This is a genomic window from Xanthomonas sp. F4 (genome assembly GCF_011761895.1).
In genome coordinates, this window is record NZ_JAASQX010000004.1 from 281,334 (window position 1) to 337,144 (window position 55,811).

The 55,811-nt window shown below is 70.0% G+C and carries 49 protein-coding genes, 1 tRNA gene and 1 pseudogene (2 of these 51 cut by a window edge); 29 read left to right on the plus strand and 22 right to left on the minus strand.

Annotated features, from left to right (window positions below; genetic code table 11):
* The 5 genes from FHR66_RS15525 to FHR66_RS15545 form a co-directional block, all read left to right on the plus strand.
* Positions 1-890, plus strand: the 3' portion of a protein-coding gene (locus FHR66_RS15525; RefSeq protein WP_202394869.1) for an efflux RND transporter periplasmic adaptor subunit. Its footprint begins 301 nt before the window's first position; only the last 890 of its 1,191 coding nucleotides appear in the window; the start codon falls outside the window, past its left edge; the stop codon is at positions 888-890.
* A 10-nt stretch (positions 891-900) separates the two neighbouring features.
* A complete protein-coding gene (locus tag FHR66_RS15530) occupies positions 901-4,029 on the plus strand; it encodes an efflux RND transporter permease subunit (protein WP_160968710.1) in 3,129 nt (1,042 codons plus the stop codon).
* Positions 4,026-5,459: an efflux transporter outer membrane subunit gene (locus tag FHR66_RS15535; protein WP_160968708.1), complete on the plus strand. Its 1,434-nt coding sequence runs from the start codon at positions 4,026-4,028 to the stop codon at positions 5,457-5,459. The genes FHR66_RS15530 and FHR66_RS15535 overlap by 4 nt, the downstream gene beginning before the upstream one ends.
* A 431-nt stretch (positions 5,460-5,890) precedes the next feature.
* Complete coding sequence (locus tag FHR66_RS15540) at positions 5,891-6,748, plus strand: PA4780 family RIO1-like protein kinase (RefSeq protein WP_160968706.1); 858 nt, start codon at positions 5,891-5,893, stop codon at positions 6,746-6,748.
* A gap of 612 nt (positions 6,749-7,360) precedes the next feature.
* A complete protein-coding gene (locus tag FHR66_RS15545; protein ID WP_160968704.1) occupies positions 7,361-8,320 on the plus strand; it encodes an alpha/beta hydrolase in 960 nt (319 codons plus the stop codon).
* A gap of 398 nt (positions 8,321-8,718) precedes the next feature.
* Here FHR66_RS15545 and mnmG read toward each other — a convergent pair whose 3' ends face one another.
* Together mnmG and FHR66_RS15555 are read right to left on the minus strand one after the other, a co-directional pair.
* Positions 8,719-10,608, minus strand: coding sequence for a tRNA uridine-5-carboxymethylaminomethyl(34) synthesis enzyme MnmG (mnmG, locus tag FHR66_RS15550; RefSeq protein ID WP_160968702.1), 1,890 nt, complete (start codon positions 10,606-10,608; stop codon positions 8,719-8,721).
* 508 nt (positions 10,609-11,116) lie between these two features.
* Positions 11,117-11,638, minus strand: a complete 522-nt coding sequence (locus FHR66_RS15555; protein ID WP_160968700.1) for a hypothetical protein — start codon at positions 11,636-11,638, stop codon at positions 11,117-11,119.
* A gap of 164 nt (positions 11,639-11,802) precedes the next feature.
* On the opposite strand from FHR66_RS15555, the gene FHR66_RS15560 reads away from it, so the two are divergent.
* The 4 genes from FHR66_RS15560 to FHR66_RS15575 all read left to right on the plus strand — a co-directional run bounded on the left by FHR66_RS15560 (position 11,803) and on the right by FHR66_RS15575 (position 15,474).
* Positions 11,803-12,762, plus strand: a complete 960-nt coding sequence (locus FHR66_RS15560) for a pyridoxal-phosphate dependent enzyme (RefSeq protein WP_160968698.1) — start codon at positions 11,803-11,805, stop codon at positions 12,760-12,762.
* A complete protein-coding gene (locus tag FHR66_RS15565) occupies positions 12,747-13,361 on the plus strand; it encodes a YdcF family protein (RefSeq protein ID WP_160968696.1) in 615 nt (204 codons plus the stop codon). Before FHR66_RS15560 ends, FHR66_RS15565 begins: the two co-directional genes overlap by 16 nt.
* Positions 13,362-13,414: 53 nt before the next feature.
* The gene (locus FHR66_RS15570) at positions 13,415-13,843 is read left to right on the plus strand and encodes a ketosteroid isomerase-related protein (protein WP_160968694.1); all 429 of its coding nucleotides are present in this window, start codon (positions 13,415-13,417) and stop codon (positions 13,841-13,843) included.
* A 116-nt stretch (positions 13,844-13,959) separates the two neighbouring features.
* Positions 13,960-15,474 (plus strand): ArnT family glycosyltransferase, encoded by a 1,515-nt coding sequence (locus FHR66_RS15575; protein WP_160968692.1) that lies wholly within the window; start codon positions 13,960-13,962, stop codon positions 15,472-15,474.
* On the opposite strand, the gene bioC is transcribed toward FHR66_RS15575, so the two are convergent.
* From bioC to bioB, 6 genes are all read right to left on the minus strand, one after another.
* Positions 15,442-16,332 carry a malonyl-ACP O-methyltransferase BioC gene (gene bioC / locus FHR66_RS15580; protein WP_160968690.1) on the minus strand — a complete coding sequence of 297 codons (891 nt, stop codon included), beginning with the start codon at positions 16,330-16,332 and terminating at the stop codon, positions 15,442-15,444. The two genes, FHR66_RS15575 and bioC, sit on opposite strands and share 33 nt — an antisense overlap.
* 124 nt (positions 16,333-16,456) lie before the next feature.
* Complete coding sequence (locus FHR66_RS15585; protein WP_160968688.1) at positions 16,457-17,239, minus strand: SDR family oxidoreductase; 783 nt, start codon at positions 17,237-17,239, stop codon at positions 16,457-16,459.
* 732 nt (positions 17,240-17,971) lie between these two features.
* Positions 17,972-18,733 carry a pimeloyl-ACP methyl ester esterase BioH gene (gene bioH, locus FHR66_RS15590; protein WP_160968686.1) on the minus strand — a complete coding sequence of 254 codons (762 nt, stop codon included), beginning with the start codon at positions 18,731-18,733 and terminating at the stop codon, positions 17,972-17,974.
* Positions 18,734-18,782: 49 nt separating this feature from the next.
* Positions 18,783-19,130 (minus strand): DUF7079 family protein, encoded by a 348-nt coding sequence (locus FHR66_RS15595; RefSeq protein ID WP_160968684.1) that lies wholly within the window; start codon positions 19,128-19,130, stop codon positions 18,783-18,785.
* Positions 19,127-20,332, minus strand: a complete 1,206-nt coding sequence (bioF, locus tag FHR66_RS15600) for an 8-amino-7-oxononanoate synthase (protein ID WP_160968682.1) — start codon at positions 20,330-20,332, stop codon at positions 19,127-19,129. Before bioF ends, FHR66_RS15595 begins: the two co-directional genes overlap by 4 nt.
* Before the next feature lie 105 nt (positions 20,333-20,437).
* Positions 20,438-21,481 carry a biotin synthase BioB gene (bioB, locus tag FHR66_RS15605; protein WP_160968680.1) on the minus strand — a complete coding sequence of 348 codons (1,044 nt, stop codon included), beginning with the start codon at positions 21,479-21,481 and terminating at the stop codon, positions 20,438-20,440.
* Positions 21,482-21,530: 49 nt separating this feature from the next.
* Here bioB and FHR66_RS15610 point away from each other — a divergent pair, with 49 nt between their 5' ends.
* Positions 21,531-22,268: a ComF family protein gene (locus tag FHR66_RS15610; protein ID WP_456361769.1), complete on the plus strand. Its 738-nt coding sequence runs from the start codon at positions 21,531-21,533 to the stop codon at positions 22,266-22,268.
* A gap of 229 nt (positions 22,269-22,497) precedes the next feature.
* Positions 22,498-23,004: a SecDF P1 head subdomain-containing protein gene (locus tag FHR66_RS15615; RefSeq protein WP_160968676.1), complete on the plus strand. Its 507-nt coding sequence runs from the start codon at positions 22,498-22,500 to the stop codon at positions 23,002-23,004.
* A 254-nt stretch (positions 23,005-23,258) separates the two neighbouring features.
* Here the strand turns inward: FHR66_RS15615 and ubiA are convergent, their stop codons facing one another.
* Positions 23,259-24,161: a 4-hydroxybenzoate octaprenyltransferase gene (gene ubiA, locus FHR66_RS15620; protein ID WP_160968674.1), complete on the minus strand. Its 903-nt coding sequence runs from the start codon at positions 24,159-24,161 to the stop codon at positions 23,259-23,261.
* A gap of 311 nt (positions 24,162-24,472) precedes the next feature.
* On the opposite strand from ubiA, the gene FHR66_RS15625 reads away from it, so the two are divergent.
* From FHR66_RS15625 to FHR66_RS15645, 5 genes are all read left to right on the plus strand, one after another.
* Positions 24,473-24,549: transfer RNA gene (locus FHR66_RS15625), tRNA-Arg, on the plus strand.
* Positions 24,550-24,927: 378 nt separating this feature from the next.
* On the plus strand, positions 24,928-25,761 hold the full coding sequence (locus FHR66_RS15630) for an alpha/beta fold hydrolase (protein ID WP_160968672.1): 834 nt from the start codon (positions 24,928-24,930) through the stop codon (positions 25,759-25,761).
* A gap of 24 nt (positions 25,762-25,785) precedes the next feature.
* Complete coding sequence (locus FHR66_RS15635) at positions 25,786-25,989, plus strand: hypothetical protein (RefSeq protein ID WP_160968670.1); 204 nt, start codon at positions 25,786-25,788, stop codon at positions 25,987-25,989.
* A gap of 60 nt (positions 25,990-26,049) precedes the next feature.
* Positions 26,050-27,249 carry a lipocalin family protein gene (locus FHR66_RS15640; RefSeq protein ID WP_456361770.1) on the plus strand — a complete coding sequence of 400 codons (1,200 nt, stop codon included), beginning with the start codon at positions 26,050-26,052 and terminating at the stop codon, positions 27,247-27,249.
* Between the two features lie 58 nt (positions 27,250-27,307).
* Positions 27,308-28,405 carry a lipocalin-like domain-containing protein gene (locus FHR66_RS15645; protein ID WP_237475385.1) on the plus strand — a complete coding sequence of 366 codons (1,098 nt, stop codon included), beginning with the start codon at positions 27,308-27,310 and terminating at the stop codon, positions 28,403-28,405.
* Positions 28,406-28,733: 328 nt separating this feature from the next.
* Here FHR66_RS15645 and FHR66_RS15650 read toward each other — a convergent pair whose 3' ends face one another.
* Together FHR66_RS15650 and ubiK are read right to left on the minus strand one after the other, a co-directional pair.
* Complete coding sequence (locus FHR66_RS15650; protein ID WP_160968668.1) at positions 28,734-30,263, minus strand: YifB family Mg chelatase-like AAA ATPase; 1,530 nt, start codon at positions 30,261-30,263, stop codon at positions 28,734-28,736.
* A 13-nt stretch (positions 30,264-30,276) separates the two neighbouring features.
* On the minus strand, positions 30,277-30,546 hold the full coding sequence (gene ubiK / locus FHR66_RS15655; RefSeq protein ID WP_160968666.1) for a ubiquinone biosynthesis accessory factor UbiK: 270 nt from the start codon (positions 30,544-30,546) through the stop codon (positions 30,277-30,279).
* A gap of 176 nt (positions 30,547-30,722) precedes the next feature.
* Between ubiK and FHR66_RS15660 the strand changes: the two genes are divergently transcribed.
* Positions 30,723-31,061, plus strand: a complete 339-nt coding sequence (locus tag FHR66_RS15660; RefSeq protein WP_010341856.1) for a P-II family nitrogen regulator — start codon at positions 30,723-30,725, stop codon at positions 31,059-31,061.
* Between the two features lie 499 nt (positions 31,062-31,560).
* Here FHR66_RS15660 and speE read toward each other — a convergent pair whose 3' ends face one another.
* The gene (gene speE, locus FHR66_RS15665; RefSeq protein ID WP_160968664.1) at positions 31,561-32,412 is read right to left on the minus strand and encodes a polyamine aminopropyltransferase; all 852 of its coding nucleotides are present in this window, start codon (positions 32,410-32,412) and stop codon (positions 31,561-31,563) included.
* Between the two features lie 353 nt (positions 32,413-32,765).
* On the opposite strand from speE, the gene speA reads away from it, so the two are divergent.
* The 3 genes and pseudogenes from speA (at position 32,766) to FHR66_RS15680 (ending at position 36,721) form a co-directional block, all read left to right on the plus strand.
* Positions 32,766-34,655, plus strand: a complete 1,890-nt coding sequence (gene speA / locus FHR66_RS15670) for an arginine decarboxylase (RefSeq protein WP_160968662.1) — start codon at positions 32,766-32,768, stop codon at positions 34,653-34,655.
* Positions 34,656-34,862: 207 nt separating this feature from the next.
* Positions 34,863-35,978: pseudogene (locus FHR66_RS15675) on the plus strand (acyltransferase family protein).
* 92 nt (positions 35,979-36,070) lie between these two features.
* The gene (locus FHR66_RS15680; RefSeq protein ID WP_160968660.1) at positions 36,071-36,721 is read left to right on the plus strand and encodes a carboxypeptidase-like regulatory domain-containing protein; all 651 of its coding nucleotides are present in this window, start codon (positions 36,071-36,073) and stop codon (positions 36,719-36,721) included.
* A 78-nt stretch (positions 36,722-36,799) separates the two neighbouring features.
* Here the strand turns inward: FHR66_RS15680 and FHR66_RS15685 are convergent, their stop codons facing one another.
* A complete protein-coding gene (locus FHR66_RS15685) occupies positions 36,800-37,726 on the minus strand; it encodes a LysR substrate-binding domain-containing protein (protein WP_160968658.1) in 927 nt (308 codons plus the stop codon).
* A gap of 100 nt (positions 37,727-37,826) precedes the next feature.
* Between FHR66_RS15685 and FHR66_RS15690 the strand changes: the two genes are divergently transcribed.
* The 3 genes from FHR66_RS15690 to FHR66_RS15700 are packed head-to-tail and all read left to right on the plus strand — an operon-like array spanning position 37,827 to position 39,126.
* Entirely contained in the window at positions 37,827-38,177 is a 351-nt protein-coding gene (locus tag FHR66_RS15690) for a carboxymuconolactone decarboxylase family protein (RefSeq protein WP_160968656.1), read from the plus strand.
* Entirely contained in the window at positions 38,177-38,575 is a 399-nt protein-coding gene (locus FHR66_RS15695) for a tautomerase family protein (protein ID WP_167087927.1), read from the plus strand. The genes FHR66_RS15690 and FHR66_RS15695 overlap by 1 nt, the downstream gene beginning before the upstream one ends.
* Positions 38,572-39,126, plus strand: coding sequence for a DUF4865 family protein (locus tag FHR66_RS15700; RefSeq protein WP_160968652.1), 555 nt, complete (start codon positions 38,572-38,574; stop codon positions 39,124-39,126). Before FHR66_RS15695 ends, FHR66_RS15700 begins: the two co-directional genes overlap by 4 nt.
* An 18-nt stretch (positions 39,127-39,144) precedes the next feature.
* Here FHR66_RS15700 and FHR66_RS15705 read toward each other — a convergent pair whose 3' ends face one another.
* The 6 genes from FHR66_RS15705 to radC form a co-directional block, all read right to left on the minus strand.
* Entirely contained in the window at positions 39,145-40,152 is a 1,008-nt protein-coding gene (locus FHR66_RS15705; RefSeq protein WP_160968650.1) for a pyridoxamine 5'-phosphate oxidase family protein, read from the minus strand.
* A gap of 179 nt (positions 40,153-40,331) precedes the next feature.
* Positions 40,332-42,392, minus strand: coding sequence for a TonB-dependent receptor (locus FHR66_RS15710; RefSeq protein ID WP_160968648.1), 2,061 nt, complete (start codon positions 42,390-42,392; stop codon positions 40,332-40,334).
* Between the two features lie 254 nt (positions 42,393-42,646).
* Positions 42,647-43,402, minus strand: a complete 756-nt coding sequence (locus tag FHR66_RS15715; RefSeq protein WP_160968646.1) for an SDR family NAD(P)-dependent oxidoreductase — start codon at positions 43,400-43,402, stop codon at positions 42,647-42,649.
* 530 nt (positions 43,403-43,932) lie between these two features.
* Positions 43,933-44,775 carry an SPOR domain-containing protein gene (locus tag FHR66_RS15720; protein ID WP_160968644.1) on the minus strand — a complete coding sequence of 281 codons (843 nt, stop codon included), beginning with the start codon at positions 44,773-44,775 and terminating at the stop codon, positions 43,933-43,935.
* 15 nt (positions 44,776-44,790) lie between these two features.
* Positions 44,791-46,479, minus strand: coding sequence for an arginine--tRNA ligase (gene argS, locus FHR66_RS15725; protein ID WP_160968642.1), 1,689 nt, complete (start codon positions 46,477-46,479; stop codon positions 44,791-44,793).
* A 202-nt stretch (positions 46,480-46,681) separates the two neighbouring features.
* Positions 46,682-47,356 carry a RadC family protein gene (gene radC, locus FHR66_RS15730; protein ID WP_160968640.1) on the minus strand — a complete coding sequence of 225 codons (675 nt, stop codon included), beginning with the start codon at positions 47,354-47,356 and terminating at the stop codon, positions 46,682-46,684.
* Between the two features lie 96 nt (positions 47,357-47,452).
* On the opposite strand from radC, the gene coaBC reads away from it, so the two are divergent.
* The 3 genes from coaBC to FHR66_RS15745 are packed head-to-tail and all read left to right on the plus strand — an operon-like array spanning position 47,453 to position 51,546.
* Positions 47,453-48,730: a bifunctional phosphopantothenoylcysteine decarboxylase/phosphopantothenate--cysteine ligase CoaBC gene (gene coaBC, locus FHR66_RS15735; RefSeq protein WP_343160680.1), complete on the plus strand. Its 1,278-nt coding sequence runs from the start codon at positions 47,453-47,455 to the stop codon at positions 48,728-48,730.
* A complete protein-coding gene (dut, locus tag FHR66_RS15740; protein WP_017907877.1) occupies positions 48,727-49,197 on the plus strand; it encodes a dUTP diphosphatase in 471 nt (156 codons plus the stop codon). Before coaBC ends, dut begins: the two co-directional genes overlap by 4 nt.
* A 15-nt stretch (positions 49,198-49,212) precedes the next feature.
* Positions 49,213-51,546: a phosphomannomutase/phosphoglucomutase gene (locus FHR66_RS15745; RefSeq protein WP_160968636.1), complete on the plus strand. Its 2,334-nt coding sequence runs from the start codon at positions 49,213-49,215 to the stop codon at positions 51,544-51,546.
* 45 nt (positions 51,547-51,591) lie between these two features.
* Here FHR66_RS15745 and FHR66_RS15750 read toward each other — a convergent pair whose 3' ends face one another.
* Together FHR66_RS15750 and pyrE are read right to left on the minus strand one after the other, a co-directional pair.
* The gene (locus tag FHR66_RS15750) at positions 51,592-52,263 is read right to left on the minus strand and encodes a hypothetical protein (RefSeq protein ID WP_167087929.1); all 672 of its coding nucleotides are present in this window, start codon (positions 52,261-52,263) and stop codon (positions 51,592-51,594) included.
* 18 nt (positions 52,264-52,281) lie between these two features.
* Positions 52,282-52,941, minus strand: a complete 660-nt coding sequence (pyrE, locus tag FHR66_RS15755; protein ID WP_160968634.1) for an orotate phosphoribosyltransferase — start codon at positions 52,939-52,941, stop codon at positions 52,282-52,284.
* Positions 52,942-53,070: 129 nt separating this feature from the next.
* Between pyrE and FHR66_RS15760 the strand changes: the two genes are divergently transcribed.
* The 3 genes from FHR66_RS15760 to FHR66_RS15770 all read left to right on the plus strand — a co-directional run bounded on the left by FHR66_RS15760 (position 53,071) and on the right by FHR66_RS15770 (position 55,480).
* Positions 53,071-53,871: an exodeoxyribonuclease III gene (locus FHR66_RS15760; protein WP_160968632.1), complete on the plus strand. Its 801-nt coding sequence runs from the start codon at positions 53,071-53,073 to the stop codon at positions 53,869-53,871.
* Positions 53,868-55,187 (plus strand): AmpG family muropeptide MFS transporter, encoded by a 1,320-nt coding sequence (locus tag FHR66_RS15765; RefSeq protein WP_160968630.1) that lies wholly within the window; start codon positions 53,868-53,870, stop codon positions 55,185-55,187. Before FHR66_RS15760 ends, FHR66_RS15765 begins: the two co-directional genes overlap by 4 nt.
* 65 nt (positions 55,188-55,252) lie before the next feature.
* A complete protein-coding gene (locus FHR66_RS15770) occupies positions 55,253-55,480 on the plus strand; it encodes a hypothetical protein (RefSeq protein WP_160968628.1) in 228 nt (75 codons plus the stop codon).
* Positions 55,481-55,495: 15 nt separating this feature from the next.
* Here FHR66_RS15770 and FHR66_RS15775 read toward each other — a convergent pair whose 3' ends face one another.
* Positions 55,496-55,811, minus strand: the 3' portion of a protein-coding gene (locus tag FHR66_RS15775) for an anhydro-N-acetylmuramic acid kinase (protein WP_160968626.1). The gene runs 815 nt beyond the window's last position; 316 of the gene's 1,131 nt are visible here — the last part of the coding sequence; its start codon lies beyond the right edge, outside the window; its stop codon occupies positions 55,496-55,498.

The window sequence follows — 55,811 nt, forward strand, 5'->3', positions numbered from 1 at the left end:
AGGCCGCCTACGACATCGCGCGCGGCAACCTGGTGCAGGCCGAGGCGGCGCTGGCCAGCGCGCGACCCAAGGCCGAGCGCACCCGCAGCCTTACCGACATGGACGCGGCCAGCAAGCAGGACGCCGACGACGCGGTGTCCGCGCTGCGCCAGGACGAGGCGGCCGTGGTCGCCGCCAAGGCGTCGTTGCAGGCGGCGCGGATCAACCTCGACTACACCCGCATCACCGCGCCGATCTCCGGCACCATCGGCACCTCCGCCTACACCGTCGGCGCGCTGCTCACCGCCGCGCAGGACGCGGCGCTGACCACCATCCAGCGGCTGGACCCGATCTACCTGGACGTCACCCAGTCCAGCACGCAGATGCTGGCGCTGCGTCGCCAGCTCGATGCCGGGCAGATCCACGCCATCGACGGCAAGGCGCAGGTGCAGGTGCGGCTGGAGGACGGCAGTACCTACCCGCATGCCGGCACCCTCGAATTCGTCGGCACCCAGGTCAACGCCGGCACCGGCAACGTCACCCTGCGCGCGGTGGTGCCCAACCCCGAGCACCTGCTGCTGCCGGGCATGTACCTGCGCGCGGTGCTGCCGATGGCCACCGACCAGGGCGCGGTGCTGGTGCCGCAGCAGGCGGTGACCCGCGACAGCAAGGGCGAGCCGGTCGTGAAGCTGCTCGACGCGCAGAACAAGGTGGTGGAGCGCCACATCCGCACCGGCGAGGCGGTCGGTCACGACTGGGTGGTGGAGTCCGGGCTCAAGCCGGGCGAGCGCCTGATCGTGGTCAACGGCAGCCGCGCCGAACTCGGCAAGCCGGCGCAGCCGTATCCGGTCACCGCCGCCCAGCTCGATGCCGCGCCGGCGCTGCCGGGCGACGACGCCCAGGCCGACTGAGGACTCCCGCATGTCGCGCTTCTTCGTCAACCACCCGGTGGTGGCCTGGGTCATGGCCATCGTCATCGTCCTGATCGGCATGCTGGCCATCCATGGGCTGCCGGTCGAACGCTATCCGCACATGGCGCCGCCCACCATCACCGTGCGCGCCACCTACACCGGCGCCTCGGCGCAGACGGTGGAGAACACCGTCACCCAGCTGATCGAGCAGTCGCAGCAGAGCCTGGACCACCTGCTGTACATGACCTCCACCAGCGCCTCGGACGGCAGCGCGCAGGTCAACCTGGTGTTCGAGACCGGCACCAATGCCGATACCGCGCAGGTGCAGGTGCAGAACCAGTTGCAGTCGGTGATGTCGGTGTTGCCGCAGGCGGTGCAGCAGAACGGCCTGGTCATCACCAAGTCCAGCGGCTCGCTGTTCGAGGTGGTGGCGTTCACCTCCGACGACGGCAGCATGGACAACTTCGATGTCGCCAACTACATGGAATCGAACATCGACGACCAGATCAGCCGCGTCAGCGGCGTCGGCAACATCCAGCCGATGGGCTCGGAATACGCCATGCGCATCTGGCTGGACCCGGAGAAGCTGCGCAAGTACGCGCTGATGCCCTCGGACGTGGAGAACGCGCTGCAGTCGCAGAACACCGACGTGTCGGCCGGCGAGATCGGCGGCCAGCCGGCGCTGCGCGGGCAGCGCCTGGACGCCACCGTGACCACCCGCAGCCGCCTGCAGACCCCCGCGCAGTTCGGTGCGATCGTGCTCAAGAGCGACGCCGGCGGCGCCGCCGTGCACCTGTCGGACGTGGCCAAGATCGGCCTGGGCCCGGAGACCTACGACAGCATCACCCGCTTCAACGGCAAGCCCTCGGCCTCGCTGGGCATCGAGCTCAACTCCGACGCCAACGCGGTGGAAACCTCCAAGGCCATCGACCAGCGCCTGCAGGAACTCAAGCAGTACTGGCCGCACGGCTTCAACTACCACATCGCCTTCAGCACCACGCCGTTCGTCACCACCTCGATCAAGGAGGTGGTCATCACCCTGATCGAGGCGGTGTTGCTGGTGGTCGCGGTGATGTACCTGTTCCTGCAGAACTGGCGCGCCACGCTGATCCCGACCATCGCCGTGCCGGTGGTGCTGATGGGCACCTTCGGCGTGCTCGCCGCCTTCGGTTACTCCATCAATACCCTGACCATGTTCGCGATGGTGCTGGCGATCGGCCTGCTGGTCGACGACGCCATCGTGGTGGTGGAGAACGTGGAGCGGGTCATGGGCCAGGAAGGCCTGCCGCCGAAGGAGGCGACGCTGCGCTCGATGCAGCAGATCGGCGGCGCCCTGGTCGGCATCGTGCTGGTGCTGACCGCGGTGTTCGTGCCGATGGCGTTCTTCAACGGCGTCACTGGCGTGATCTACCGGCAGTTCTCCATCACCATCGCCGCTTCGATGATCCTGTCGGTGCTGGTGGCGATGACCCTGACCCCGGCGCTGTGCGTGACCATCCTCAAGCCGCTGCACCAGGGCGAGGCGCCGATCGGGTCGCACGGCCGCCTGGGCTGGTTCTTCGTCTGGTTCAACACCCGCTTCCGGCACCTGTCCGAGCGCTACCGCACGCTGGTCGAGCGGGTGCTGGGCAAGCGCGCGCTGGGCCTGGTCGCCTATGCGCTGCTGATCGCGGTCACCGGCCTGCTGCTGTGGCGCCTGCCCGGCGCGTTCCTGCCCGACGAGGACGAGGGCATGCTCAACGTGCTGGTCAAGCTGCCCGCCGGCTCCACCCTGGAGCAGACCCTGGCGGTGACCGACCGGCTGACCAAGGCCGCGCTGAAGGACCCCGGCGTGCGTTCGGTGCTGTCCTCGGCCGGCTTCAGCGTCACCGGCGCCGGCCAGAACGTCGGCATGGCGTTCGTGCGCCTGAAGGACTGGGACGACCGCGACGACGATGCGGCAACCATCGCCGACCATCTGAACAAGGCGCTGGCCGACGTGCCCGACGCGGAGCTGTTCGTGACCTCGCCGCCGGCGATCACCGGCCTCGGCGACGCCTCCGGTTTCACCTTCGAACTGATGGACTACGAAGGTGCCGGTCACGCCGCGCTGGTCGCTGCGCGCGACAAGCTGCTGCGGCTGGCCCAGCACGATCCCAAGCTGATGAACGTGCGCTACGCCAGCCTGGAAGACGCGCCGGTGTACGCGGTCAAGATCGACGACGCCAAGGCGCAGGCGCTGGGCGTGGACCCGGGCGACATCAACGCCACGCTCAACAGCGCGCTCGGCGGCGACTTCGTCAACAACTTCATCTACAAGGGCCGCATCAAGAAGGTCTACGTGCAGGGCGATGCCGACGCACGCATGGCGCCGCAGGATCTGGACCGCTGGACGGTGCGCAACGGCGGCGGCGACATGGTGCCGATGTCGGCGTTCACCCGCTCGCACTGGACCAGCGCGCCGGCGGCGCTGGAGCGCTACAACGGCGTGTCGGCGATGGAGCTGACCGGCCAGGCGGTGCCCGGGGTCAGCTCCGGCGCGGCGATGGACGCGATGGCCGAACTGAGCAAGCAACTGCCGCACGGCTTCGGCTACGCGTGGTCGGACATGGCCTATCAGGAAAAGCTGTCGGCCAACCAGGCGCCGGCGCTGTACGGGATCTCGCTGCTGTTCGTGTTCCTGTGCCTGGTGGCGTTGTACGAGAGCTGGTCGATCCCGTTCGCGGTGATGCTGGCGGTGCCGGTGGGCGTGTTCGGCGCGGTGTTGCTGATGACCTTGCGCGGCCTGGAGAACGACGTCTACTTCCAGGTAGGCCTGCTGACCACGGTGGGCCTGGCGGCGAAGAACGGCATCCTCATCGTCGAGTTTGCGCGCGACCTCGAGCACCGCGGCGAAAGCCTGCTCGCCGCCACCCTGCACGCGGTGCAGATGCGTCTGCGGCCGATCCTGATGACCTCGCTGGCGTTCCTGCTCGGCGTGCTGCCGCTGGTGTTCAGCAAGGGCGCCGGCTCGGCCGCGCGCCACTCGCTGGGCACTGGCGTCACCGGCGGCACCCTGGCCTCGATCACCCTGGGCCTGTTCTTCGTGCCGCTGTTCTACGTGATCGTGCGGCGGATGTTCCCCGGGCCGTCGGTCGCCCACTCGGAGACGCAGGCATGAGCGCCGCATCGCGCATGAGCGTGGCGGTGGCCACGCTGCTGGCCCTCTCCGGCTGCACCCTGGCGCCGACCTACGTGCGCCCGGCGGCGCCGGTGCCGGCCGATCTGGCGGCGGTCGACGCGGCGCCCGTCGCGGGCACCGCCACCGATACCCTGGCGATGCCGGACTGGCAGCAGGTGTTCCTGGATCCGCGGCTGCGCCAGACCATCGCGCTGGCCTTGCAGAACAACCGCGACCTGCGCGTGGCGATGCTGTCCATCGACAAGGCGCGCGCGCAGTACCGCCTCCAGCGCGCCGCGCAGTTGCCGTCGTTCGATGCCAACGCCAGCGTGAACCGCAGTCGCACCAGCGCCGCCAGCAACGACGACGGCGTTCCCGAGGTCAGCACCAGCGACACGCTGCAGGTCGGGCTCAGCAGCTGGCAGTTGGATCTGTTCGGACAACTGCGCAGCCTCAAGCAGGAGGCCCTGCAGAACTGGCTGTCCAGCGCCGAGAACCAGCGCAACGTGCGCCTGACCCTGGTCGCCCAGGTCGCCGCGGCATGGCTGACCGTGGGCGCGGACCAGGAACAACTGGACCTGGCGCAGCAGACCCTGGACAGCCAGACCCAGACCCTGCAACTGACCGAGCGTCGGCACGACATCGGCAGCGCGTCCGGGCTGGACCTGGCGCAGCAGCAGACCAGCGTGGAGTCGGCACGTGTCGCCGTCGCCAGCGCCGCCACCCAGCTGGCGCAGGCGCGCGATGCGTTGCAGCTGCTGGTGGGCGCACCGGTCGATGCGGCGCTGCTGCCGACCGCGCAGGCCATGCAGGGCAGCGTCGCACTGGCGGGGCTGCCGGCGCACCTGTCCTCGACGGTGTTGCTGCAGCGCCCGGACGTGCTCGCCGCCGAGCACACCTTGCAGGCGGCCAATGCCGACATCGGCGCCGCGCGCGCGGCGTTCTTCCCGTCGCTGAGCCTGACCGCGTCCACCGGGCGCAGCAGCGATGCGCTGTCCACGCTGTTCTCCGCCGGCAGCCGCACCTGGTCGTTCGTGCCCAGCATCACCGCGCCGATCTTCCACGCCGGTGCGCTGAAGGCCTCGCTGGACGCCTCCAAGCTCGGCAAGGACATCGCCGTGGCGCAGTACGAGAAGGCGATCCAGTCGGCCTTCGCCGAAGTGGCCGACGCCCTGGCCACGCGCGATCACCTGCAGTCGCAGCTGACCGCGCAGCAGGCCCTGGTCGACGCCAGCCAGCGCAGCTACACCCTGGCCGACGCGCGCTACCGCGCCGGCCTGGACGGCCACCTGCCGGTGCTGGATGCGCAGCGTTCGCTGTTTGCCGCGCAGCAGGCGCTGATCGCGCTGCGCCTGCAGGACGCCAGCAACCGCGTCACCCTGTACCAGGTGCTCGGCGGCGGCGCCGACGCCCAGGCCGCCGCGCCCTGAGCACGGCGGCAAGCAGCAACGCGGACGCAGCGCTGCATGGCCAAGCTGCCCACGCCGCGGGGCGGCGTGGTCCCTCCGCGGACGGCATGGACGCTTCCGTCCATCGGCGCCGTCCGCGCTGTGTCCGACCCCGTCCGCAGCGTTGCGGCGGGGCCGGATCCACTCAGCCCTTCTTCTTTTCCTGCTTGGCCGCGCGCTTTTCCTTCAGCGTCTTGGTCGGCTGCTTCTTCTCGCTCTTCTTCTGATCCATGCCCTTGCTCATGACACCCTCGTGACGTTCATGCTGTGGAAACCCGGACTCTGCCGCACTGGCGGCGACCGTGGCCGTCACTCTACTCCGCCGGCGCACGCCGGCGCTGCGATTGTTTGTCGACGGGCGCGGCGCGGGGGTGGGCCATAATCCCGGCTCCACCCCAAGGTGCCCGTAGCTGATGAAGATCCCCCCGAGCCTGCAGCCGCTGATCGACGATGGCGTCATCGACGGCGTGCTGCGCCCGCTCAAGAGCGGCAAGGAGGCCGCGGTCTACGTGGTCAAGGCCGGTGACGACGTGCTCTGCGCCAAGGTCTACAAGGACATGGCGCAGCGCAGCTTCCAGGCCCGCGTGCAGTACCAGGAAGGGCGCAAGGTGCGCGGCAGCCGCCAGGCGCGGGCGATCGGCAAGGCCAGCAAGTTCGGCCGCCGCGAGCAGGAAGCCGCGTGGAAGGACACCGAGGCCAACGCCCTGTACCAGCTGGTCGATGCCGGTGTGCACGTGCCGCAGCCGCGCGGCTACTTCCATGGCGTGCTGCTGATGGACCTGGTCACCGATGCCGACGGCCAGAGCGCGCCGCGGCTGGGCGAAGTCGAGCTGGAACCGGCGCAGGCGGAGGCCTTCCACACGCAGTTGGTCGGCGACGTGGTGAAGATGCTGTGCCTGGGCCTGGTCCATGGCGATCTGTCCGAATACAACGTGCTGGTCGGCGCCGATGGCCCGGTGGTGATCGATTTCCCGCAGGTGGTGAGCGCCGCCGGCAACAACGCCGCCCGCACCATGCTGCTGCGCGACGTGCACAACCTGCGCGACTGCCTGGGCCGCTTCGCGCCCGAGCTCAACGCCACCCATTACGGCGAGGAGATGTGGGCGCTGTACGAGAAGGGCACGCTGCGCCCGGACAGCGTGCTCACCGGCCGCTTCACCTTCGATACCCGCCGTGCCGACGTACGCGCGGTGCGCGCCTCGATCGAGGACGCGCGGCAGGAAGCCATCATCCGCCAGCAGGGCCGCGAGGCCGCCGAGCAGGACGACTAGGGCTGTCATTCCTCCCGCGAGCATGCCGTGCCGTAAACGAGCACGTGGCCCAGTCTCTCTGCCTGGGCGACCGCATGCAGCAGCCCCACGGCCGCCTGCAAGGCGCCCATGGCCTCGGCGAGACTGAACGTATCGGCTGATCTGCTCAATCGGGGCCTGTGCGATTGCACCGAATCCAATATCGCCACGTGACCACAGGCGCGCGACCGTGCCCTTCGGTTGGGGCTGATCAACGCGCCGCCGACACAGCGCGGCGTGACCGGACGCCAAGCGGGCGCTGCGACCCACAACGCCAGCGGACGCTCGCCAACCTCGACGCGGCGCACCTGGGAATAGGTGGCACGCCGTGGCGCGAGCCCCATTCGCGCACGCCCATGCTGCGCTGCAATGCGGCGGCGGTGCAGGTGCGATACCGGCCAGTGTGCGCCGCAAGCCGCGCGAAGCCTTGCCACGCCTGCATTGCGCACACCTCTTCGCCACCGCGACCGGCCACCTGCCGCTGACCCGCCAAGCGCCGTGATGGTCGTTCCATTTCGCTTATTTGCGAAAATGGTTATCGGCAATAACAATTTGGCCGACGCCGCTTGTGCAGCCGCCCTGGGAGGGCCACCCATGTATTTCGATCCAGACGTCGTCCGTTTCTTCGCCCTGGCGCAGCAGTCCGGGCAGCCACCGATGGAGGAACTGCCCTTGCCCGAGGCGCGGGCGATGATGCGTGGCGTCGCTGCGCAGTTCGGTTTCGCGCGTGTGGAAATGGCAGAGGTCCGCGACCTGCAGGCGCCGGGTCCGGCCGCGCCGATTCCGCTGCGCCTGTACCGTCCGCACGGCCTCGACGCAGGCCCGGCGCCGACCTGCCTCTACGCGCATGGCGGCGGCGGCGTGGTCGGCGACCTCGACTCGCACGACGACGTGTGCCGACAACTGGCAGCGCGTGCCGGCTGCCAGGTGCTGGCGGTGGACTACCGGCTAGCGCCCGAGCATCCGGCGCCGGCCGGCATCGAGGACGTGATCGCCGTGTTGCACTGGTTGGCCGCGCACCCGGGCGAGGTCGGCGCCGATGCGCAGCGCCTGGCCGTCGCCGGCGACAGCATGGGCGGCGCCCTGGCGGCGAGCGCCGCGCTGGCCGCGCGCGATGCCGGCATCGCCCTGCGCTGCCAGATCCTGATCTATCCGCTCACTGACGTGCGCCCGGACAATCCCTTCCCCTCGCGCGTACACAACGCCGGCATCCCGCCGCTGACCGAAGCGGCGATGCGCTTCTTCGACAATCAGTATCTGCCCGACCCGTCGCTGGCATCGGACTGGCGCATCTCGCCGGTGGTCGCGCCGGACGTGGCCGGCGTCGCCCCGGCGCTGGTGGTGCTGGCCGACCGCGACGCGCTGCACGACGAAGGCCTGCACTATGCGCAGCGCCTGCGCGAGGCCGGCGTGGAAACCCTGGTGCGTGTCCACCCCGGCATGATCCACGGCTTCATCAACATGGGCGGCGTGATGCGCGTGGCCGGCGAAACCCTGGACCTGGCCGCGCTGCTGCTGCGTCAGCGCCTGCTGCCGGTGGTCGTCCGGGACTGAATGCCGCACGGCGCGATCGCAATGCATCGCGCCGTGTACCGCCCGCATGCTGTAGTAGCGGCTTCAGCCGCGACAGGCGTTAAGGGAACCTGTCGCGGCTGAAGACAGGGGACTCCTAACGATGCACGGTCGGTTGCCGGCACGGACCTGTCGAACTGCTTGTTCCGGCAGGGACTTCGGTCCCGGCCGCTCCGAGGCCCGATCGCCGGCCCACTCCGCTCGTCGCGGCTGAAGCCGCTCCCGCAGGTGCGGCACTCGCCTTGTCGGAGGACTGCACTGTGGGAGGGACTTCAGTCCCGACGACGGAGGGTGTCAGTCGGCTTTCGGCTTCGCTTGTCGCGGCTGCATGACAGTGGACGCCTACGCGAATGCCGCGGGCGATGCGCGTCCGGGCCAGATCACGCCACCCGGCTACGCCGCGCCCGTTCCAAGTGCACCAGCAGCAGCGAGATCGCGGCCGGGGTCATGCCGGGGATGCGCTGCGCCTGGCCTACGGTCTGCGGACGCACGCGCTCGAGCTTCTGCTGCACTTCGGCCGACAGCCCGCGCACCTGCGCGTAGTCGAACGTGGCCGGGATCGGGGTGTCTTCGTGGCGCTGCTGGCGCGCGATCTCTTCGCGCTGCCGGTCCAGGTAGCCGGCGTACTTGATGCCGATCTCCACCTGCTCGGCCACCTGCGTATCGGCCACGCCCGGGCCCAGCGACGGCACCCGCATCAGCGCGGCGTAGTCCAGCTCCGGGCGCTTGATCAGGTCCAGCACATTGGTTTCGCGGCTCACCGCCACGCCCAGCGTGGCCGCGACCTCGCGGCCCAGCGCGTTGCCCGGCGTGGCCCACAGCGCGCGCAGGCGCTCGTTCTCGCGTGCCACCGCCTCCTGCTTGGCCTGGAAGCGCGCCCAGCGCGTTGCATCGACGATGCCCAGGTCGTGGCCGATCCCGGTCAGGCGCGCGTCGGCGTTGTCCTCGCGCAACTGCAGCCGGTACTCGGCGCGGCTGGTGAACATGCGGTACGGCTCGCTGGTGCCGTGGGTGATCAGGTCGTCGATCAGCACACCGATGTAGGCCTGGTCGCGGCGCGGCGACCACGGCTCCAGCCCGCGCACCTGGCGCGCGGCGTTGAGGCCGGCGATCAGGCCCTGCGCGGCGGCTTCCTCGTAGCCGGTGGTGCCGTTGATCTGCCCGGCGAAGAACAGCCCGGGCATGGCCTTGGTCTCCAGCGAGGCCTTGAGCCCGCGCGGGTCGAAGAAGTCGTATTCGATGGCGTAGCCGGGGCGGGTGATGTGGGCGCGCTCGAAGCCGCGGATCGAGCGCACCAGCTCCAGCTGCACGTCGAACGGCAGCGAGGTGGAGATGCCGTTGGGGTAGATCTCGACCACGTCCAGGCCTTCCGGCTCGACGAAGATCTGGTGGCTGGCCTTTTCGGCGAAGCGCACCACCTTGTCCTCGATCGAGGGGCAGTAGCGCGGGCCGATGCCCTCGATCTGCCCGGTGTACAGCGGCGAGCGGTCCAGCGCGCCGCGGATGATGGCGTGGGTGCGCTCGGTGGTGTGGGTGATCCAGCACGAGACCTGGCGCGGATGCTGGGCGACCTCGCCCAGGAAGGACATCACCGGCAGCGGATCGTCGCCGGGCTGTTCCTCCATCGCCGTGTAGTCCAGGCTGCGCCCGTCGATGCGCGGCGGGGTGCCGGTCTTGAGCCGGTCCACGCCGAAGCGACCGTCGCGCAGTGCCTGCGCCAGCGCGGTGGCCGGCGGATCGCCGGCGCGGCCGCCGGCGTACTGGGTCTGGCCGATGTGGATCTTGCCGGCCAGGAAGGTGCCGGCGGTCAGCACGACCGCCGCGGCCTCGAAGCGCAGCCCGGTCTGGGTCAGCACGCCGCGCACGCGCTCGCCGTCCATCACCAGGTCGTCCACCGCGGCCTGGAACAGGGTCAGGTTCGGCTGCGCCTCGACCAGGCGCCGGATCGCGCTGCGGTACAGGTTGCGGTCGGCCTGGCAGCGGGTCGCGCGCACCGCCGGGCCCTTGGAGGCGTTGAGGGTGCGCCACTGGATGCCGGCCAGGTCCGCGGCCTGGGCCATCGCCCCGCCCAGCGCGTCGATCTCCTTGACCAGGTGGCCCTTGCCGATGCCGCCGATGGCCGGGTTGCAGCTCATCGCTCCCACCGTCTCCAAGTTGTGGGTCAGCAGCAGGGTGCGCGCGCCGGCACGCGCGGACGCCAGCGCCGCCTCGGTGCCGGCATGGCCGCCGCCGATCACGATCACGTCATAGCGGTAGAAGGAGTCGCTCATCGGGGTCTCGTCGGCCGGCGCGGGACCGGCAGCAGGGGCCGCAGGCGGGATCGCCAAGGGCGGAAACAGGAATTTTAGCGGTTGCATCACAAATTGCAGATCCGGGCCTCAAGTTGGCACGCAATCTGCAGATATTCCCACTGCACCCAACGTGGCAATGCGTCAGGGGCGTATGACTGGAATTGGAACAGGGGCCAGTCACGCGCACGTTGGGGGAGCTGGGGGCCGGTAGTCGGGGGACTACCGGCCCTTTTTTATGCCCGTCTTTCGCGCATCGCCGGCGCCGCGCCAGCAACGGCAAGGCCCCAACGCGAAAAGCCCCGGCGAACCGGGGCTTTTCGTTGTGAGGCGCCGACGCCCGACAGGGCCGGAACAGGGGGGATCCAGATTTCCCTGTCGGACATCGACATAGACAGTGGGGTCGACCCCTTCGGGTCATAAAGCGACGCAGACGGTCACCCCGTACGACGTAGAGTGCGTGCTGGGACAGGCGAACGCAAGCCCTTTCTCAGGGTTCGAGTGTGCGACGTGTCCCATTGCTGCGACCCATATTGCCGGGGCGCGGCGCCGGCGGACGCTGCATGCCTTCCGGACGCTGCATCGCTGGCCGCGCCGGCTGCATGGACTGCGGCCGCGGCGCCGAATTCAGCGCGTCCGGACGGCGCAGGCGATCCATGTCGCGCCAGGGCGAGGGCACCCGACCGCCCACGCTGGGCGGCGGCGGAGGCGGGCGCGAACCACCGTCGTCCGGCCGCGGCCGCGGCGGCGGGCGGTGACGCGGGCCGTCGTAGCCACGGTAGTAGTAATACGGCACGCCATACCCGTAGTAGCCGTAGTACGCCGGGCCGTAGCCGTAGTAGGGCACCGCCCCGTAGGGCGAGTAGTACTCGGAGTAACCGGCCGGATAGCGGTATTCGACCGAGGGGGCGCCACGGTAGTAGCCACCGTCGCCGCCTCCGGCGTAATCGTAGGTGGCGCAGCCGCCCAGTGCGGCCAGCAGTCCAGCGGCGCAGATCAGGCGCAGTTTCATGGCGTTTGCCCTCCAGCAGGCTGGCTGACAGGTTCGGTCCGTGGCATTGAATCCCCCCTTAACTTCATCGGCTGCACTTGAACGCTTAAGTTGCGCGCAACGGCGGCGAACCGGCACGGTTGGCGGACGCTGCACGTTGGCGACGATACGCTACCCTTTCGCGCATGGTCTCACGTTTTCTGCCCGAGTTCGGCGACGTCCTGGCGGCCGCCGCACGCATTGCCGCGCACGCGCGGCCGACCCCGGTGCTGCGCTCGCGGGCGCTGGATGCCGCCACCGGCGCGCAGCTGTACTTCAAGGCCGAACACCTGCAGCGCGGCGGCGCGTTCAAGTTCCGCGGTGCCTGCAACGCGGTGTGGGCACTTGACCCGGCGCAGGCGAAGCGCGGTGTGGTCACCCACTCTTCCGGCAACCACGGCGCGGCCCTGGCCCTGGCCGCGCGCACCCGTGGCATCGGCTGCCATGTGGTGGTGCCGGAGGGGGCGGTCGCCGCCAAGCTCGCCAACATCGCCCGCCACGGCGCCACGCTGTGGCGCTGCGCGCCGAACATCGCCGCGCGCGAGGCGCTGTGCGCCCAGGTGCAGCGCGACACCGGCGCGACCCTGGTGCATCCCTATGCCGATCCTGCGGTGATCGCCGGGCAGGGCACCGCCGCGCTGGAACTGCTGGACGCCAGCGGCGGGCTGGATTTGCTGGTGGTGCCGGTCGGCGGCGGCGGCCTGGCCGCGGGCAGCCGCCTGACCCTGTCGGCGCGGGCGCCGCAGGCGCAGCTGCTGCTGGCCGAGCCGGCCGGCGCCGCCGACACCGCGCGCTCGCTGGCTGCCGGCGAGCGCCGTGTGGACATGCAACCGGACACCGTCTGCGACGGCCTGCGCGGCAGCCTCGGCGAACCCAACTTCGCCCTGCTGCACGGCCATGCCGAGGTGCTGGTGGTCGAGGACGCGGCGACCGTGGCGGCGATGCGGCTGCTGTGGCAGGTGCTCAAGCAGGTGGTGGAGCCGTCCTCGGCGATCGCCCTGGCGGCGGTACTGGCGCAGCCGGCGCGCTTCGCCGGGCGCCGGGTGGGGGTGATCCTGTCCGGCGGCAACGTCGACCTGGACGCCTTGCCGTGGGGCGCGGCATGAGAGCGCGGGGTGGCTTCCGCTGGCTGCGCTGGCTGCTGCGCCTGGCGGCGTTGCTGGGGCTGTGGCTGCTGGGCGTGGCGATCTACATCGTCTGGGTCGGCGACCGCGACCAGGCGGCGCCGGCCGACGCGATCATCGTGCTCGGCGCGGCGGCCTACGACGCCAAGCCCTCGCCGGTATTCGAGGAGCGCATCCGCCACGGCCTGGACCTGTACCAGCGCGGCTACGCGCCGACCCTGATCTTCACCGGCGGCTTCGGCAACGGCGCGCGCTTCGCCGAGTCGCAGGTGGCCCGGCGCTACGCGCTGCGCCACGACGTGCCGGCCGACGCGATCCTGATCGAGACGGTGTCGCGCACCACCCGGCAGAACCTGATCGAGGCGCGCCGGCTGATGCGCGAGCACGGCCTGCACCGGGTGATCGTGGTCAGCGATCCGCTGCACATGGCGCGGGCGCTGCGGCTGTGCGAGGAACTGCAGATCGACGCGCTGGCCTCGTCGACGCCGAGCAGCCGCTTCCGCAGCTTCCAGACCCGCTGGCGCTTCCTGCTGCAGGAGCTGTACTTCTTCCATCGCGACCTGCTGGAGCAGGCCGCCTGAGGGCGGTGGCGAGACCGTATGATGGGCCTTTCCACGGCCCGAGGGCGGCAGCCATGAGCAACCACGGAGTTCCTGTGCAGGATCAGGCCATCGCCCTGGTCCAGGCCTATTACGCCGCGTTCAACCGCGGCGACTGGGACGGCATGCTGGGTATGCTCAGCGACGACGTCGCCCACGATCTCAACCAGGGCGCGCGCGAGACGGGCAAAGAGGCGTTCGCCGCCTTCCTGCAGCGCATGAATGCCAGCTACCGCGAGCAGTTGCAGGACATCGTGGTGCTGGCCGCGCAGGACGGTCGCCGCGCCGCGGCCGAGTACGTGGTGCACGGCGAATACCATCACACCGACACCGGCCTGCCGGAGGCGCGCGGCCAGCGCTACGTGCTGCCGGGCGGGGCGTTCTTCGACATCCGCGACGGCAAGATCGCCCGGGTCAGCAACTACTACAACCTGGAAGACTGGATCGCGCAGGTCTCCGCGTGAGTCGCGCGCCGGCCTGAAGCCGGCGCGTTCGCGCTGTCGCAGAACTGTCCGCTGGCCGTCATCTGCGGCCGCAGGTGCCGCGGCTATGGTCGCCGCGCCGACCGAGAGGACTGCCGATGCGCGCGCTGCTTCGTTCCCCGGCCGTCGCGGTGGCGCTGCTCGCCTGCACGCTCGCCCTGGCCCTGCTGGGCATGCGCGGGATCTGGGACGCCGACGAAGGCCGTTACTCCAACGTCGCGCTGAACATGCTGCACAGCGGCGACTGGCTCACGCCCCGGCGCAGCGAGGACGTGGCGCACTGGACCAAGCCGCCGCTGACCTACTGGGCGATCGCCGCCAGTGTTGCCGTCTTCGGGCCGTCGCCGTGGGTGGCGCGGCTGCCCTCGGCGTTGGCGTACCTGCTGTGCGTGCTGCTGGTCTGGCGCCTGGCCGCGCGGCTGTTTCCCGAACGGCCCGAACTGCCGGCGCAGGCGGCCCTGCTCTACGCGACCATGCTGGCGCCGTTCGGCGCGTCGCAATGGATTTCCACCGACTTCCTGCTCGCCGCCTGCGAGACCCTGGCGGTGTGGGCCTTCGTCGAAGCGCGGGCGCATCCGCCCGGCCAGGGCAAGCGCTGGATCGCGGCAATGTGGGCCGGCTTCGCCCTGGCGTTCATGACCAAGGGCCCACCCGGCCTGCTGCCGCTGCCGGCACTGTTGCTGTTCAACGCGGTGACGCCGGGGCCGCCGCGCCGCGCGCTGCAGATCTCCGGCATCGTCCTGTTCGCGGTGCTGGCGCTGCCCTGGTATCTGGCGGTGATCCACGGCCATCCGGGGTTGCTGCAGTACTTCGTCGGCGACGAGGTGGTCAAGCGCGTGGCCAGCGATGCGTTCGGGCGCAACGCGCAGTGGTACGGCTGGGCGGTGGCGTATGCGCCGATCCTGGTCCTGGGCACGCTGCCGTGGACGCCGGCGCTGGCGCGCTGGGCCTGGCAGCTGCCGCGGCACCTGCGACAGTGGTGGCGCGATCCTGCACTGCGCCTGCAGCAGGCCGCGCCGCTGCTGCTGACGCTGTGGCTGCTGGTGCCGCTGCTGGTGCTGTGCCTGTCGCGCTCGCGGCTGCCGCTGTACGTGCTGCCGCTGTTCGCGCCGCTGGCACTGTTGGCGGCATGGCAGCGCGCGCAGGAGGGGCGCGCGCCGTGGCGCTGGCCGTGGCTGCTGGCGTGGTGCGCGTTGTTGCTGGCGCTCAAGCTGGCGCTGGCGCTGCTGCCCACGCACAAGGATGCCGGCGCCTGGGCGCACGCGATCGCCCAGCGTGCCGGCGCACCGGTGCGCGAGGTGGTGTTCGTCGAAGACATGGCGCGCTACGGCCTGCGCCTGGAACTGGGCGCGCAGGTGCGCAAGATCCGCCTGGATCCATTGCCCGACGCGCCGCGCTTCGGTCCCGAGTACGACGCCGACCTGGCGACGCTGCTGCGGCAACCACGTGCCGGCCGCGTGTGGGTGTGCAAGGAGGTGGCCTGGCCGCAGGTGGCCGAACGCATCGCCGTGCAGGGTATGCACGCGCAGGCGCTCGGTGCGCTCTACCAGGGGCGGGTGCTGTTCCGGGTGCGGCCCGGCTCAGTCGCCGCGGCGGCGGATCGGGATCGCTGACAGCGGCACCGCGGCGATCTCGCTGCCGCCCTCGCGGATCGGCGCACCCGGCGGCGGTGCCCAGGCGTGCGCGTAGATCACTTCCCAGGTGCTGGGCAGGGTACCGTCGGCACCGCGCAGCGGCTCGTAGGCGGCGGTGGCGGCAGCGAACCGGCCACGGCCGGTGAGGGTATGGCGGCGCGCCTGCAGCGCGTTGGTGGCGCCGATCGCGCGCAGTTCGCGCATCAGTGCGGCGAGGTCCGGGTAGGTCAGGTTGAACACGTCGCGGTCCAGCACCGGATCGCGGAAGCCCGACAGCATCAGCGCATCGCCGAATTGCGCGATCGGCGCGAAGCGACTCACATGCGGCGTCGTCCGGTCGGCCTGGGCGAATGCCTCGCGCAGTTCGATCAGCGTGTCCGGGCCGAAGCTGGAACACAGCAGCAGCCCGCCGGGCTTGAGCACGCGGCGGAACCCGGCGAACACCGCCGGCAGGTCCTCGACCCACTGCAGGCACAGATTGCTGAAGATCACATCGACGCTGTGCTCGGCCAGCGGCAGCGCGCGCGCATCGGCGCAGACGCGACCGAACGGCTTCCACCAGCCGGCCTGGCGCTTGGCCTGCTGCAACATCGGCAGGGCCTGGTCGAGCGCGATCACCTGCGCGCGCGGCCAGCGCTTCTTCATCGCCGCGGCGGCATGCGCCGGGCCGCTGCCCACGTCCAGCACCACCTGCGGGACGCGGTCGCCGAGGTAGTCCAGCGATTCCAGCAAGCGCCCCTGCACCTCGCGCTGTAGCGCCGCGGCGGCGTCGTAACTGGCGGCGGCACGCGCGAACGCGCGGCGGATGTGCTGGGAGTCGAACGCGGAAGGATCCATCCGCGCATTATCGCCGCCCGCGCCGCGCTGCGGCCAGTTGTGGCGTCTGCATCACCGCGTTCTGCGCACGCGCTGCCAATCTCGGCTTATGAATCCCCACTCCCGAATCCCCAATCCCAGCTTTTCAGAACGTCCCCGGATAGCTGCCGCCGTCCAGCAACAGGTTCTGTCCGCTCAGGTAACCGGCCTGCGCGCTGCACAGGAAGGCGCAGGCTGCGCCGAACTCCTCCGTGGTGCCGAAGCGCCCGGCCGGAATCTGCCGGCGCTTGCGTTCGGCCAGTGCGGCGGGGTCGACACCCTCGCGCTGTGCGGCGTGGGCGATGTTGCCGCGCAGGCGATCGGTGTCGAACTGCCCGGGCAGCAGGTTGTTGATGGTGACGTTGTGCGCCACCGTGCGCCGCGCCAGTCCGGCGACGAAGCCGGTGAGGCCGGCGCGCGCGCCGTTGGACAGGCCCAGGCTGTCGATCGGCGCCTTCACCGCGGCCGAGGTGATGTTGACGATGCGGCCGAAGCCGCGCGCCTGCATCGCATCGACGGTGGCGCGGATCAATGCGATCGGCGCCAGCATGTTGGCGTCGAGCGCGCGCAACCAATCCTCGCGTTCCCACTCGCGGAAATCGCCGGGCGGCGGACCGCCGGCGTTGTTGATCAGGATGTCGACCTGTGGGCAGGCGGCCAGTGCGGCGGCGCGTCCGGATTCGGTGGCGATGTCCGCGGCCACCGCGACCACCTCGCCACCGCCGTCGAGCGCGCGCAACTGCGCCGCGGCCGCATCCAGCCCGGCCTGGCCGCGCGCCACGATCACCACATGCACGCCTTCGCGGGCCAGCGCCTGCGCGCAGCCCAGTCCCAGCCCCTTGCTCGCGGCGCAGACCAGCGCCCACTTGCCGGCGATTCCCAGGTCCATGCATGCACTCCCGTTCGAAGAAGTCGCAATGATCGGACATCGGCGTTGCGGCGGCCAGCGTCGCAGCGCGACGGCAGGACGGTTGAGCGCGCAAGACCTGTGCCGGAGCGGCTTTCGCTGCGCTGCGCGTGGCTGCCATGCGTGGCGACTGAAGGGCACCTCTAAAAACCTCGACTTAAAGAATCGCGCGCCAGACGGATCAGTCGGTTGCGAAAGATGCAGATCCAGTTTTCGGGGTCGAGGTGTCCTGAAGCCGCTCTCGCAGGGATGGGGTGGGCATCCTTGTGGGAGGGACTTCAGTCCCGACGACGGAGGGTGTCAGCGGGCTTTCGGCGTCGCTTGTCGCGGCTGCATGACAGTTGAGTTCCATGATGGAGCCGCTTGCGTCTTTCTGACGTCGGTACGGGGTGCGTGATGCAGTGTGGGAGTCGACCGTCATGCGGTCGCGACGAACGGAGTCGGGAAGTCCACCGTCTTCGGACGCGATCGGGATGCCATGCGTCCGCGCGTTGCAGGACTGTCTGGGTGAGAGGAATGGAGGCCGCCAGGTCCAGTCGTCGGGACTGAAGTCCCTCCCACAGTGCAATCGCAATCGCCCCGCGGTCCCGGAAGAATTCCGATTTCGGCTTTTTATGGGATTGACTTCAGCCGCGACGCGATTGGCCGAACATGTGCCGCGACCGACGCCGCTCCCACGGCACGGCCGTGGATCGTCCACGCGGCGCGACGCCGCTAGTCCAGCGCCGCCAGAAAGTCGCGCAGCGCTTCGGCGACGGCGTCGGCATGGCCGAGGAACGGGGCGTGGCCGCCGCCGGCGACGATCAGTGCGCGCGCGTTCGGCGCTAGCGCCGCGGCGGCCTCCATGCCCGCGGGCGGGACCAGGCGGTCGCGTTGGCCGCCGATCCACAGGCTGGGCACGCGCAGGCCGGGCAGGGCGCGGCGCAGGTCGGTGCGTTCCAGCAGGGTCAGGCCGTCCTGCAGTACGTGCGGGTCGGGCGCGCCGCGCGCGTCGAGCGCGTCGCGCAGGGTGCGCAGTTCGGCGCGGGCGTGCGCCGAGCCGAGCGTGTCCAGTGCCAGGAAGCGGTCGAGGGTGCCGCGGTAGTCCTCGGCGAGATCGCGGCCGAACTGTTCGAATACCTGCGGCTCTACCGCGTGCGGCCAATCGCTGCCGCGCACGAAGCGCGGTGTCGCCGCGAGCATCGCCAGGCCGCGTACCTGCGGTTGCGTGGCGGCGGCGTGCAGCGCGAACAGTCCGCCCAGCGACCAGCCCAACCACACTGCCGGCGGCGTGGCCGCGGCGATCGCGCTGACCACGTGCGGCAGCGCCAGCGGCGTGTCGTCGCCGCGGCTGTGGCCGTGCCCGGGCAGGTCCACCAGGTGCAGGCGGTACTGCGCCGACAGGCGCTCGACCAATGGCGCGAAGATGCCGCCGTTCAGTGCCCAGCCGTGCAGCAGGACCACGTCGGGGCCTTGTCCCAGGATGTCGATATGCATCGTCGTCCGTCGTCGCAAAGGAACAGGAAAGGCGGCGTCGAATGCCGCGTCAGTGCGCCGCGCGCTGCGCCAGCACCTGCGGCAGCAGCAGTTGCCACTGCCGGCGGGGATAGTCGCGGGTGCGCCAGGCCGACCAGCGGCGCACGCCGCTGCGGCGCTGGATCGCCGCGCTCAGCCAGTCGCCGTCGATGCCCTGCCAGGCGCCGGCCGGCGTCAGCAGGTTCGGCGCCAGCCGCGGATGCACGTCGTCGCGCAGCATCTGCCACAGCGCGTCGGTGGCGAACGGCGAGGCGGCGAGCACGGCGGCGATATGGGCATGGCGGGCGTCGACCGCATCGTCCAGGTACAGCTCCGACAACGCGTCCCAGACCTTGCGCCGGGCGGCGTCCTCGCTCACGCCGGCAGGCCGGGTGGATGTGCGGCCACGCGGTCGCGGGCCAGCGCCAGCGCATCCAGCAGCGCCTGCACCTGCGCCGGCGTGTGCAGTGCCGACAAGGTCACGCGCAGCCGCGACTTGCCTTCCGGCACGGTCGGTGGACGGATCGCCGAGACCAGGTAGCCGGCCTGTTCCAGCGCCGTCGACCACGCCAGCGCGGTGCGCTCCTCGCCGCACAGCAGCGGCTGGATCGGCGTGTCCGAAGCCATCAGTTCCAGGCCATGACGGCGTGCGCCGCCACGGAACAGGGCGATCAGTTCGACCAGGCGTTCGCGCCGCCACTGGTCGCGCCGCGCCAGCTTGACCGCCGCCAGCGACGCGGCGGCCTGCGCCGGCGGCAGCGCGGTGGTGTACAGATACGGCCGCGCGGTTTCGGCCAGGTGCCGGATCAGCGCCGCATCGCCGACCACTGCGGCGCCGTAGCCGCCCAGCGCCTTGCCCAGGGTCACCAGCTGCAGCGGAACGTCGTCCACACCCAGGCCGGCCTCGGCGACGCTGCCGCGCCCATGCGGGCCGACCACGCCGACGCCGTGGGCGTCGTCCACGTACAGCAGTGCCTGTTGCGTGCGCGCCACCAGCGCCAGCGAGCGCAGCGGGGCGACATCGCCATCCATGCTGAACACGCCATCGGTGGCCAGCATCGCCGCGCCGTCGGCGGCATGCTTGAGTTGGCGCATCGCGCCTTCGGCATCCAGGTGCGGATAGCGGCGCAGGCGGCAGCCGGCCAGGCGGCTGGCGTCGAGCAGGCTGGCGTGGTTGAGCCGGTCCTGCACGCACACGTCTTCTTCCTCGCTCAACAGCGCCTGCTGCACCGCCAGGTTGGCGATGAAGCCGCTGCCGAACAGCAGCGCCTGCGGATAGCCGAGCCAGTCGGCGATCTCGTGTTCCAGCGCCTCGTGCAGCGCGTGGTGGCCGCACACCAGGTGCGAGGCGGTGGCGCCGGCGCCCTCGCGCGCGGCCGCGTCCTGCAGCGCCGCGACCACTTCGAACTGCTGGGCCAGGCCCAGGTAGTCGTTGCTGCAGAAGCCGGTCAGCCAGCGGCCGTCTACCTCAAGGCGCACGCCGTCGCGGCGGCCGACGCTGCGGCGCACGCGCAGGCGCCCCTGCGCTTCGCGCAAGGCGCGTGCGGACTGGATGCGGTCGTGCAGGTCGGGACGGGCCATGGGCGCGGGACGGGCAACGGGCCGGTTAGCGTAGCGCGTCCCCGGCCGGGTCGGGCGCCGCCGGCGATGGACGGCCGGATCGGCGGACGGACGCGCGGGGCGGGCTCAGACCAGGGCGGCGGCGATCGCCGGCGTGGGCTGGGCGGTGATGTCCGCGTGCACGGTGCCGGGGTGGTCGTGCGCGTCGGCGTCCACCGTCACCTGCATCGGCCGCAGCCCCAGCCGCGCGAACAGCGCCTGGTCGCGCTCGGTGTCCGGGTTGCCGGTGGTCAGCAGCTTCTCGCCGTAAAAGATCGAGTTGGCGCCGGCGCAGAAGCACAGCGCCTGCAGTTCGTCGCTCATGCTCTCGCGCCCGGCCGACAGCCGCACCATCGCCCGCGGCATCGCGATGCGGGCAACCGCGATCGTGCGCACGAACTCGAACGGGTCCAGCTCGACCGTGCCGTGCAGCGGGGTGCCGGCGACCTGCACCAGGCGGTTGATCGGCACCGAGTCCGGATGCACCGGCAGGTTGGCCAGCGCTTGCAGCAGGCCGGCGCGCTGGTCGCGCGACTCGCCCATGCCGACGATGCCGCCGCAGCAGGTCTTCAGGCCGGCGTCGCGGACGTGGGTCAGCGTGTCCAGGCGGTCCTGGTACTGGCGGGTGTGGATGATCGAGTCGTAGAAATCCGGCGCGGTGTCCAGATTGTGGTTGTAGTAGTCCAGCCCGGCCGCCTTCAGCGCCTGCGCCTGGGTGCCGTCGAGCATGCCCAGGGTGGCGCAGGTCTCCAGGCCCAGCGCCTTCACCTCGCGGATCATCTCCGCCACCTTCGGGATGTCGCGGTCCTTGGGCGAGCGCCAGGCCGCGCCCATGCAGAACCGCGAGGCGCCAGCGGCCTTGGCCTGGCGCGCCTTGTCCAGTACCGCCTCGGTGCTCATCAGCTTCTGCGCTTCCACGCCGGTGGCGTAGCGCTGCGCCTGCGGGCAGTACGCGCAGTCCTCCGGGCAGCCGCCGGTCTTCACCGACAGCAGGGTGGACACCTGTACCTGTGCCGGATCGAAGTGTTCGCGGTGCACGGCGGCGGCGCGGTGCAGCAGTTCCGGGAACGGCAGATCGAACAGGGCGAGCAATTCCTGGCGTTGCCAGTCGTGTCGGACGACAGCGGACATGGGGGTTTCCTGACGGTCAGCGGCTGGGAAAGCGGGCAGTCTGGTGAGCATGCAAAGTCCTGTCAACTTCACGATGGCTGGTTTGGTTGACGGTGGCTGGCGGTGGCTGCAGCGCCGCCTGCTGCCGGAACGCTGCCTGGTCTGCGGGGAGCCTGGCGTGCCGGGCCTGGACCTGTGTGTGGCCTGTCGCGAAGGCGTGCCCTGGAATGCGGCGGCCTGCTGCCGCTGTGCGCTGCCGTTGCCGGCGCTGGATGCCGAACAGGTCTGCGGCGTGTGCCAACGCCGGCCGCCGCCGCTGGAGCGGGTCGCCAGCGCCTGCGTGTACGCCGCGCCGGTCGATGGCCTATTGCGTCGCTTCAAGTTCCACCAGGACCTGGCGGCCGGGCGGTTGCTCGCCGCGCTGCTGCAGGCACGCTGCGCGGCGCTGCCGCGGCCGCAGGCGCTGCTGCCGGTGCCGCTGCATCCGGCGCGGCTGCGCCAGCGTGGCTACGACCAGGCGCTGGAACTGGCGCGGCCATTGGCGCGCGCGTTGGCGCTGCCGCTGTGCCTGGAGCTGCAGCGAGTGCGCGCGACCGCTGCACAATCCGAACTGGATGCCCGCGCGCGCCGGCGCAATCTGCGCGGTGCGTTCGCGGTGCCGGCGTCGGCGTCAGCGGTGCTGCCGGCGCATGTGGCGCTGGTCGACGACGTGATGACCACCGGCGCGACCCTGCACGCCGCGGCACAGGCACTGCGGCGTGCCGGCGTCGCCCGGGTCGATGCCTGGGTGGTGGCGCGGGTGCCGTGAGCGTGGCGCCTCTGTCGCGCGTGGTGCAGCGGCTGGGCTCAGCTGGAAGGCGCCCGGGGCGGGACGCTTTGCGTGCCGTGCAAGACAACCGGTACGCGCCGCGTTGCGCGCGTATCGGCCGACGCGCTGCAGCGGCGGTCTCCGCCAGGCGCTTGCGCCTGTGCGTATGAACGGTCGGCAGACGCACGCGGCTTTATGATCGTGACGACCTCAACGAAAGGAGCTTGCGATGCGCTGGATGGCTTTGGGTCTGTCGATGGCGCTGTGTGTCTTCGGTGCCACCGGGTGTGGAGACGGCAAGGCACCGGACGCCGCCGATGCCAGCCCGGTCAAGGCGAAGATGGAATGGCGCCTGGTCAGCCACACACCCGCGCCCGACTATGCTCAGGCCGACTACCACGGGCAGCCGGTGTACCTGGCGCCGCAGCCGCTGCTGGTCGTCGAGAATGCGGCGACCGTGGCGCCCGCCGACAACGGCGATGGGCAGCCGGCGCTGGATCTGCGCTTTCCTGGACACGGCCAACGTCTGACCCAGGCCACCGAGCAGAATGTCGGCAAGCCGATCGCGCTCTTGGCCGACGGACGGGTGCTGACCGTGGCCACGATCATGGCGCCGTTGCCGGGCGATAGCCTGCGGATCAGCGGGCTGCAGGACGTGCAGGAACAGCAGCGGGCATTCGCGCTGTTGACCCGCGCGCCGGCCGCGGATGCGCCAGCGCAGGACGGCAAGCGCTAGAACGTGCCGGTGCGATGAGGCGCGGCTGGATGCCGCGTCGTTCTCCGGTCCTGCGTGGGACGAACCGCTGGCCTGGCTGGAGATGGGCGCTGACTGGGCGTCACGATGTCGGCATTGCGCGTCGGGGCGAGCCAGCGTTTTGCGAGGCCGCGGCCGGCACGGCGCATCGCCGCTGACTCGCGACGGCCTGGCGCGAGAGTCGGCCCGTGCAGGGTCGAGTTTCAGAGCGCGCTGCGCGTGGGCGACGACAGGCCCTAGGCCGCGCGCAACGCCAGCGCCGCGGCGATGCCGGCGAAGATCGCCAGGCCGACCCAGTTGTTGTGCAGGAAGGCGCGGAAGCACGCCGCGCGTTCGCGGTGCCGGGCCATGCGGAACTCGGCGGCCACCAGCAGTGCCGCCACGCCCAGGCCGGCCCAGTACCACACGCCCAGGGTGGCGCGGTGGCCGACGAAGGCGAGCGCGACGAACATCAGCGCGTACAGCACGCCCTGGATGACCAGGTCCAGTTCGCCGAACAGGATGGCGGTGGACTTGGAGCCGGCGCGCAGGTCGTCCTCGCGATCGACCATCGCATACCAGGTGTCGTACGCGGTGGCCCACAGGATATTGACTGCGTAAAGCAGCCAGCCCAGCGCCGGCACCTCGCCGCGGATCGCCGCGAACGCCATCGGGATGCCCCAGCCGAAGGCCATGCCCAGGTAGACCTGCGGCAGATAGGTGTAGCGCTTCAGGTAGGGATAGCTGGCGGCCAGGAACAGCCCGACCACGCTCAGGCCGATGGTCAGCGCGTTCATCGTCAGCACCAGCGCGAACGCCACCAGCATCAGCACCGCGAACACCGCCAGCGCCTCGCGGCCGCTGACCGCGCCGGTGGCCAGCGGCCGGCTGCGGGTGCGCTCGACCTGCGGGTCCAGCCAGCGGTCGGCGTAGTCGTTGATCACGCAGCCGGCCGAGCGGGTCAGCCACACCCCGGCGGTGAACACGAACAGGGTCCACAGCGGCGGCACCCCATCGGCGGCCAGCCACAGCGCCCACCAGGTCGGCCACAGCAGCAGCAGCACGCCGATCGGCCGGTCGCCGCGCAGCAGCTTCCAGTACTGGCCCAGGCGCGCGCGCGGCGGCAGCGCGGCAGGCGTTTCGTAGCGTTCGTAACCCATCGCGCAAGGGTAGCAGCCGTGCCGTGTGGGCGGCAGCACGCGATGATGCTGCGGTGGTGTGCGCTGCCGCGCCTGGGGCTGGCGATGGTGGGGCCGAGTGGGCGCCGGGCTGGCGTCCGCCGTTGCGCCGATCATGCAGGCAGACGACGCTGCGCGCGCTTTCAGCGCCGAGGGCCTGGTCGCCAGGCTTGGCGCGATGCCAGGCGGAGCGGGGTGCGGCGAGCTCAGCGGCCGGTCCGGGAAGGCGTATCGCTGGCCAGGGCGCGTGGGGGAGACGCGGCCGGCGAATGTCGTTAGAATGCGCGTCCGTTGCGCCCGTAGCTCAGCCGGATAGAGTAGTGGCTTCCGAAGCCATTGGTCGGGGGTTCGAATCCCTCCGGGCGCGCCAACTCAGTACCGCACTGCATGCTCTGCTCGCATGGCGGTTTCCGGCGACCGATCGCCGATGCCGCGTGTCTTCCCCGCTGGCCGCGATGACTGCCTCGACCCAGAAGCGCCGGAACTGGCATTGCCCGGCTGGCAGGTCGCGAGCGGAGGGCGCCGCACCGGGTTCCACCGAGCATCGGCCTGACGATCCGGTTGCTGGGCCGACAGGCGGGCCAGCGTCGCCACGCCTGCGTCTGCAACACCGCTATCGTATGCGCATGCCTGCACCCATCTTGTTGCTTCCCGTGTCCGCGCGTGTTGCCCGATATCGCAGCACGGACGCCGACACTGACGGCTTTCGCCCGCGCGCCAGGTCTGTTCCGTCGAGAAGCGCAGGGGCATGACCAGTCCGCGGACGCCCTTGCCCAAGCCTGAGGTGCGCCGGCTCGGCGCGGATGATGCGCTGGCCTATCTGCGGGTGGGCGAGGGCGCGCCGGTATTGCTGGTGCACGGGGCGCTGTGCGACTACCGCTACTGGTCGCCGCAACTGCGCGGCCTGGCCGATCGCTTCCAGCTCAGCGCACTGAGCCTGGGCCAGTACTACCCGCGGCTGCCCTCGGCATCGCGACATGCGTTCGGCTGGCGCTGGCATGCGCAGCAGCTCGCCGCCTTCATCGCCGAGGAAGCGCGACCGGTGCATCTGGTCGGCCATTCTCGCGGCGCCGCCGTGGCCTGGCAGGCGGCGCTGCTGCGGCCGCAGGCCATCGCCAGCCTGAGCCTGTTCGATCCCGGCGGCCCGCAGCCGCAGGGCCTGCCGGCCGAGGTGCAGGCGGTCCGCGCGAAGGCGATCGCGCTGCTGCAGGGCGGCCAGGTCGAGGCGGGCCTGGAATGCTTCGTCGATTCGGTCAGCCAGCCCGGCGCCTGGGCGCGCAGCAGCGCGAGCTTCCGACAGATGGTGCGCGACAACGCGCAGACCCTGGTGCCGCAGATCGGCGATGCACTCCCGGCGTACCGGCCCGAGCAGGCCGCCACCCTGGCGATGCCGGTGTTGCTGGTCGTCGGCGAACGTAGCCCGGCCCAGTACCGCGACAACGCCGCCGCGCTGGCGGACTGGCTGCCGCAGGCGCGCCATGAGGTGCTCGCCGGGGCGTCGCACGGCATGACCTTCACCCATGCGCGCCGTTGCAACGCGTTGATCGCCGATGCGGTGGCCGCGGCCGATCGGATGCTTTGAGCCTCTGCTCACGAATACCGCGGCGTGGAACAACTTGCGCTGGACGATTATTTAGACAGGAAGCGTGACCGGCGAATTTTTATGCGCGGCAGGTCCGTTCTTATTGCGAGCGAAGAGTATGGGCAATCTTTTTGCGAGTTGCGCATTGCCTCGGTTCGCCTGTCAGAAACTGGTTATAAATCGGACGATCGCGAGCATCGATTGAAGCGCCGCGCACTGTCACGATGAGACGTCCGTTGCAGGATCGAATTATTTAAAGATGAAGCATTGACAGCCGAAAAGGCGGGAATGGATGTTCGTCGAACACGATATCGCTGCACTGCACAAGGCGACATCGTGTTCCACGCATTTCATCAGCTGCAGTTGCTACTTACTCAATACCAGTCAGGGGATTCCGTCATGAAAATGATTCGGATGCACGGACTCGTGCATGCTTTCGCGATCGCCGCTCTCGCGTTTCCTGCGACAGTGCTTGCGCCGGTGGCGGCAGCGCAGGCGATCGGGACATTTCCACCCATCGAAACAAGTATCTCGCTCCCGCACGACGAAGCTTCCCATCGCCAGCCTGCCGAATGGTGGTATATGACCGGTTTCCTGGACGGGACCGATCCTTCTGGGGGAAAACACTCATACGCGTACGAAATGGTGGTATTCCAGATTGTCGGCGTCGCCAATACCCCGCCGATCTACGATGCGCATTTCGCGATCTCGGATCTGGACCGCGGCGACTTTCGCTTCAAGAAGCAGGTAGTGACCGGGCCATTCACCACCTCGACCGATCGTTTCGATCTGGATGTGGCCGGCTTCCAGATGGGCGGTTCGATGGGGAGTTACTATGCCAAGGCCGCGCCTGTGGACATGGATTACGCCATCGATCTCGGCACGCAGGCGCTGCAGAAACCCACGTTGAACGGCACCAATGGCGTGGAAACCTACGGTGAATTCATCTCGCCGTATTACTCCTTCAACGTTAATGCAACCAGCGGCACGGTGTGGGATCACGGCGTGCCGGTCAAGGTCACCGGAACCTCCTGGTACGACCACGAGTGGGCCAACGGTATTCCCGGCGATGCCAAAAGCGGATGGACCTGGTTCGGCGTGTCGCTGGACGACAACAGCCAATACAACATCAGTTTCTTCATCAAGGGCGACGGCACGGTCGATCAGGCGCTCGCCGTCAAGACCGCCGACGGGCACTACACGCCGCTCGATCCCAGTGCGCTCAAGCTCCAACGGATCGGCAGCTGGACGAGTCCCAATACCGGCTACACCTATCCGGCGCAATGGAAGGTCACCTTGCCGGACGGCGCCATCACCATCACGCCGATGCTGCAGGACGCCGAGCTGTATGCGCCGGCCACGCAGAAGTTCTATTTCGAGGGTCCGGCCAAGGTGGTCGGCACCGTGGCGGGGAAATCGATCACCGGCAAGGCGTTCGCCGAAATGAATCCGTGGGGCGTGGAATGGGGTGCGCGCGTCCTGCCTTGAAGTCGTCCAATCGCATCCAGCCAGCATGACATCCGTCATCACTTTTCAGGGGATCACAATGCGTCTATCCACCAGAACGTTCAGCCGCTTCCGCGGCTGGCTCGCCGCTGCCATGGTCATCGCGTGCGGCTTCTCGTCCGCACCCGCGGCCGCGCAGGTGTTCGAAGAGCCTGCACCGATACAATTGCCGCGCGACGAAGGTCCGCACCACAGCCAGTTGGAATGGTGGTATTTCGTCGGCCACCTGTATGGCGTGGACCCGAGCGGTGCCAAGCGCGAGTTCGGTTACGAAGTCACCGTGTTCCAGTTGTGGCCGATCGGCTCCGGACCTGCCACCTACTCCTGGCACTTCGCGGTGACCGACGTCAACAACAAGCTGCACAAGGTGGAAGAGCGCGTCGTCACCGAGCAGATTCCCGATCGGAAGGGATCGTTCGATTTCACCAACAAGGACTGGTCGATCAGCGGTTCGCAGCAGAATTACACGATCAAGGGCGCCCTCGGCGATGGACGCTTCGCCATCGACCTCAAGACCAGCAGCGACTTGCCGTTCGTGCTGCACAACGGCAATGGCGTGGTGGACTACCGGCCCATCGCCAAGACCTCCGCCTACTACTCGTCCACGGCGCTGGATACCGAAGGCACGGTCTACGACAACGGCGTGCCGATCAAGATCATCGGCACCTCGTGGCAGGATCGCCAGTGGTTCGTGAAGGGCATGGCGTCGGACGAAAACGGCTCGTTCTTCGGCGGCGGCTGGAACTGGTTCGCCATCCAGATGGATAACGACACCCAGTACATGCTGTATTACCTGCAGGATCCCAACACCGGCGCCATCACCAACAAGTTCGGCACGCGCGTGTCCAAGGGCGTGGCGACCCCGGTGTCCGGCAACCAGATGGACCTACAGCGGCTGGCGACCTGGACGAGTCCGAACTCCGGCTACACCTACGAGTCGAAGTGGAACGTGATCCTGCCGGAAGGCAACCTGCTCATCACGCCGCTGGTCGACGACCAGGAGATGCTCTGGACCGGGCACCGCACGTATTGGGAAGGCGCGTCGCAAGTGGTCGGCACCCTCAACGGCGCCGCCGTGACCGGCCGCAGCTACGTCGAAGTCAATCCGTGGCGGCAGCCCTACACCTCGCTGCCCTGATCGACCCGACGCATTGCCGTGGTTGTGTTCCAGGCGGAGAAATCCGCCTGGAACATCTGTATCTGAGGGGGCTGTGGCCCTCAGTAGCCGTGGCATCGTGCCGAGCGGCGATGGCCGGCGCTCAGTGGACCGATTACGCGACCGCCAGTCCTGAACGATGCGGCGGAAGCAAGTGTAAAAAAGCGTCCCAGGCGATCGACATCCGGGCGCGCATGCGCGATGCCGCCGATCACCTGTCCGCAAGGCGTGCCCACGCCAGGTCGTGCGGCGAATTGGGCAGACATCCGCCGTACCCAGCCGGCAGCGATGCAACCGTGTCCCGGATGCCTTACGCGCTGCGGGCCACCGGCGCCTGTGCGGGCTCGCCCCGGTCCAACTGCCGGTAAGCGATGGCCTCGGTCAGGTGCGCGGTGGCGATGCGCTCGCTTGCGTCCAGGTCGGCGATGGTGCGGGCTACGCGCAGGATCCGATGCAGCGAGCGCGCCGACAGCCGCAGACGTTCGATGGCCTGTTCCAGCAGCGCCTCGTCGCGTGGCTGCAGGCGGCAGTCGCGGAGGGTGTCGCTGTGGCCGAGCTGGCCGTTGGGCCGGCCGGCACGCGCCTGCTGGCGTTGCCGGGCCAGCTCCACGCGCTCGCGCACGACGGCGCTGGCTTCGCCGGGCGTCGCATCGGCGCGCAGCGCCTGTGGCGGGAGTCGTGGCACTTCCACGTGCAGGTCGATGCGGTCCAGCAGTGGGCCGGAGATGCGCGCGCGGTAGCGCCGCACCGCGTCCTCGCTGCAGCGGCAGCGGCCGCTGGGGTCGCCGGCCCAGCCGCAGGGGCAGGGATTCATTGCCGCCACCAACTGGAAGCGCGCGGGAAACTCGGCGCTGCGCGCCGCGCGCGACACGGTCACCTGGCCCGACTCCAGCGGCTCGCGCAGCACTTCCAGCGCATGCCGGTTCCACTCCGGCAGTTCGTCCAGGAACAACACGCCGTGGTGCGCCAGGGAGATCTCGCCCGGGCGCGGATGGGTGCCGCCGCCGACCAGCGACACCGCACTGGCGGTGTGGTGCGGTGCGCGGTACGGGCGTTGCCGCCAGCGCGACGGATCCACGCCGCGGCCGCTGACCGAGGCGATGGCCGCGCTCTCCAGCGCCTCGGCCTCGCTGGCCTCGGGCAGGATCCCGGGCAGGCGCGAGGCCAGCAGGGTCTTGCCGCAGCCCGGGCTGCCGATCAGCAGCAGGTGGTGATGCCCGGCCGCGGCGATCTCCAGGGCGCGCCGCGCCTGCGCCTGGCCGCGCACGTCGCTCAGGTCGGGAAAGGGTGCGGCGACCGCGGGCGGCGCCGTTGCGGCGGGCAGGGTCTTGCTGCCGTTGAGCAGCGCGCAGACCTCCAGCAGAGTGCGCGCGGTGAAGGCCTGCACATGTTGCGCCAGTGCGGCCTCGGCGCCGTTGTCGGCCGGGACGATGAGGGTGCGGCCGGCCTGGGCGGCGGCCAGCGCGGCCGGCAGGACGCCGTCGACCGGGCGCAGTTCGCCGGTCAGGGCCAGTTCGCCGAGGAATTCGTACTGGCCGAGCACCTGCGGGTCGAGCTGGCCCGCGGCGGCGAGGATGCCCAGCGCGATCGGCAGGTCGAAGCGGCCGCCCTCCTTGGGCAGGTCGGCCGGGGCCAGGTTGACGGTGATCCGCCGTGCGGGGAATTCGTACTGCGCGCAGAGCAGGGCGGCGCGCACGCGATCGCGCGACTCGCGCACCGCCGCCTCGGGCAGGCCGACGATCTGCGTGGTCGGCAGGCCGCCGGACAAATGGACTTCGACCCGAACCGGAGGCGCAAGCACCCCCGCGCGGGCACGGCTGTGCACCAGCGCCAGGCTCATGGTGGCGGGTGGATCAGGTGTTGGCGCTGGGCGTCTGGCCGCTGCGCGCCGCTTCCAGCGCGGCGACGCTGCGCTCCAGCGCTTCGAGCTTCTCGCGGGTGCGCAGCAGCACCGCGCGCTGTACTTCGAACTCCTCGCGGGTGACCAGGTCCAGCTTGCCCAGCCCGGCCTGCAGCGCGCTCTTGAAGGTGCTCTGCAGTTCGTCGCGGGATTGGCGCAGGCCCGGCGGCACCAGGTCGCTGAGGCGGCGGGCGAGGTCGTCGAGATGGTTGAGGTCGATCATGGCTGTGCTCCGGCAGGTGGCGTCAGAGTGCGGCACCCGGCAGGTCGGGACCATCGGGATCGGACGCGGCGCGCTGTCGGAAAATTCCGGTGTTGGGGGCGCGCGATCATTGAACCCGACGGCCGCCGATCGCGCAACCGCGCTATCCTGAGGCCATTGTGATTGGAGAACGCCGCATGAAGATGATCATGGCCGTGATCAAGCCGTTCAAGCTCGACGACGTGCGCGAAGCGCTCGCCGCGCAGGGCGTGGCCGGCATCACTGTCACCGAGGTCAAGGGCTTCGGCCGGCAGAAGGGCCACACCGAGCTGTACCGCGGCGCCGAGTACGTGGTCGATTTCCTGCCGAAGGTGAAGCTGGAAGTGGCGGTCAGCGAAGACCAGGTCGAGCGCGTGGTCGAGGCCATCGTCAAGGCCGCCGCCACCGGCAAGATCGGCGACGGCAAGGTGTTCGTCTACGACCTGGGTACCGTGGTGCGGATCCGCACCGGCGAACTGGATGCCGACGCGCTGTAGTGCGCTATGCGGTTCTTCGATCCGGCGCCCCCGCGCGTCGGCGCTGACATGTTCGTGTTCCGTCCGTGTGGCAATCAACTGTCATGCCGCCGCGACACGCGAGGTGGCGCGCTTTCCGATGGCGTAATGCGTCGGGACTGAAGTCCCTTCCACAGTGCACTCGGCGAGTTCGCCGCAAGCCCCTGTGGGAGTCAACTGTGATGCAACCGCGACAAGCGAAGCCGAAAGCCGACGGACGCTCTCCGTCGTCGGGACTGAAGTCCCTCCCACAGCGCAGTCCTCCGACAAGGCTAGTGCGCCCCTGTGGGAGTCAACTGTCATACCGCGGCGATGACCGGGGAGCGTACGGGGCGTGATCGCGTGCGATGGCATTGAGCCAGCGCAGGAACGTGTGCATGCAGGCGACGATGGCGACCTTGGCTGGTTTGCCGGCCGCGCGGCGGGTCGGCAGCGGTATCGGCGCACGCCCGAATGCGCGCGCCGATGCCGACGGCGGCGATCAGCCGCCCAGCGCCTCGGCCACGAACGGCGGCAGCACCTGGGTGCCGGTGTGCAGGTGCGCGCTGTAGTAGCGGGTGGCGAACGGCTTGGCCGCGGCGTCGTCCTGGCGGAAGTCGAAACCGCCCTGCTTGCGCGCCATGGTCACGCTCCACCAGCCGGTCGGGTAGCACGGCTGCGGGAACGGCACGGTGTGGAAGCTGGCGAAGCCGGCCTTGCCCATCTCCGCGCGCATTTCCTTGATCAGGTCCAGCAGCGCCAGCGGCGATTCGGACTGCTGCACCAGGATGCCGTCGTCCTTCAGCGCCTTGAAGCAGCTCTCGTAGAAGGCCTTGTTGAACAGGCCTTCGGCCGGGCCGACCGGGTCGGTGGAGTCGACGATGACGATGTCCACACTGCCGGCCGGGCAGTTGGCCATGTAGGCCACGCCGTCGTCGAACAGCAACTCGGCGCGCGGGTCGCCGTTGGATTCGCACAGCTCCGGGAAGTACTTCTCGGCCATGCGCGTGACCTGCTCGTCGATGTCGCACTGGGTGGCGCTTTCCACGCCCGGGTGCTTGAGCACTTCGCGCAGGGTGCCGCAGTCGCCGCCGCCGATGATCACCACGCGCTTGGGCGCGGCGTGGGTGAACAGCGCCGGGTGGCTGATCATCTCGTGGTAGAAGAAGTTGTCGCGCGTGGTCAGCATCACCGCGCCGTCGATCACCATCAGCTTGCCCCAGTCGGTGGTGTCGTAGATCTCGATCTTCTGGAACGGCGACTGCACCTCGTCCAGCTTGCCGGTGATGCGGTAGCCGATGGCCGAGCCGGTGGGCTGGAAGTGTTCGATGTACCAGTTGTCGTTGGCGCTCATGCAGATGTCCTAGGAAAGCAAGAAATGAAGCGGCGATTCCTTCTCCCACCGGGAGAAGGTGGCGCGAAGCGCCGGATGAGGGTCGGGCGCAGCCTCGTGCAGCCAAGCCACGCGACGCTGTTACCACGCTCTCGCCGGATGAGGCTCGTGCGCAGCCTCGCGTAGCCAGGCCACGCGGGACTGTGACCGCGCCCTCTCCGGATGAGGGCGAGGCGCAGGCCACGCCAGGCGCCCGCGAACCCGGCCCGGCTCCACCAGGAGCCGAGGGTGTCGGAACGGCGCGGATTGTAACGGACCCCACGCGTAGCAGGGGTTACAATCCACGCCCTTTTTCCGTCAGCCGAGCCGCCACGATGAGCGATTGGTCCCTCGACCAAGCCCGCAAGACCTACTCGATCCCGCACTGGGCCGACGGGTACTTCGATGTGGACGCGGCCGGCCGGGTGGTGGTGCGGCCGCAGGGCGCCGACGGCGTGGCGATCGCGCTGCCGGAGGTGGTGGACGCCGCGCGCGCGGCCGGGGCCAAGCTGCCGATGCTGGTGCGCTTCCCGGACATCCTCGGCGAGCGCCTGGGCAAGCTGCAGAGCGCCTTCGCCCAGGCCCAGGCCGACTGGGACTACACCGGCGGCTACACCGCGGTGTACCCGATCAAGGTCAACCAGCACCGTGGCGTGGCCGGCACCCTGGCCAGCCACCAGGGCGAAGGCTTCGGCCTGGAGGCGGGCAGCAAGCCGGAACTGATGGCGGTGCTGGCGCTGTCGCGGCCGGGCGGGCTGATCGTCTGCAACGGCTACAAGGACCGCGAATACATCCGCCTGGCGCTGATCGGGCGCAAGCTCGGCCTGCAGACCTTCATCGTCATCGAGAAGCCGTCGGAGCTGAAGCTGGTGCTGGAGGAAGCGCGCGCGCTGGACGTGAAGCCGGGCCTGGGCGTGCGCATGCGCCTGGCCTCGCTGGGCGCGGGCAAGTGGCAGAACAGCGGCGGCGACAAGGCCAAGTTCGGGCTGTCGCCGCGGCAGGTGCTGGACCTGTGGAAGACCCTGCGCGACACCGAGTACGCCGACGCGCTGAACCTGCTGCACTTCCACATGGGCTCGCAGATCTCCAACGTGCGCGACATCGCCAACGGCATGCGCGAGGCCACCCGCTATTTCGTCGAACTGTCCAAGCTGGGCGCCAAGATCAGCCACGTCGATGTCGGCGGCGGCCTGGGCATCGACTACGAAGGCACCCGCTCGCGCAGCTACTGCTCGATCAACTACGGCCTGCACTCCTACGCCAGCAACATCGTGCAGCCGCTGGCCAGCGCCTGCGAGGAGCACGGCCTGGCGCCGCCGCGCATCGTCACCGAGTGCGGGCGTGCGATGACCGCGCACCATGCGGTGCTGATCGCCAACGTGTCGGAGGTGGAGCAGGCGCCGGAAGGCCGCGTGCCGGACGCGCACGACGACGAGCCGGCTGCGATCCGTCACCTGCGCGAGATCCATGCCGAGCTCGACCAGCGCCCGGCGGTGGAACTGTTCCAGGAAGCGCAGCACTTCCACGCCGAAGGCCTCAGCGGCTACGCCCTGGGCCAGATCGACCTGACCCATCGCGCGCGCATCGACGACCTGTTCTACGCCATCGCCCACGGCGTGCGCGCGCGGCTGAGCCACGAGGAAAAGAGCCACCGCCCGGTGCTGGACGAACTCAACGAGCGCCTGGTCGACAAGTACTTCGTCAACTTCAGCGTGTTCGAATCGATTCCCGACGTGTGGGCGATCGACCAGGTGTTCCCGATCGTGCCGATCGAGCGCCTGAACGAGGCGCCGGCGCGGCGCGGCGTGGTCTGCGACATGACCTGCGATTCCGACGGCATGGTCAAGACCTACGTCGAGAACGAAAGCCTGGACAGCTCGCTGCCGCTGCACGCGTTGCGCCCGGGCGAGAGCTACCGCATCGGCTTCTTCCTGGTCGGCGCGTATCAGGAGATCCTCGGCGACATCCACAACCTGTTCGGCGACACCGACGCGGTGGAGGTGGCGGTGGAGGGCGACGGCTACCGTATCGCCCAGCAGCGCCGCGGCGACACCACCGACGTGATGCTGGACTATGTCGGCTACCGCCTGGACGACCTGCGCGCCGCCTACGCCGAACGCGTGGCCGCCGCGCAGCTGCCGGCCGCGCAGGCGACGGAACTGGCCGACGCGCTCGAAGCCGGTCTGACCGGCTACACCTACCTGTCGGACGAACCGCTGGGCTGACAGCGCGCGATCCGCTCAAGCCCCTCTCCCCCCGGGAGAGGGGTTGGGGTGAGGGTACGTCCGCGCACGCGAGCATGGGGTTGGTCGCATAGCGCAGCGGCTGCGTTTCTAGGCGCGATGCGATGGTGCGCACGCCCGTGGACTGCCGCCGCCGCAACCGCCAACGCAGCCAGTAAGCTGCGCGCTCCCCACCGCCGCCTTCCTACGATGCGCTATCCCGGTCTCGACCTGCTGCGCGCCATCGCCATCGTCTGGGTGATGCTGTTCCATTCCTTCGTGGTCGGTGGGCTGGGGCCGGACTGGCAGTGGCTGTCGCGCTACGGCTGGATGGGCGTGGACCTGTTCTTCGTGCTCAGCGGCTTTTTGATCGGCGGCCAGGTGCTGGCGCCGCTGGCCCGCGGCGAGCGGCTGCACTACGGCTAGTTCTACCGCCGCCGTGCCTACCGCATCCTGCCGGCGTACACGGCGGTGCTGGCGCTGTACCTGGCCTGGCCCGGTTTCCGCGAAGCGCCCGGGATCGCGCCGTGGTGGCTGTTCGCCAGTTTCACCCTCAACCTGGGCATCGACTACGCCAACCAGCAGGCGTTCTCGCATGCCTGGTCGCTGTGCGTGGAAGAGCATTTCTACCTGGTGTTCCCGCTGCTGGCGGCGTGGATGCTGCGGCGGCCGTCGGCGCCGCGTTTCGTGGCGCTGTGCGTGGCCGTGGTGCTGGCCGGCGTCGCCCTGCGCAGCGCCATCTGGCTGCACGACAGCGCGCTGGATCGCATCGGCGCCGGACTGCAGCGCAACTGGTTCATCGAGGATCTCTACTACCCCACCTGGAACCGCCTGGACGGCCTGCTGGCCGGCGTGGCGCTGGCGGTGCTGAAGACCTTCCGGCCGCAGCACTGGCAGCGGCTGCAGCGCCACGCCAACGCCCTGGCGCTTGCCGGCATCGTGGTCTGCGCGCTGGCGATGTGGCTGTTCCGCGACCGCACCGGCCTGCTCGGCAACGCGATCGGCTGGCCGGTGCTGTCGCTGGGATTGGCGCTGCTGGTCGGTGCCGGCGCCTCCACGCAGGGATGGCTGGGGCGTTGTCAGGTGCCGGGTGCGGCCTGGCTGGCCGCGGTGTCCTATAGCCTGTACCTGAGCCACAAGGCCGCGTTCCATCTGACCCAGGCGTGGTCCGGTGCGCAACTGGACGGGCGTGGGCCGCTCGCCTTCGCTGCCTATGCCGGCGTGGCGCTGCTGTTCGCGGCCGTCCTGCACTACGCAGTGGAGCAGCCGTTCCTGCGCCTGCGCGAGCGGAGCAGCGCGCCGGTCGCGACGGCGGCGCGAGGCTGAACGCACGGTGGCCGACCCGTGCGGCACACCCCTGTAGCACCGCGGTGGATCGTGCTAGCGTGCGCGCCTTCATGGACGAATAGGGGAATGCAATGCCGACGATCACATGCCGTGGCTGGGTCCTGCTGCTGAGCTGCGGACTGGCCGCCGCCGGCCAGAGCGCCGCACAGGTGCGCACGTCGCCGACCGTGGACAGCACGCCGAAGATCCGCCAGACCTCGCCCAGCCTGCTGTTCGACAAGGCGGCAGCCGAGGCCGCGCTGGCCAAGGGCCATGCGACCATCACCGGCGTGGCCTGTGCCTATCACGACAAAGGCATGTATCTGGCCGACAACCGCAAGGTCATGCTGTTCCCGGCGACCCCGTACTTCGAACAATGGGTCGCCCTGCGCAAGAAGTCGGACCGCAGCAAGGAAGCGGTGACCATGTCCGATCAGGCCTACAACACCCGGGTGGAAACCCAGACCGACGCCAAGGGTGCGTTCCAGTTCACCGACATGCTGCCCGGCCGTTACATCCTGGCCATGCAGTTCGAGTTCAACCAGGCCAAGTCGCGCGATGTGTACGTGGGCAGCAGCTACGGCGATGCCGCGCAGGTGGACCATTACGAGCGCCAGGACTACACGGTTGCGCGCAACGACGAGATGTTCAGGGACGTGGAAATCAAGGGCGACGACAGCGTCGTCAAGACCTCGATCAGTAGTGGCGGCGGACTGATCGGCAAGATGTTGCCCTGCAAGTAATCCCGGTACTGCTGCAGGCGCTGCTGTTGGGTGTGGCGCGCGGTGGCAGGTCGCGCGCCACACCATCGGCGCGGCGTGTCATGCCGCCGTCGCTCGCCCATCCCCGACCAGCGCCGCATGCGCCGCCTGCAGGCGCTGTTGCAGGATCTCCGCCAGCCGCGCCACCGCCGGTGGCGGCACGGCGACCGCGCGATGCAGGCCCAGCCCCAGCGCCGGCAGCGTCGGCAGGCCGCCGGCGCCGGGCGGGAGCAGGGCCAGTCCGGCCGGCACACCGGCCGGCGTGCGCAGGGTGATGCCCAATCCGGCGCGCACCGCGGCCCACACGCCGCCGAGGCTGGCGCTGGTGAAGGCGATGCGCCACGGGATGCCGGCACGGTCCAGTGCGGTGGTCGCGGCCGTGCGCAGCAGGCAGGGTGCTTCAAGCATCACCAGCGGCAGCGGCGCTTCACCGCTCCAGCTGGCCGTCGCGGGCAGGCTGCTGCGCTCGGCGGCGGCGATCCAGCGCAGCGGCCACGCCGCTTGCGCCTGCCGATGCGCCGAGGCCGCGCCGGACTCCCAGGCCAGCGCCAGATCCAGTTGTCCGGCCTCCACCCGCGCCAGCAGTTCCTGGTGGCGGGCGATGCGTGCTTCGATTCGCACCTGCGGGTGGGCGCGGGCGAAGCGCCCGAGCACGTCCGGCAGCATGTGCTCGCCGAAATCCTCCTGCAGGCCCAGCCGCACCCAGCCCTGCAGCGCCGTGTCCTGCAGCGCCACGACCGCCTCGTCGTTGAGCTCGAGCAGCCGCCGCGCGTAGCCCAGCAGCGCTTCGCCGGCCTCGGTCAGGGCCAGGCCGCGGCCCTGGCGGCGCAGCACCGGTTGCCCGGCCTGCTCCTCCAGCTTCTTCAGCTGCGCGCTGATCGCCGAGGTGGAGCGCCCGCGGCGGTCGGCCGCCCTGGCGAAGCTGCCCAGTTCCACGCCGGCGACGAAGCTGCGCAGTGCGTCGAGGTCGAAAGTCACGGGGCGCATCGGTCGATCCTGTTTTTCCGAATGGTCGGTTCGATATTTTCCGATTTTTCGGAAGGTCTCGCGCGACTAGGCTGTGCCCGTTCCCACTGCGAGACCTCCGATGTCCGACCCTGGTACGCCGTTTCCTTCCCCGCAGGCCGCGTTCGGCGACATCGCGCCGGCCTTCGCCCGCCTCACCGACGAGGTGTTGTTCGCCGAGATGTGGCAGCGCCCCGGGCTGTCGCCACGCGAACGCAGCCTGGTCACCGTGGCGGCGCTGGTGGCGCTGTCCCGCCTGGAGCAGTTGCCGCTGCACCTGGCCCGCGCGCTGGACAACGGCCTGGACCGCGACACCCTGGCCGAAGCCATCACCCACCTGGCGTTCTACGCCGGTTGGCCGTGCGCGGCGTCCGCACTGCCGTTGCTGCGCACAGCCGCGGCGGCGGCGCCGGCCATGACGGAGACGCGCTGATGCCGTACGCCCGCATCTCGCTGCTGCGCGGCCACGCGCCCGCCTACCTGCGCGCGCTGTCGGCCAGCCTCTACCAGGCCATGCACGAGGCCTTCGAGGTGCCCGCCGGCGACTGCTTCCAGGTCATCCATCAGCACGACCCGGACGAACTGGTGTTCGACCGCCATTACCTGGGTGGGCCGCGCTCGGATGGCTTCGTGCTGATCGCCATCACCGCCGGCCGCGAACGCAGCGCCGCCTGCAAGCAGGCGTTCTACCGGCGCCTGGTCGAGTTGCTGGCGATCGCGCCGGGGATCGCGCCGGAGGACGTGATGGTCAACATCGTCACCACCGCGGCGCAGGACTGGTCCTTCGGCGGCGGCCGCGCCGGCATCACGGCCAGCGGAGCGCCGGCATGATCGCCATGCAGTACAGCATCGCGTTGCCGGCGGACTACGACATGGCCATCATCCGCCGCCGCATCGCCGACAAGGGGCCGCTGCTCGACACGCTGCCGGGGCTGCAGTTCAAGGCCTACCTGGTCGCCGATCGCACCGATCCGCTCCTGCCCGGCCGGCAGAACCTGTATGCGCCGTTCTACCTGTGGCGCGATGCCGCGGCGATGCATGCCTTCCTCGCCGGGCCCGCGTTCGCCGCGCTGTGCGACGCCTTCGGCCGCCCGGCGGTGCAGACGTGGATGGTCGGCACGGCATGGTCGTCCGCGGCGCTGCGCACGGCGCGCTACGCCACGCGCGTGCTTCAGGCAGCTTCGCCTGCCTTGGGGGACGACCTCGCCGACGCGCACGCGCCCGACGAACGCGTGCTGGCCACGGTGAGCGGTTATGAATCGCAGGGATGGACGCTCCTGCATTTCCGCCTGTGGCGCGAGCTGCCGCCGGCAGACGACGAGGCACAGCGCTATGCCGTGCATCACCTCAGCGCACCCGGCGCGATCGGCGCAGCCGGGTGAAACAGCTGGGTCGCACGCTCAGTACATGTTCTTCTTGTAGTCGGCCTGCAGCCCCTTGCGGACCACGCCGGGCACCGAGACCGCCGCGCGCATCAGCGCGGCCTGGGCACCACGCGCGCCGCTGAGCCTGACGTGGTCGCGGAAGATCGCCGACGGATCCAGGTCGTGTGCGATGGCGGCGGGCGGCCAACGGTCGAAGCGACCCAGCGCCGGGCTGTGCGTGTCTTCGAGGAGCGCGGGCAGCACCCGTACCGCCAGATGCGGAACGCGGTCATCGACGGCGAGCGCGTTGCGGATCGCCTCATCGGTGCTTGGGCGGGCGAGACCTTCGATGCGCACGCAGCGCGCGCTGCCGGGGCGTAGCGCCAGCAGCGCGATTTGCGGCCGCGCCAGCAGGTTGCCGATGCTGTCGACGCGGCGGTTGCCCGGCCGGTCGGCAAACCACCAGGCGTCGCGGTGGGCTTGCAGCAAGGCCCCGGCGCGATCGCCGCGCGGGCTGACATCGACGCGGCCCTCGGCATCGGCGGTGGCCAGGATCAGCAGCCGGCAGCTGGCGAGCAATCCCTCCGGCGTTTCCGCCGGCGTGGCGCCGGTCTGCGCCTCGGCGTGCCACCAGTCGGCGCGGAGCAGGGCCTTGGCGCAGTGCAGATAGCATTCCTCGACCGCGACGAACACGCGCGTGCCGTCGTCGCCGGCGATGCGGCCATTGATCCGCAGGGTCTCGCCCAGGCCGGGCACCAGGAACAGCGAGCCGAAGCCGGCGCCGACATGCGCGTGGGCCGCATCCAGCGCCTGCAGCGGGATCGACAGCAAATGCGGAGTGTCGCCGCGCGCGAAGCCGGGCGCGCCGCTGCCCGCGCTCAGCGCCAGGCGCTGGCTGGCGACGCCGGCGAACAGCAAGGGACTGGCGGCCAGCCAACGCAACGCGTGCGCGTCCAGGTGGTCGATCACCTTCAGGTCGCGCGGGCCGGGCAGGCGGCCCACGCAGTCCTGCAGCTGCGCCGCGTCGGTGACGAAGTCGGTCATCGTGGCGTCTCCCGCAAAGGGAAGGCGACGTGGTCGAGCAAAGAGGGAGAGAGCATCGCAAGGCACTCCTGTGAACGAGGGAGGCTTGCGCAAAGGCTGGCGACGCCTGGAACCGTATCACACACGCGGCGGACGCCGCTTCGGACGACTGCGCGGCCCGCCTTGGCCGCATGACGCCGTTACAACCGCAGTTCGAACCCGAGATAGGCCGAACGCCCGGGTGCTGGCGAGAACATCGGCTGGTCGTTGCCGCCCCAGAAGAAGTTGTCGTACCAGACGTAGGCGTAGCGGCTGTCGGTGAGGTTCTTCACCTGCAGGTCGAGGCTGGTGCGCGGGCCGAGCTGGTAGCGCACGCTGGCGTCGACCACGCGGAAGCCGCCGTACTTGCCCTGCGCATTACGCTCGTCGATGTAGTAGTCGCCCTGTGCGCGCGCCTGCAGCCCGAACTTCCAGCGTGCGTTGGGCCGGTAGTCGACGCCGGCGTTGCTGATGTAGCGCGGGGTGGAGAACACCTCGCGTCCGCGCAGCGGTTCGCCGGTCGCGGTGAAGGCGCTGACCACCTTGGCTTCCTGGATCGCGTGCGACAGCCACAGCGTCCAGCGCTCGCCCAGTTGCGAGCTCAGTTGCAGGTCCACGCCTTGCCGGCGGGTCTGGCCAAGCCCGACCGTGGTGCCGGTGCTGGGCATGTTGGCCACCTCGTCGGTGGCATCCTGACGCCAGACCGCCACGCGCGCCTCGGTGCCGGCGACCGGCTGCAGCTTCAGGCCCAGCTCCTTGCCGGTATTGATCGAGGGCCGGAATGCGCTTTGCCCGGGCGTCAGGTAGGCCGGGGCGGTGGAGCCGGTGAGGATCTGGAAGGTGCGGCCCCAGTTGGCATACACACTCAGTTGCGGGGTCAGCGCATAGATCACGCTGAGCTTGGGCTGGTCGATCCAGCCATAGCGCTGCAGTGGCGCATGGATACCGCCGGGCAGCGCGGTGTCGCCGGAGAAGCGGTCGACGCGGTACGCGGGGACGATCTTCAGCGCATCGCTCGGTTGGATCACCGCCTGCAGGTACAGACCGAGATTGTCCAGGCTGTAGCGGTCGTCGTTCTGCACGCGTGCCGGGGCGCGATCGAAATCGGTCGGCACGCTGTACGCGTAGCGCGCGCGTCGGTAGCGGTTGTCCTGGTGCTCGGCGTTGAGGCCTGCTTCCACGCTGAGCAGGTCGCTGGCCTGCCAGGTGATGGTGCTGAGCAGGCCGGTCTGGGTTTCGTCCCACTGCCGGCGCTGCCGCGGCGCGTTGCCCAGCGGGTAGCTGGTGAAGGTGACCCGGCGGTCGTCCTGGTAGCGGTTGAGGTACAGCGTGTTGCGCAGCTGCAGGCCGTCGCCGAGCCTGAAGTCGGCGTGCACGCTGGCCTGGCGCATGTCGCGGTCGTCGCCATCGTTGGCGTTCTTCGGCGGCGACTGGTCGCGGTCCTCGGCCAGTTCGGTGGCAGTGAGGAAACCCGGTTCGTCGGCCTCGTGGTGGTAGACGCGGGCGATCAGGCCGATGCGTGCGGCATCGTCCTCCTCGCCATAGAACCACTTGCCGCCGAGGGTGTACTTGCGCGAGGTGTCGTGCGCACGATAGCCGTGCGCGGCCTGCACGCCGACGAAGTAGTTCTGCGCAAGGCCATCGGCCTCATGGCCGGCGGCATACTGCAGTTCGCGCGTGGCGAAGCTGCCGCCACTCAGCCGCAGGTCCTGGTAGTTGCCGCCCTGGCGGGTGGCGATGTTGAAATTGCCGCCGATGTTGTGCAGGCCGTAGCGCGGGTCGTTGGTGCCGCGCACCACTTCGATGTAGGCGATCTCCAGCGGGAAGATCATGTCGATGAAGCGCTGGTTGCCGCTGTTGACGTTGCTCGGCACGCCGTCGATCAGCACCTTGATGCCGTTGAGGTAGCCCTCGCCGTTGAAGGCGCGGAAGGTGACCTTGCCGGACTCGGCGCCCTGCCGGGTTTCGGTGAGCTGCATGCCGGGCATCTGCCCGAGCAGTTCCCAACTGTTCATGACGTTCTTGTCGCCGATCTGCTCGCTGCCAAGTACGTCGACCGAGCTGAGGATGTTGCGCGTGGACAGCGAAGCGGCGCTGTGGCGCCGCGCTTCCACGGTGCCGAGTGTCGTGGTTGTGGTCGTGTCGGTTGTTGTCGTCTGCGCGGCGCCGTCGCCGGCCGCGAGTCCAGCCAGCACGGCGAGGGCACGGGAATCGATCTTCATGGTGTCTGCGAAAGAAAGTGGAGTGGAGGCTGGCGGCAGTGGCGCGGCTGCAGGCGAGCGGGTGGTGCACGGTCCGATCCACGAACACGGTGCCACAAAAGTGATGTTATATCATTTCTTTAAAAGCTGTCGGAATCGCCGTGTGGCGACACCAGAAGTGCTGCCTTCGCCATGCAGGTAGCCGAGGGCCTTCGCCACGATGGCGGGAGACGTTGGAGGTGTCGTGGGGCCGCGCGTGGCGGCCCCGCGGCCGTTCAGGCCGGTTGCCGCGCGACCTGGAAGCCGGCGAAGGACTGCGTCACCGGCATGATTTCCAGCCGATTGATGTTCAGATGCGGCGGCAGCGTCGCCACCCAGAAGATCTGTTCGGCGATGTCCTCGGCGGTCATCGGCTGCGCGCCCTGGTAGAGCGTGTCCGAGGCCTTCTGGTCGCCATGGGTGCGGACCAGGGTGAACTCGGTCTCGGCCATGCCCGGTTCGATCGCGGTCACGCGCACGCCGGTGCCGTGCAGGTCCGAGCGCAGGCCCAGCGAGAACTGGCTGACGAAGGCCTTGGTGCCGCCGTAGGTGTTGCCGCCGGGGTAGGGGTACAGCGCGGCGACGGAACTGATGTTGATGATCGCGCCGCGGCGCTGGATCAGCGTCGGCAGCAGGCGATGGGTCAGCGTCACCAGCGCGGTGATGTTGGTGTCGATCATCGTGCGCCAGTCGTCCAGTTGCGCGGCCTGCGCCGGCGCGGTGCCCTGCGCCAGGCCGGCGTTGTTGACCAGCAGGTCGATGCCGCGAAAGGCTTCGGGCAGTGCCGCCAGCATCGCGTCCAGGGCGTCGGCATCGCGGATGTCGAAGGCGGCGATGTGCACGCGCTCGGCGCCGAAGGCGTCCAGCAGCGGCTGCAGGCGCTCGGCGCGGCGGCCGGTGGCGATCACGCGCCAGCCGGCATCGACGAAGCGGCGCACGGCGGCAGCGCCGAAACCGGAGGTGGCGCCGGTGATCAGGGCAGTCTGAGTCATGGTGGGGCCGGGAATGGGGAGTGGGGAATCGGGAATGGTAAAAGCAAAACGCGGTCGCGGGCGTCGACGGCGGCGTATGAAGTCAGCTTGGATGATTGATTGCGGCCAGTGCCAGCGCGACAGCTGCAGATCCCAAGCGCCGTGATGCGCCTTACTTGTCGCAGGGAACGGGGCAGCGCCCGCTTCCCCTCTTCCCCGATTGCTTCCGGCCTTACTGCGCCTTGTCCGAAGTCGCCAGCAGGCCGTTGCCATCGAACGACAGCATCATCTCAGGACCGGCACGGCCCAATATCGGTGGTGACGACGCACGCACGCACGCGAAGGTGAGAGCGGCACGGAACCCGCTCCTCCCATTCCCGAATCCCGGCTTCACTGCGCCTTGCCCGCAGTCGCCAGCAGGCCTTTGCCATCGAACGACAGCGTCATCACAGGACCAGCGCGGCCCAATATCGGTGATGACGACGCACGCACGCGAAGGTGAGAGCGGCACGGAACCCGCTCCTCCCATTCCCGACTCCCGAATCCCGGCCTCACTGCGCCTTGATCGCGATCGCCGATAGCCCGCTGCCGTTCAACTTCTGCTTGGCCTCGGCCAGCTCGCTGGCGGTGCCGTAGGGACCCATGCGCACGCGATAGACGGTCTTGCCGCTGATCTGCGCCGATTCCACGCGTGCCGACAGGCCCAGCATCGCCAGCTTGGCCTTGGTCGACTCGGCGTCGCCGGAGGCGCCGAACGAGCCGGCCTGCAGGATGTAGCGTGCGTTGTCGGGCGCCGCGGCCGCGGTCGCGGCTGCCGCCGCTGGGGCGGTGGTCGCGGCCGGCATGGCCGTGGCGGTCGCCGGCTTGGCGGCGGCGGGGGCGGCGCTGGCGGCCGCAGTCGGCGTCTCCGGCAGCGGGGTCGGATTGGCCGCCGTCGCGGTGGGCGCCGTGGCGACTGCAGCCGGCGTGGTGCCCGGCGCGGTCGTGCCGGCGGCAGCCTGTGCCTTGGCCTTGCGAATCGCCTCGGCGCGCGCGCTGGCAGCCAGTTCGGCGTCGGACATCTGCACTTCCTTGCCGGGCAGCAAGGTGTAGAAGTCGTACTGGGTCTGCGCGTCCTTCTTCGCCTCCGGCTTGGTGCTGCCGGCCGCGTTGGCGGCGGGCTTGGGCAGATCCGGGGCCGCATCGACATCGGCATCGGCCACCGGCGCCGGTTGCGCATCCGGATTGGCGCGCGGGCCGCCCACGCGCAGGAAGTCGCCGTCCTTCTTGAACAGGCCCGGCGCGCCGAGGAACACCACCGCGGCGATCGCCGCGCCGGCGATCAGCCACACCCATCCGGGCGTGCCGTTGCCGGTGTTGCGCCGGGCCTGTGTCTTACCGCGTCGTGCTGCCATTTACCGCTTCTCCACTCACATTTTTTCCGGGGCCGAGACGCCCAGGAGATTCAGACCGTTCGCCATTACTTGCTGTGCCGCCACCGCCAGGGTCAGCTTGGCGTTGCGTTCGCCAGCGTCGTCCACCAGCACCGGGGTGCCGTGGTACCAGGTGTGGAAGGCCGTGGCCAGTTCGCGCAGGTATTGCGCGATCAGATGCGGCTCCAGCGCATGCCCCGCATTCTCCACCACTTCCGGGTAGCGCGAGAGTTCCTGCATCAGTTCCAGCGAGGTCGCGTCGTTCAGCCGGTTCAGTTGCGCCTGGCCGTCGGCCTGGTCGTAGTCCAGCTTCTTCTCCTGCGCCTGGCGCAGCAGGCTGCACACGCGGGCATGCGCGTACTGCACGTAGAACACCGGATTGTCGTTGCTCTGCTGGCGCGCCAGGTCGATGTCGAAGGTGAGCTGCGAATCGGGCTTGCGCGCGATCAGGAACCAGCGCGTGGCGTCGCGGCCGGCTTCCTCGATCAGGTCGCGCAGGGTCAGGTAGCTGCCGGCACGCTTGGACAGCTTCACTTCCTCGCCGCCGCGCATCACCGTGACCATCTGGTGCAGCACGTACTCCGGCCAGCCCTTGGGGATGCCCAGGTCCATCGCCTGCAGGCCGGCGCGCACCCGCGCCAGCGAGCCGTGGTGGTCGGCGCCCAGCTCGGTGATGGCGCGCACATAGCCGCGCTGCCACTTGCTCAGGTGGTAGGCCACGTCCGGCACGAAGTAGGTGTAGCTGCCGTCGGACTTGCGCATCACGCGGTCCTTGTCGTCGCCGAAATCGGTGGATTTCAGCCACAGCGCGCCGCCGTCCTCGTAGGTGTGGCCGGAGGCGATCAGCTTCTGCACCGCCTCCTCGACCTTGCCGTCGCGGTACAGCGAGCTTTCCAGGAAGTAGATGTCGAAATCCACGCCGAACGCGGCCAGGTCGTGGTTCTGCTCGTTGCGCAGATAGGCCACGGCGAAGCGGCGGATCGCGTCCAGGTCCTGCGGGTCCCTGGCGCCGGTGACCACGTGGCCTTCCAGGTCCACAGCGGCGCCGGCCATGTAGGCGTCGGCCACGTCCTGGATGTAGTCGCCGCGGTAGCCTTCCTCCGGCCAGTCGGGGCTGTCGGGGGTCTTGCCCAGGGCGCGCGCCTGCACCGAGCGCGCCAGGTTCTCGATCTGGTTGCCGCCGTCGTTGTAGTAGAACTCGCGCTTGGCGTTCCAGCCGTTGGCCTCGAGCAGCCGTGCCAGGCAGTCGCCGATGGCCGCGGCGCGGCCGTGGCCGACGTGCAGCGGCCCGGTCGGGTTGGCCGAGACGTACTCCACGCCCACGGTGCGGCCGTTGCCGACCAGGCTGCGGCCGTAGTCCTCGCCCTGCTTGAGCACCGACAGCACCTCGCGCTGGTAGGCGCCGGGGCCGAGGTGGAAATTGATGAAGCCGGGACCGGCGATCTCGACCTTGCTCACGTCGTCGTTGGCTGGCAGCGCCTCCACCAACTGCTGGGCGAGGGCGCGCGGATTGGTGCGCGCGGCCTTGGCCAGCAGCATCGCCGCGTTGGTGGCGAAGTCGCCGTGCTCGCGGGTCTTGGGCCGCTCGACCACGAAGTCCGGCGGCAGGGTGTCGGCCGGCAGGGTGCCATTGGCGCGCAAGGCTTCGATGCCTTGACCGATCAGGGCGCGGAGTTGGGATTTCACGAGATCTCTGCTTGAAGCGCGGAACCGGCGATTTTACCCGACCCGCCGCCTCCCGGCCCGCCCCGGGTTCAGCCCGACCTCAGCCGTGACGCGGCGCCCGGCGCGCGTCGGCGCCTGGACCGGTCGCCTGCCTTGCGGAATCCAGGCTGGCTGCGCCGGGACGGGCCCCACGCCAGCACGGTTCGCCCCCCACCGCGGCGGCTCAGGCCCAGCCGCGCGACGCCATCGAGACCGGCACACCGTCGCCGACGATGAAGTGGTCGAGCAGGCGCACGTCGATCAGGTCCAGCGCCTGCTTCAGCCGCTCGGTGACGGCGCGGTCGGCGGGGGAGGGCTCCGGGTTTCCGGACGGGTGGTTGTGGCCGATGATCACCGCGGCGGCATTGAGCGTGAGCGCGCGCCGGACCACCTCGCGCGGGTGCACCTCGGCGCCGTCCAGGGTGCCCTGGAACAGTTCCTCGAAGGCCAGCCAGCGGTGCCGGGTGTCCAGGAACAGCGCGGCGAACACCTCGTACGGCCGTGACCGCAGGCGTTGCGCGAAGTAGCGGCCGGCGCTGACCGGGTTGCTGAGGGTGTCGCCGCGCTGCAGTTCCGCGGCCAGGTGGCGCTGGCCCAGTTCCAGCGCCGCCGACAGCTGGCAGGCGCGCGCCGGCCCCAGCCCGGGCAGGCGCACCAGGTCGCCGGGTGTTCGGTCCAGCAGCGTGCGCAGCGGCCCATGCCGCTGCAGCAGGTCGCGCGAGGTGCGCACCGCGTCGCTGCCGGGCAGGCCGGAGCCGAGAAAGATCGCCAGCAGTTCGGCGTCGGAAAGGGCCCGGGGACCGCGTGCCAGCAGCTTTTCCCGGGGACGTTCTTCGCAGGGCCAGTCGGAGATGTGCATATCGCCAGGGTGCCGGCCGACATGGCGCAACGGTATCAGGCCGCCAAAACCCATCGGGTAAGCTAATCGTCCTTGTATGGGTAGGACATTCCCGACGTGACCCCGATTTTGGAAAGGCCCCTGCAGGGGCGACGTGTGCTGTTGTGCGTCGGCGGGGGAATCGCCGCCTACAAGGCGCTGGAACTGGTGCGGCGCCTGCGCGACGCCGGCGCCGAGGTGCAGGTGGCGATGACCGCCGGCGCGCAGCAGTTCGTCACCCCGCTGAGCTTCCAGGCGCTGTCCGGCCATCTCACCCGCACCACGCTGTGGGACAGCGGCGCCGAGCAGGCGATGGGCCACCTGGAACTGGCGCGCTGGGCCGAGCACGTGGTGGTGGCGCCGGCCACCGCCGACCTGCTGGCGCGCCTGGCGCACGGGCTGGCCGACGACCTGGTGGGCACGCTGTGCCTGGCCAGCACCGCGCCGCTGACGGTGTGCCCGGCAATGAACCACCGCATGTGGCTGCACCCGGCCACCCAGGCCAACGTCGCCACTCTGCGCCAGCGCGGCGCACAGGTGGTCGGCCCGAACGATGGCCCGCTGGCCGAAGGCGAGTCCGGCCCGGGCCGCCTGGCCGAACCCGAGCAGATCGTTGCCGCGCTGGCGGGGCATACGGACCAGAGCGCCGTGTCGGCCGCCGCGGCCGCGGCCGCCGTCCCGTCGCGTTCCGGCACTGCCACTGGCACGAGCGCCCTGCGCGGCCTGCGCCTGGTGATCAGCGCCGGCCCCACCTACGAAGACCTGGATCCGGTGCGCTACCTGGGCAACCGCAGCAGCGGCAAGATGGGCTACGCGCTGGCCGCGGCCGCCGCCCGGCTGGGGGCCGAGGTGGTGCTGGTCAGCGGTCCGGTGCATTTGCCTACGCCCGCCGGCGTGCAGCGCATCGACGTGCGCTCGGCCGCGCAGATGCGCGAGGCGGTGCTCGGCGCGCTGCCGGCGGACATCTACATCGGCACCGCCGCGGTCGCCGATTACACGCCCAAGCAGGTGGCGACGCAGAAGATCAAGAAGAGCGGCGAGACCCTGACCCTGGAGCTGACCCGTACCCCGGACATCCTGGCCGAGGTCGCCGCGCAGACCCAGGCGCTGAAGCTGGTGGTCGGCTTCGCTGCCGAGACCCACGACATCGAGCGCTACGCCCGTGGCAAACTCGCCGACAAGCACCTGGACCTGATCGTGGCCAACCGGGTGGGGGTGGCCGGGAACGGCTTCGAGAGCGACCAGAACGCGGCCACCGCCTATTGGCAGGATGGCGAACGCGACTTCCCGGCGGTCTCCAAGACGCAGCTGGCTGAACAACTGCTGGACCTGATCGCGCAGAGGCTGCACGCATGAGCACTCCCACGCCCTATCCGCTGCAGGTGAAGCTGCTGGATCCGCGCTTCGGCGACAGTTGGCCGCTGCCCGACTACGCCACCGAAGCCAGCGCCGGGCTCGACCTGCGCGCGGCCACCGAGGCGCCGTTGACCCTGGCGCCGGGCGACACCGCGCTGATCCCCAGTGGCCTGTCCATCTACATCGCCGATCCGCAGCTGTGCGCGGTGGTGCTGCCGCGCTCGGGCCTGGGCCATCGCCATGGCATCGTGCTCGGCAACGGCACCGGCCTGATCGACGCCGACTACCAGGGACCGCTGCTGATCAGCGTCTGGAACCGCGGCCGCGAGGACTTCACCATCGCCCCCGGCGACCGCATCGCGCAGTTGGTGGTGATGCCGGTCGTGCGCGTCGCCCTGCAGGTGGTGGATACTTTCGCCGACAGCGCCAGGGGAACGGGTGGATTCGGCCATACCGGAGTGCGCTGACAGGGGATCGTCTGCATGAGCGAGGCAACACAAGCGCGGCCGGTGCCGCACGGTTTGCGCAAGGTGGCGCCTCTGCTGACGGTGCTGCTGGTGCTGTTGGTGGTCTGGTTCGGCTGGAGCGGGGTCGAGCAATGGCGGGCCGAGCAAGCCGCCGCCACGCTGGAGCAGGCGCGCGATGCCGCGGTGACGCAGACCCAGCAGGCGCTGGCGGGCGTGGGCAAGCGCCTGTCCGAGCGCCTGCAGCAGCCGGCCGTGCAGGCAGCGCTGAGCCGCGGCGACGCCGCGGCCGCCGCCCAGGCCCTGCGTGCGGACTGGGCGCAGGCCGAGGACGCACAGGTGCTGCCGGCCGATCTGGAACCGGGCTACACCGATGCGGCGCACTTCGGCTACGGCCGCCTGGCGCTGCTGGAGAAGGCGCTGATGACCGGCAAGCTCGCCAGCGCGGTGATCCGCGACGGCGGCGGCCCCCGGCTGGGCCTGGCCGCGCCGGTCTCGCTGGGGGGCAGCGCCGGGGTGGTCTACCTGCGCCTGCCGCTGGCGTTGCTCACCGACCCGGTCGCGCACGCGTCGGTGCCGGGCACCGGCTATCTGGCCCTGCGCCAGGGCAGCTACGACGTGATCGCCGCCGGCGACACTGCGCTGCACGATCGCGCCGACGCGATGTCGCGCCCGGTCGGCGACAGCGGCCTGCGCATGGTCGCCTCGCTGCCGGATACCGAAGCCGGTCCGCTGGGATTGGGCGCGCTGCCTTGCCTGCTGGTCGCCGGCCTGTGCCTGGTGCTGGGCGCGCTGCTGTTGCTGGCCGCGCGCGGGCGCCTGCCGCAGCCGCGGCCGCGCCGCGCCGGCGCGGCGGCCGCCGAAGAACACACCCTGCAGCAGAGCCTGCAACGCCAGGAGCCGCCGCCGCCGCCGTCCGCCACCGAGGAGGCCGCGCCGGCCAAGCCGGTGCCGGCGTTCACGGTGGCGCCGGAGATCTTCCGCGCCTACGACATCCGTGGCGTGGTCGGCCGCGACCTCAGCCCGCAGGTCGCGGCGCTGATCGGCCAGGCGATCGGTGCGGTGATGCATGAGCAGGGGCTCAACGAGGTGGTGGTCGGCCGCGATGGCCGCCTGTCCGGACCGGAATTGTCGGCCGCGCTGATCGAGGGCCTGCGCCGCGCCGGCTGCCATGTCACCGACATCGGCCTGGCGCCGACCCCGGTGGTGTACTTCGCCGCCTACCACCTGCGTGCCGGCAGCTGCGTTGCGGTGACCGGCAGCCACAACCCGGCCGACTACAACGGCTTCAAGATCGTGGTCGGCGGCGAGACCCTGTCCGGCGCCGCCATCGCCGATCTGCACGCGCGGATCAGCGCCGGCCGCCTGCCGGTGGCCGACGAGCCGGGCCGGCTGCAGCAGCGCGACGTCGGCGACGACTACATCCAGCGCATCGCCGACGACGTGCAGCTGGACCGCCCGCTCAAAGTGGTGGCCGATGCCGGCAACGGCGTCGGCGGCGAGCTGGCGCCACGGCTGCTCGAGGCCATCGGTGCCGAGGTCGTGCCGCTGTACTGCGATGTCGACGGCACCTTCCCCAACCACCATCCCGACCCCAGCGAGCCGCGCAACCTGGAGGATCTGGTGCAGACCGTGCGGCGCTTCGACGCCGACCTGGGCGTGGCCTTCGACGGCGACGCCGACCGCCTCGGCGTGGTCACCAAGGAGGGCACGGTGATCTATCCGGACCGCCTGCTGATGCTGTTCGCCGCCGACGTGCTGCAACGCAATCCCGGCGCGCTGGTGATCTACGACGTCAAGTGCACCGGCAAGCTGTCCGATTACGTGCTGCGCAACGGCGGCAGCCCGCTGGTGTGGAAGACCGGGCACTCGCTGATCAAGGCGAAGATGCGCGAGACCGACGCCGAACTGGCCGGCGAGATGAGCGGCCACTTCTTCTTCAAGGAGCGCTGGTACGGCTTCGACGACGGCCTGTACGCGGCGGCGCGGCTGCTGGAGATCCTGGCCCAGCGCGAGGAGTCGCCGTCGGACGTGCTGGCCGAGCTGCCCGACAGCGTGGCCACGCCGGAGATCAAGCTGCCGGTGGACGGGCAGGACGCGCACGCGCTGGTCGCCGACCTGGTCGCGCGGGCGCAGCAGGACGGCTCGCCGTTCGCCGGCGCGCGGCTGCTGACCATCGACGGCTTGCGCGCCGATTTCCCCGACGGCTGGGGCCTGGTGCGCGCTTCCAACACCACGCCGGTGCTGGTGCTGCGCTTCGAAGCCGACAACACGGCGGCGCTGGAGCGGATCAAGGCGCTGTTCCGCGCCCAGTTGCAGGCGCTGTTGCCGGCGGTGACGCCGACCTTCTGAGTCGCTCGCGCCCGGGATCGTCCGGGCGCCGGGCCGCGCGCCGGCTCAGCCGCCGGCGGTGGTCGCGGACTGTGCCGGGCCGTTGCCTCGGGCCGCGCGATAGCGCTGCAGCACGTCCTCGATTTCCTGATCCAGGCCGAGCCGCTGCTGTTCGAAGTTCTTCTGCATGCGCAACTGCCACAGCAAGGCGCGGTGCCGCTGCTGCACATCGTCGGCGGTCTTGGCCGGCACGCTCTGCCCGGCCAGCTCGCGCGCGCCGGCGCCGGACAGCAGGCCGATCAGGCCCTGGCGCAGGCTCTCCACGTTGTAGCGCGCGGTCTGGATGTTGTTGTCGACGATGCCGATGCGCTCGGCGAACACCCGGCGCAGTTCGTCCTCGGTCTGGTACGACAGCAACATCGCCTGGTCGGTGCGCTTGCGCGTCTCCAGCGCGGCCTGGTCGGCGCGTTGCTGCGCGGCGTCGGCGGCGGCCGCGGCGCGTTCCTCGGCGTTCAGCGCACGCCCGACTTCGGCGCTGCGCATGCCGCTGGTCGCGTTGAACTCGTCGCGTGCCTGGTTCACCGCCTCCGGCGGCAGCGCATCGCTGCAGGTGCGTTGGCCGCCCTGGTTCCAGCAGTACAGCTTCTTGGACGGTGCCGATGCCTGTTGCGCCGCGACCGGCAAGGCCAGCAGCGCCAGCACGGCCGGCAGGACGCGATTGCGTGGTCGGATCGGCATCGTGGCAGCCCCCTGCTGTCAGCCAGACGAAGCGCAACCGTAGCGGGCCCGGTAGGCCAGCAGCGGTTCGCGGAAGCCGACAAGGTCTGCGTTTCCGTCGATGAATGCAAGCAGGTCGCCAAGATGCGCGACCGAGACCACAGGAACGCCGGCTTCGGCGGCCACCGCCTGCGCCGCGGAGCGGCGGTCGTGCTCGGCGGCGATCTCCTGGCGGTCCAGCGCGACCAGGATCGCGGCCGGCTCGCCGCCGGCGGCCCGGATGATGCCCAGCGCCTCGCGGATCGCGGTACCGGCGGTGATCACGTCGTCCACGATCAGCACCCGGCGGCCGGCCAGCGACGCGCCGATCAGGCTGCCGCCTTCGCCGTGCGCCTTGGCCTCCTTGCGGTTGAACGCCAGCGGCAGGTCGCGCTCGCGCCGCGCGTACTCGCAGGCCACTGCCGTGGCCAGCGGAATGCCCTTGTAGGCCGGGCCGAACAGCAGGTCGAAGTCGAGCCCGGCGGCATCGGCCGCATCCGCGTAGCACGCCGCCAGTCGCGCCATGCTGGCGCCGGAATCGAAGCGCCCGGCATTGAAGAAGTAAGGGCTGAGGCGCCCGGACTTCAGCGTGAACTCGCCGAAGCGCAGCGCCTCCGCGTCCAGGGCCAGTTGCAGGAAACGTTGCCGGTAGTCGGTCATTGGGGGGCCGGGATTCGGGATTGGGGATGACGGGATTCGTAAAAGCATAGCTGGTCGCGAGCGTGCAGCGTCCACGCATGGGGTACGCTTCCACGAATCCCCAATCCCTCCATCCCGAATCCCGGCTCTATGCGCATCATCAGCTTCAACGCCAACGGCCTGCGGTCGGCCGCCACCAAGGGCTTTTTCGAGTGGTTCGCCACCCAGCAGGCGGACGTGCTGTGCGTGCAGGAGACCAAGGCGCAGGAGCATCAGTTGGCCGGGCCGGCGTTCCTGCCGGACGGCTACCGGGTCTGGTTCCGCGACGCCAGCACCAAGAAGGGCTATAGCGGCGTGGCCATCTACAGCAAGCGTGAGCCGGACGAGGTGCGGACCGCACTGGGCTGGCCCGAGTTCGACGAGGAAGGCCGCTACATCGAGGCGCGCTTCGGCAACCTGAGCGTGGTGTCCTTCTACATTCCCTCGGGGTCCTCCGGCGAGCTGCGCCAGGGCTACAAGTTCCAGGTCATGGACTGGCTGCGGCCGATCCTGGTGGAGTGGCTGCACAGCGGCCGCGACTACGTGCTGTGCGGCGACTGGAACATCGTGCGCTCGGCGTTGGACATCAAGAACTGGAAGTCGAACCAGAAGAACTCCGGCTGCCTGCCCGCCGAGCGCGACTGGCTCAACGGCCTGTGCGCCGATCGCGCCGACGACGCCGACCCGGCCAGCGGCCGCGGCTGGGTGGACGCCTACCGCGCGCTGCATCCGGAGGGCCAGGACTACACCTGGTGGAGCAACCGCGGCGCGGCGCGCGCCAATGACGTCGGTTGGCGCATCGACTACCAGTTCGTCACTCCGACCCTGCGCGAGCGCCTGCAGGGCTGTTCCATCTATACCGCGCAGCGCTTCTCCGACCATGCGCCGTTCACGGTGGACTACCGCGAATGAGCGGCGGTACTGCCGCGGCGCCGGTGTCCTACAAGGGCTGGGCCGGGATCAAGCGCGCCTTCGCCACGCCGTCGGCGGCGACGATGGCGCTGCTGGGTTTCGGCAGCGGCTTGCCGTTCCTGCTGATCGCCTCGCAGACCCTGTCCACGCGCCTGCGCGACGTCGGCCTGGACCTGGGCAGCATCGGCCTGATCAGCCTGGCCAGCTTCTTCTACCTGCTCAAGTTCCTGTGGGCGCCGCTGCTGGACCGCTACCGCTTCCCGCTGCTCGGCTTCCTCGGCCGGCGCCGCTCGTGGCTGCTGGTCTCGCAGTTGGGCGTGGCCATCGGCCTGGTGGCGCTGGCGTTCACCCGCCCCGAACTGAGTGTGGGCGCACTGGTGCTGTGGGTGCTGATCGCCTCTTTCGCCGGCGCCACCCAGGACTCGGTGGTGGACGCCTATCGCATCGAGATCGCGCCGTTGTCGGCGCAGGCTGCGCTCGCCGCGACCTACACCTTCGGTTACCGCATCGGCCTGATCCTGGCCGGCGCCGGCGCGCTGTATCTGGCGCAGTACGGCGACTGGACCGTGGCCTATCTGGTCATGGCCGGGCTGATGCTTCTGCCGATCCTCACCACCCTGCTGTGCCGCGAGCCGGAGGTGCCGGCCTCGACGGTGGTGCGCAGGATCGACGTGGTCGGCGCGTTCTGGCAGCCGATCTCCAGCTTCTTTTCCAGCAACGGCCTGGCGCTGGGGCTGGCGCTGTTGCTGTTCGTGGGCCTGTTCAAGTTCCCCGACCAGGTGATCGGCGTGATGTCCGGCCCGTTCTACCTGGACTCGGGCTTCGACAAGGCCGACATCGCCACCGTCTCCAAGCTGTTCGGAGTCTGGATGGGCATCGCCGGCGCCTTCGCCGGTGGTCTGGCGGTGGCCGCCTTCGGTTTCCGGCGCATGTTGCTCGTCGCCGCGCTGGGCGTGGCGCTGTCCAACCTGGCGTTCCTGCTGATGGCGCACAACCCCGGCCAGCTTTGGTCGTTCTACGCCGCGCTCAGCGCCGACAACCTGTTCCAGGGCTTCGCCGGCACCGTGCTGGTCGCCTTCATGTCCTCGCTGACCGACCGCAACTTCACCGCCACCCAGTACGCGCTGCTGGTGTCGCTGGCCAACCTGCCGGGCAAGTTCGTCGGCGGCGTCTCCGGCTACATCGTCGAAGCCACCTCCTACAGCACCTTCTTCGTGCTCAGCGCCTTCACCGTGATCCCGACCCTGCTGCTGCTGGCCTGGCTGTGGCCGCGGATCCGCGAACAGACGCCACAGGCGACCGCGTCCGGCGATTGAAAGGGCGCCCTGAGGCACGGATGATGAGCAACGGCGCATCCGTGCGCCGCTGCCCGGGAGTCCGCATGAGCGACCTTGTGTTGCGCGATATCGACCCGTTCCTGCTCGAACGCATCCGCCGCATCGCCGTCGCGCGTGGCTGGACCCAACGCCAGGCGGTGCTGGCCTTGATCGAGCAAGGCCTGTTCTCCAGCGAGCACGACGTGCGCAGCGGGTTCGAGCACCGCGAGGTGGATGCGCTGTCGGAGGCGATCGCGGCCTTGCGCGCGCTGCCGTCCGGCAGCGGCTTCTGACCTTCGACGCGTCGCTCAGGCGGGGTGGATCGCGCCGAGGATGCGCGGACCGCGTGCGCCGGTGACCGACGGCAGGTTGCCCGGCAGTCCGGCCAGGGTCTGCCGGGCCAGCCAGGCGAAGCCCATCGCTTCGATGTAGTCCGGGTCCAGGCCCTGCGCCTGGGTCGATTGCACCTGCACGTCCGGCAGCCGCGCCTGCAGCCGCGCCAGCAACAGCGGGTTGTGCACGCCGCCGCCGCACACCAGCAGTTGCCGGGTCGCCGGCTGCTGCGTCTGCAGCGCGTCGGCGACGGTGACCGCGGTGAGTTCCAGCAGCGTCGCCTGCACCGCG

What these genes read in the sequence shown, in the direction of transcription:
- FHR66_RS15530 (WP_160968710.1), top strand. Translation starts at nt 901, where the DNA reads ATGTCGCGCTTCTTCGTCAACCACCCGGTGGTGGCCTGGGTCATGGCC.
- FHR66_RS15535 (WP_160968708.1), top strand. Translation starts at nt 4,026, where the DNA reads ATGAGCGCCGCATCGCGCATGAGCGTGGCGGTGGCCACGCTGCTGGCC.
- FHR66_RS15540 (WP_160968706.1), top strand. Translation starts at nt 5,891, where the DNA reads ATGAAGATCCCCCCGAGCCTGCAGCCGCTGATCGACGATGGCGTCATC.
- FHR66_RS15545 (WP_160968704.1), top strand. Translation starts at nt 7,361, where the DNA reads ATGTATTTCGATCCAGACGTCGTCCGTTTCTTCGCCCTGGCGCAGCAG.
- mnmG (WP_160968702.1), bottom strand. Translation starts at nt 10,608, where the DNA reads ATGAGCGACTCCTTCTACCGCTATGACGTGATCGTGATCGGCGGCGGC.
- FHR66_RS15555 (WP_160968700.1), bottom strand. Translation starts at nt 11,638, where the DNA reads ATGAAACTGCGCCTGATCTGCGCCGCTGGACTGCTGGCCGCACTGGGC.
- FHR66_RS15560 (WP_160968698.1), top strand. Translation starts at nt 11,803, where the DNA reads ATGGTCTCACGTTTTCTGCCCGAGTTCGGCGACGTCCTGGCGGCCGCC.
- FHR66_RS15570 (WP_160968694.1), top strand. Translation starts at nt 13,415, where the DNA reads ATGAGCAACCACGGAGTTCCTGTGCAGGATCAGGCCATCGCCCTGGTC.
- FHR66_RS15575 (WP_160968692.1), top strand. Translation starts at nt 13,960, where the DNA reads ATGCGCGCGCTGCTTCGTTCCCCGGCCGTCGCGGTGGCGCTGCTCGCC.
- bioC (WP_160968690.1), bottom strand. Translation starts at nt 16,332, where the DNA reads ATGGATCCTTCCGCGTTCGACTCCCAGCACATCCGCCGCGCGTTCGCG.
- FHR66_RS15585 (WP_160968688.1), bottom strand. Translation starts at nt 17,239, where the DNA reads ATGGACCTGGGAATCGCCGGCAAGTGGGCGCTGGTCTGCGCCGCGAGC.
- bioH (WP_160968686.1), bottom strand. Translation starts at nt 18,733, where the DNA reads ATGCATATCGACATCCTGGGACAAGGCCCCGACGTGGTCCTGCTGCAC.
- bioF (WP_160968682.1), bottom strand. Translation starts at nt 20,332, where the DNA reads ATGGCCCGTCCCGACCTGCACGACCGCATCCAGTCCGCACGCGCCTTG.
- bioB (WP_160968680.1), bottom strand. Translation starts at nt 21,481, where the DNA reads ATGTCCGCTGTCGTCCGACACGACTGGCAACGCCAGGAATTGCTCGCC.
- FHR66_RS15610 (WP_456361769.1), top strand. Translation starts at nt 21,531, where the DNA reads ATGCAAAGTCCTGTCAACTTCACGATGGCTGGTTTGGTTGACGGTGGC.
- FHR66_RS15615 (WP_160968676.1), top strand. Translation starts at nt 22,498, where the DNA reads ATGCGCTGGATGGCTTTGGGTCTGTCGATGGCGCTGTGTGTCTTCGGT.
- ubiA (WP_160968674.1), bottom strand. Translation starts at nt 24,161, where the DNA reads ATGGGTTACGAACGCTACGAAACGCCTGCCGCGCTGCCGCCGCGCGCG.
- FHR66_RS15630 (WP_160968672.1), top strand. Translation starts at nt 24,928, where the DNA reads ATGACCAGTCCGCGGACGCCCTTGCCCAAGCCTGAGGTGCGCCGGCTC.
- FHR66_RS15640 (WP_456361770.1), top strand. Translation starts at nt 26,050, where the DNA reads ATGGATGTTCGTCGAACACGATATCGCTGCACTGCACAAGGCGACATC.
- FHR66_RS15645 (WP_237475385.1), top strand. Translation starts at nt 27,308, where the DNA reads ATGCGTCTATCCACCAGAACGTTCAGCCGCTTCCGCGGCTGGCTCGCC.
- FHR66_RS15650 (WP_160968668.1), bottom strand. Translation starts at nt 30,263, where the DNA reads ATGAGCCTGGCGCTGGTGCACAGCCGTGCCCGCGCGGGGGTGCTTGCG.
- ubiK (WP_160968666.1), bottom strand. Translation starts at nt 30,546, where the DNA reads ATGATCGACCTCAACCATCTCGACGACCTCGCCCGCCGCCTCAGCGAC.
- FHR66_RS15660 (WP_010341856.1), top strand. Translation starts at nt 30,723, where the DNA reads ATGAAGATGATCATGGCCGTGATCAAGCCGTTCAAGCTCGACGACGTG.
- speE (WP_160968664.1), bottom strand. Translation starts at nt 32,412, where the DNA reads ATGAGCGCCAACGACAACTGGTACATCGAACACTTCCAGCCCACCGGC.
- speA (WP_160968662.1), top strand. Translation starts at nt 32,766, where the DNA reads ATGAGCGATTGGTCCCTCGACCAAGCCCGCAAGACCTACTCGATCCCG.
- FHR66_RS15680 (WP_160968660.1), top strand. Translation starts at nt 36,071, where the DNA reads ATGCCGACGATCACATGCCGTGGCTGGGTCCTGCTGCTGAGCTGCGGA.
- FHR66_RS15685 (WP_160968658.1), bottom strand. Translation starts at nt 37,726, where the DNA reads ATGCGCCCCGTGACTTTCGACCTCGACGCACTGCGCAGCTTCGTCGCC.
- FHR66_RS15690 (WP_160968656.1), top strand. Translation starts at nt 37,827, where the DNA reads ATGTCCGACCCTGGTACGCCGTTTCCTTCCCCGCAGGCCGCGTTCGGC.
- FHR66_RS15695 (WP_167087927.1), top strand. Translation starts at nt 38,177, where the DNA reads ATGCCGTACGCCCGCATCTCGCTGCTGCGCGGCCACGCGCCCGCCTAC.
- FHR66_RS15700 (WP_160968652.1), top strand. Translation starts at nt 38,572, where the DNA reads ATGATCGCCATGCAGTACAGCATCGCGTTGCCGGCGGACTACGACATG.
- FHR66_RS15705 (WP_160968650.1), bottom strand. Translation starts at nt 40,152, where the DNA reads ATGACCGACTTCGTCACCGACGCGGCGCAGCTGCAGGACTGCGTGGGC.
- FHR66_RS15710 (WP_160968648.1), bottom strand. Translation starts at nt 42,392, where the DNA reads ATGAAGATCGATTCCCGTGCCCTCGCCGTGCTGGCTGGACTCGCGGCC.
- FHR66_RS15715 (WP_160968646.1), bottom strand. Translation starts at nt 43,402, where the DNA reads ATGACTCAGACTGCCCTGATCACCGGCGCCACCTCCGGTTTCGGCGCT.
- FHR66_RS15720 (WP_160968644.1), bottom strand. Translation starts at nt 44,775, where the DNA reads ATGGCAGCACGACGCGGTAAGACACAGGCCCGGCGCAACACCGGCAAC.
- radC (WP_160968640.1), bottom strand. Translation starts at nt 47,356, where the DNA reads ATGCACATCTCCGACTGGCCCTGCGAAGAACGTCCCCGGGAAAAGCTG.
- dut (WP_017907877.1), top strand. Translation starts at nt 48,727, where the DNA reads ATGAGCACTCCCACGCCCTATCCGCTGCAGGTGAAGCTGCTGGATCCG.
- FHR66_RS15745 (WP_160968636.1), top strand. Translation starts at nt 49,213, where the DNA reads ATGAGCGAGGCAACACAAGCGCGGCCGGTGCCGCACGGTTTGCGCAAG.
- FHR66_RS15750 (WP_167087929.1), bottom strand. Translation starts at nt 52,263, where the DNA reads ATGCCGATCCGACCACGCAATCGCGTCCTGCCGGCCGTGCTGGCGCTG.
- pyrE (WP_160968634.1), bottom strand. Translation starts at nt 52,941, where the DNA reads ATGACCGACTACCGGCAACGTTTCCTGCAACTGGCCCTGGACGCGGAG.
- FHR66_RS15760 (WP_160968632.1), top strand. Translation starts at nt 53,071, where the DNA reads ATGCGCATCATCAGCTTCAACGCCAACGGCCTGCGGTCGGCCGCCACC.
- FHR66_RS15765 (WP_160968630.1), top strand. Translation starts at nt 53,868, where the DNA reads ATGAGCGGCGGTACTGCCGCGGCGCCGGTGTCCTACAAGGGCTGGGCC.
- FHR66_RS15770 (WP_160968628.1), top strand. Translation starts at nt 55,253, where the DNA reads ATGAGCGACCTTGTGTTGCGCGATATCGACCCGTTCCTGCTCGAACGC.